50 protein-coding genes and 5 tRNA genes (1 of these 55 only partly in view) are annotated in these 57,279 nt (G+C 64.3%); 30 read left to right on the plus strand and 25 right to left on the minus strand.

The features are described 5' to 3' along the window. The 3 genes from HV711_RS07630 to HV711_RS07640 all read left to right on the plus strand — a co-directional run. Positions 1-1,772: type VI secretion system Vgr family protein (locus HV711_RS07630; RefSeq protein ID WP_175145040.1), on the plus strand; the 1,772-nt coding region annotated here is incomplete at its 5' end. Positions 1,773-1,799: 27 nt separating this feature from the next. Further along, positions 1,800-2,417, plus strand: a complete 618-nt coding sequence (locus tag HV711_RS07635; RefSeq protein WP_035477820.1) for a DUF3304 domain-containing protein — start codon at positions 1,800-1,802, stop codon at positions 2,415-2,417. A 15-nt stretch (positions 2,418-2,432) separates the two neighbouring features. Beyond that, positions 2,433-3,035, plus strand: a complete 603-nt coding sequence (locus tag HV711_RS07640; protein ID WP_051223923.1) for a DUF3304 domain-containing protein — start codon at positions 2,433-2,435, stop codon at positions 3,033-3,035. Between the two features lie 38 nt (positions 3,036-3,073). Here HV711_RS07640 and HV711_RS07645 read toward each other — a convergent pair whose 3' ends face one another. The 8 genes from HV711_RS07645 to HV711_RS07680 all read right to left on the minus strand — a co-directional run bounded on the left by HV711_RS07645 (position 3,074) and on the right by HV711_RS07680 (position 12,338). Next, positions 3,074-3,367, minus strand: a complete 294-nt coding sequence (locus HV711_RS07645) for a DUF971 domain-containing protein (RefSeq protein ID WP_035477822.1) — start codon at positions 3,365-3,367, stop codon at positions 3,074-3,076. Continuing rightward, a complete protein-coding gene (locus HV711_RS07650) occupies positions 3,364-4,368 on the minus strand; it encodes a HEAT repeat domain-containing protein (protein ID WP_035477825.1) in 1,005 nt (334 codons plus the stop codon). Before HV711_RS07650 ends, HV711_RS07645 begins: the two co-directional genes overlap by 4 nt. A gap of 39 nt (positions 4,369-4,407) precedes the next feature. Further along, positions 4,408-4,632 carry a 4Fe-4S dicluster domain-containing protein gene (locus HV711_RS07655; RefSeq protein ID WP_035477827.1) on the minus strand — a complete coding sequence of 75 codons (225 nt, stop codon included), beginning with the start codon at positions 4,630-4,632 and terminating at the stop codon, positions 4,408-4,410. A 12-nt stretch (positions 4,633-4,644) separates the two neighbouring features. Then, a complete protein-coding gene (locus HV711_RS07660) occupies positions 4,645-6,384 on the minus strand; it encodes a fumarate reductase/succinate dehydrogenase flavoprotein subunit (RefSeq protein WP_035477829.1) in 1,740 nt (579 codons plus the stop codon). Further along, positions 6,381-7,190: a GntR family transcriptional regulator gene (locus tag HV711_RS07665; RefSeq protein WP_035477831.1), complete on the minus strand. Its 810-nt coding sequence runs from the start codon at positions 7,188-7,190 to the stop codon at positions 6,381-6,383. The genes HV711_RS07660 and HV711_RS07665 overlap by 4 nt, the downstream gene beginning before the upstream one ends. A gap of 172 nt (positions 7,191-7,362) precedes the next feature. Next, entirely contained in the window at positions 7,363-8,550 is a 1,188-nt protein-coding gene (locus HV711_RS07670) for a porin (RefSeq protein WP_035477834.1), read from the minus strand. Positions 8,551-8,609: 59 nt separating this feature from the next. After that, on the minus strand, positions 8,610-11,033 hold the full coding sequence (locus HV711_RS07675; protein ID WP_035477836.1) for a glycoside hydrolase family 31 protein: 2,424 nt from the start codon (positions 11,031-11,033) through the stop codon (positions 8,610-8,612). 18 nt (positions 11,034-11,051) lie between these two features. Next, positions 11,052-12,338, minus strand: coding sequence for an MFS transporter (locus tag HV711_RS07680; RefSeq protein ID WP_035477839.1), 1,287 nt, complete (start codon positions 12,336-12,338; stop codon positions 11,052-11,054). Between the two features lie 532 nt (positions 12,339-12,870). Between HV711_RS07680 and HV711_RS07685 the strand changes: the two genes are divergently transcribed. The 6 genes from HV711_RS07685 (at position 12,871) to HV711_RS07710 (ending at position 19,991) form a co-directional block, all read left to right on the plus strand. Then, positions 12,871-13,218, plus strand: a complete 348-nt coding sequence (locus HV711_RS07685) for a hypothetical protein (RefSeq protein WP_013588844.1) — start codon at positions 12,871-12,873, stop codon at positions 13,216-13,218. Positions 13,219-13,459: 241 nt separating this feature from the next. Then, positions 13,460-15,331, plus strand: a complete 1,872-nt coding sequence (locus tag HV711_RS07690; RefSeq protein ID WP_028363380.1) for an extracellular solute-binding protein — start codon at positions 13,460-13,462, stop codon at positions 15,329-15,331. A gap of 64 nt (positions 15,332-15,395) precedes the next feature. Further along, positions 15,396-16,433 carry a microcin C ABC transporter permease YejB gene (locus tag HV711_RS07695; protein ID WP_035477840.1) on the plus strand — a complete coding sequence of 346 codons (1,038 nt, stop codon included), beginning with the start codon at positions 15,396-15,398 and terminating at the stop codon, positions 16,431-16,433. Beyond that, positions 16,433-17,539 carry an ABC transporter permease gene (locus HV711_RS07700; protein WP_013588841.1) on the plus strand — a complete coding sequence of 369 codons (1,107 nt, stop codon included), beginning with the start codon at positions 16,433-16,435 and terminating at the stop codon, positions 17,537-17,539. The genes HV711_RS07695 and HV711_RS07700 overlap by 1 nt, the downstream gene beginning before the upstream one ends. 2 nt (positions 17,540-17,541) lie before the next feature. After that, on the plus strand, positions 17,542-19,188 hold the full coding sequence (locus tag HV711_RS07705) for an ABC transporter ATP-binding protein (RefSeq protein ID WP_051223924.1): 1,647 nt from the start codon (positions 17,542-17,544) through the stop codon (positions 19,186-19,188). Between the two features lie 137 nt (positions 19,189-19,325). Beyond that, complete coding sequence (locus tag HV711_RS07710) at positions 19,326-19,991, plus strand: C40 family peptidase (protein WP_035477842.1); 666 nt, start codon at positions 19,326-19,328, stop codon at positions 19,989-19,991. Positions 19,992-20,141: 150 nt separating this feature from the next. Here HV711_RS07710 and HV711_RS07715 read toward each other — a convergent pair whose 3' ends face one another. Continuing rightward, the gene (locus HV711_RS07715) at positions 20,142-21,098 is read right to left on the minus strand and encodes a patatin-like phospholipase family protein (RefSeq protein WP_013588838.1); all 957 of its coding nucleotides are present in this window, start codon (positions 21,096-21,098) and stop codon (positions 20,142-20,144) included. Here HV711_RS07715 and HV711_RS07720 point away from each other — a divergent pair. From HV711_RS07720 to HV711_RS07755, 8 genes are all read left to right on the plus strand, one after another. After that, a complete protein-coding gene (locus tag HV711_RS07720) occupies positions 21,007-21,264 on the plus strand; it encodes a hypothetical protein (RefSeq protein ID WP_175145038.1) in 258 nt (85 codons plus the stop codon). The genes HV711_RS07715 and HV711_RS07720 overlap by 92 nt on opposite strands. 272 nt (positions 21,265-21,536) lie before the next feature. Continuing rightward, the gene (gltX, locus tag HV711_RS07725) at positions 21,537-22,946 is read left to right on the plus strand and encodes a glutamate--tRNA ligase (RefSeq protein ID WP_035477843.1); all 1,410 of its coding nucleotides are present in this window, start codon (positions 21,537-21,539) and stop codon (positions 22,944-22,946) included. Between the two features lie 145 nt (positions 22,947-23,091). After that, positions 23,092-23,167: transfer RNA gene (locus HV711_RS07730), tRNA-Ala, on the plus strand. Positions 23,168-23,346: 179 nt separating this feature from the next. Then, positions 23,347-23,422: transfer RNA gene (locus HV711_RS07735), tRNA-Glu, on the plus strand. Positions 23,423-23,503: 81 nt separating this feature from the next. After that, positions 23,504-23,580, plus strand: a tRNA-Asp gene (locus HV711_RS07740). A 61-nt stretch (positions 23,581-23,641) separates the two neighbouring features. Further along, positions 23,642-23,717 (plus strand) — tRNA-Glu (locus HV711_RS07745). 50 nt (positions 23,718-23,767) lie between these two features. Then, a tRNA-Asp gene (locus tag HV711_RS07750) sits at positions 23,768-23,844 on the plus strand. Between the two features lie 142 nt (positions 23,845-23,986). Next, positions 23,987-24,451, plus strand: coding sequence for a GNAT family N-acetyltransferase (locus tag HV711_RS07755; protein ID WP_013588836.1), 465 nt, complete (start codon positions 23,987-23,989; stop codon positions 24,449-24,451). Positions 24,452-24,466: 15 nt separating this feature from the next. On the opposite strand, the gene HV711_RS07760 is transcribed toward HV711_RS07755, so the two are convergent. Next, positions 24,467-25,381, minus strand: a complete 915-nt coding sequence (locus HV711_RS07760) for an AraC family transcriptional regulator (protein WP_035477880.1) — start codon at positions 25,379-25,381, stop codon at positions 24,467-24,469. A 167-nt stretch (positions 25,382-25,548) separates the two neighbouring features. Here HV711_RS07760 and HV711_RS07765 point away from each other — a divergent pair, with 167 nt between their 5' ends. Further along, positions 25,549-25,950, plus strand: coding sequence for a gamma-glutamylcyclotransferase family protein (locus HV711_RS07765; RefSeq protein ID WP_028363374.1), 402 nt, complete (start codon positions 25,549-25,551; stop codon positions 25,948-25,950). Between the two features lie 131 nt (positions 25,951-26,081). On the opposite strand, the gene aceB is transcribed toward HV711_RS07765, so the two are convergent. Next, positions 26,082-27,683, minus strand: a complete 1,602-nt coding sequence (aceB, locus tag HV711_RS07770; protein ID WP_035477845.1) for a malate synthase A — start codon at positions 27,681-27,683, stop codon at positions 26,082-26,084. Positions 27,684-27,776: 93 nt separating this feature from the next. Continuing rightward, entirely contained in the window at positions 27,777-28,640 is an 864-nt protein-coding gene (locus HV711_RS07775) for a (S)-2-haloacid dehalogenase (RefSeq protein WP_035477847.1), read from the minus strand. A gap of 148 nt (positions 28,641-28,788) precedes the next feature. Here HV711_RS07775 and HV711_RS07780 point away from each other — a divergent pair, with 148 nt between their 5' ends. Beyond that, positions 28,789-29,691, plus strand: a complete 903-nt coding sequence (locus HV711_RS07780; protein ID WP_035477849.1) for a LysR family transcriptional regulator — start codon at positions 28,789-28,791, stop codon at positions 29,689-29,691. A 137-nt stretch (positions 29,692-29,828) separates the two neighbouring features. Then, entirely contained in the window at positions 29,829-30,263 is a 435-nt protein-coding gene (locus HV711_RS07785) for a universal stress protein (RefSeq protein WP_013588830.1), read from the plus strand. Between the two features lie 295 nt (positions 30,264-30,558). Here HV711_RS07785 and aceA read toward each other — a convergent pair whose 3' ends face one another. The 3 genes from aceA to HV711_RS07800 form a co-directional block, all read right to left on the minus strand. After that, positions 30,559-31,866 carry an isocitrate lyase gene (aceA, locus tag HV711_RS07790; protein ID WP_028363371.1) on the minus strand — a complete coding sequence of 436 codons (1,308 nt, stop codon included), beginning with the start codon at positions 31,864-31,866 and terminating at the stop codon, positions 30,559-30,561. A gap of 531 nt (positions 31,867-32,397) precedes the next feature. After that, positions 32,398-33,981, minus strand: coding sequence for a DEAD/DEAH box helicase (locus HV711_RS07795; protein ID WP_175145044.1), 1,584 nt, complete (start codon positions 33,979-33,981; stop codon positions 32,398-32,400). A gap of 418 nt (positions 33,982-34,399) precedes the next feature. Then, positions 34,400-34,669 (minus strand): acyl-CoA-binding protein, encoded by a 270-nt coding sequence (locus HV711_RS07800; protein WP_013588827.1) that lies wholly within the window; start codon positions 34,667-34,669, stop codon positions 34,400-34,402. Between the two features lie 142 nt (positions 34,670-34,811). Here HV711_RS07800 and tsaB point away from each other — a divergent pair, with 142 nt between their 5' ends. Genes tsaB through HV711_RS07820 form a run of 4 tightly spaced genes read left to right on the plus strand, consistent with a single transcriptional unit; the run spans position 34,812 to position 38,143 of the window. Further along, a complete protein-coding gene (tsaB, locus tag HV711_RS07805; protein WP_035477483.1) occupies positions 34,812-35,621 on the plus strand; it encodes a tRNA (adenosine(37)-N6)-threonylcarbamoyltransferase complex dimerization subunit type 1 TsaB in 810 nt (269 codons plus the stop codon). Further along, positions 35,618-36,112: a ribosomal protein S18-alanine N-acetyltransferase gene (gene rimI, locus HV711_RS07810; RefSeq protein WP_035477480.1), complete on the plus strand. Its 495-nt coding sequence runs from the start codon at positions 35,618-35,620 to the stop codon at positions 36,110-36,112. The genes tsaB and rimI overlap by 4 nt, the downstream gene beginning before the upstream one ends. Next, on the plus strand, positions 36,099-37,136 hold the full coding sequence (locus HV711_RS07815; RefSeq protein ID WP_035477478.1) for a uracil-DNA glycosylase: 1,038 nt from the start codon (positions 36,099-36,101) through the stop codon (positions 37,134-37,136). The genes rimI and HV711_RS07815 overlap by 14 nt, the downstream gene beginning before the upstream one ends. Beyond that, a complete protein-coding gene (locus tag HV711_RS07820) occupies positions 37,133-38,143 on the plus strand; it encodes a DUF1853 family protein (protein ID WP_035477476.1) in 1,011 nt (336 codons plus the stop codon). The genes HV711_RS07815 and HV711_RS07820 overlap by 4 nt, the downstream gene beginning before the upstream one ends. Before the next feature lie 9 nt (positions 38,144-38,152). Here HV711_RS07820 and thiD read toward each other — a convergent pair whose 3' ends face one another. Beyond that, the gene (gene thiD, locus HV711_RS07825) at positions 38,153-38,962 is read right to left on the minus strand and encodes a bifunctional hydroxymethylpyrimidine kinase/phosphomethylpyrimidine kinase (RefSeq protein ID WP_028363365.1); all 810 of its coding nucleotides are present in this window, start codon (positions 38,960-38,962) and stop codon (positions 38,153-38,155) included. A gap of 64 nt (positions 38,963-39,026) precedes the next feature. After that, on the minus strand, positions 39,027-40,334 hold the full coding sequence (lplT, locus tag HV711_RS07830) for a lysophospholipid transporter LplT (RefSeq protein WP_013588821.1): 1,308 nt from the start codon (positions 40,332-40,334) through the stop codon (positions 39,027-39,029). 218 nt (positions 40,335-40,552) lie between these two features. On the opposite strand from lplT, the gene alr reads away from it, so the two are divergent. The 3 genes from alr (at position 40,553) to HV711_RS07845 (ending at position 43,471) form a co-directional block, all read left to right on the plus strand. Then, positions 40,553-41,623 carry an alanine racemase gene (gene alr / locus HV711_RS07835; protein ID WP_035477474.1) on the plus strand — a complete coding sequence of 357 codons (1,071 nt, stop codon included), beginning with the start codon at positions 40,553-40,555 and terminating at the stop codon, positions 41,621-41,623. A gap of 40 nt (positions 41,624-41,663) precedes the next feature. Further along, positions 41,664-43,040, plus strand: a complete 1,377-nt coding sequence (gene radA, locus HV711_RS07840; RefSeq protein WP_013588819.1) for a DNA repair protein RadA — start codon at positions 41,664-41,666, stop codon at positions 43,038-43,040. Positions 43,041-43,192: 152 nt separating this feature from the next. After that, entirely contained in the window at positions 43,193-43,471 is a 279-nt protein-coding gene (locus HV711_RS07845; protein WP_028363362.1) for a DUF2866 domain-containing protein, read from the plus strand. Between the two features lie 17 nt (positions 43,472-43,488). Here the strand turns inward: HV711_RS07845 and HV711_RS07850 are convergent, their stop codons facing one another. Together HV711_RS07850 and HV711_RS07855 are read right to left on the minus strand one after the other, a co-directional pair. Beyond that, complete coding sequence (locus HV711_RS07850) at positions 43,489-44,631, minus strand: CaiB/BaiF CoA transferase family protein (protein WP_244142639.1); 1,143 nt, start codon at positions 44,629-44,631, stop codon at positions 43,489-43,491. 123 nt (positions 44,632-44,754) lie between these two features. Beyond that, the gene (locus tag HV711_RS07855) at positions 44,755-46,713 is read right to left on the minus strand and encodes an ATP-binding cassette domain-containing protein (protein WP_035477473.1); all 1,959 of its coding nucleotides are present in this window, start codon (positions 46,711-46,713) and stop codon (positions 44,755-44,757) included. Positions 46,714-46,849: 136 nt separating this feature from the next. Here HV711_RS07855 and HV711_RS07860 point away from each other — a divergent pair, with 136 nt between their 5' ends. Next, positions 46,850-47,329, plus strand: a complete 480-nt coding sequence (locus HV711_RS07860) for a glutathione peroxidase (protein ID WP_035477471.1) — start codon at positions 46,850-46,852, stop codon at positions 47,327-47,329. Positions 47,330-47,367: 38 nt separating this feature from the next. Here HV711_RS07860 and HV711_RS07865 read toward each other — a convergent pair whose 3' ends face one another. The 6 genes from HV711_RS07865 to dapC all read right to left on the minus strand — a co-directional run bounded on the left by HV711_RS07865 (position 47,368) and on the right by dapC (position 53,806). Beyond that, on the minus strand, positions 47,368-48,909 hold the full coding sequence (locus tag HV711_RS07865) for a cardiolipin synthase (RefSeq protein ID WP_035477469.1): 1,542 nt from the start codon (positions 48,907-48,909) through the stop codon (positions 47,368-47,370). Positions 48,910-49,138: 229 nt separating this feature from the next. Beyond that, positions 49,139-50,023, minus strand: a complete 885-nt coding sequence (prmB, locus tag HV711_RS07870) for a 50S ribosomal protein L3 N(5)-glutamine methyltransferase (RefSeq protein ID WP_013588813.1) — start codon at positions 50,021-50,023, stop codon at positions 49,139-49,141. 26 nt (positions 50,024-50,049) lie between these two features. Next, positions 50,050-51,189: a succinyl-diaminopimelate desuccinylase gene (dapE, locus tag HV711_RS07875; protein WP_035477468.1), complete on the minus strand. Its 1,140-nt coding sequence runs from the start codon at positions 51,187-51,189 to the stop codon at positions 50,050-50,052. Between the two features lie 126 nt (positions 51,190-51,315). After that, positions 51,316-51,681: an ArsC family reductase gene (locus HV711_RS07880; RefSeq protein ID WP_013588811.1), complete on the minus strand. Its 366-nt coding sequence runs from the start codon at positions 51,679-51,681 to the stop codon at positions 51,316-51,318. After that, entirely contained in the window at positions 51,681-52,508 is an 828-nt protein-coding gene (dapD, locus tag HV711_RS07885; protein WP_013588810.1) for a 2,3,4,5-tetrahydropyridine-2,6-dicarboxylate N-succinyltransferase, read from the minus strand. Before dapD ends, HV711_RS07880 begins: the two co-directional genes overlap by 1 nt. A gap of 80 nt (positions 52,509-52,588) precedes the next feature. Next, complete coding sequence (gene dapC, locus HV711_RS07890) at positions 52,589-53,806, minus strand: succinyldiaminopimelate transaminase (protein WP_035477466.1); 1,218 nt, start codon at positions 53,804-53,806, stop codon at positions 52,589-52,591. Between the two features lie 445 nt (positions 53,807-54,251). On the opposite strand from dapC, the gene HV711_RS07895 reads away from it, so the two are divergent. Continuing rightward, the gene (locus HV711_RS07895; RefSeq protein WP_013588807.1) at positions 54,252-55,265 is read left to right on the plus strand and encodes a DMT family transporter; all 1,014 of its coding nucleotides are present in this window, start codon (positions 54,252-54,254) and stop codon (positions 55,263-55,265) included. A 158-nt stretch (positions 55,266-55,423) separates the two neighbouring features. Further along, positions 55,424-57,279, plus strand: partial view of a chromosome segregation protein SMC gene (smc, locus tag HV711_RS07900; protein ID WP_035477464.1) — the 5' portion only. Its footprint extends 1,663 nt past the window's final position; 1,856 of the gene's 3,519 nt are visible here — the first part of the coding sequence; it begins with the start codon at positions 55,424-55,426; its stop codon lies beyond the right edge, outside the window.

The raw sequence follows: 57,279 nt of genomic DNA on the forward strand, positions 1-57,279 counted from the left end.
GGCGGTTCTCCTTGGTTCCCTGTTCGGGAGGTTGGTCCTGGAAACCCGATTCTCTCGGATTCCACTGGCGAACCGCCGCCTTCAACCTTCAACTACGCCTGGGACATTGCCCGGGTCTCGCCCATCAGGAGCATTACTCGTGGGGCGATTACACGCAGCCTCAGGCGGGCGCAGCCGGTCTCGCTGGTGATCACAACGAGCCGCGCACGGAAGCGGAGTACCTGACGCTGGTGCAGATGCAGGCCTGGCGTTGCCAGGGGCTGAGGGCGTATGGTAAGGGCAATCTGCGTGGCCTTGTCACCGGTCAGACGTTCGTGCTGTCGCATTACCCGCAGGACGCGGCAAACCGTGAGCATGCAGTTGTCGGCTGCAAGCTGACGATCGAGGAGACCGGCGAAGCGTCGGGTTCCGGTCAACGCTATCGCTGCGAGGCGGATTTCACGTTGCAGCCGACCCATGAACCGTTCCGGCTGCTGCGCACGACTGCGAAGCCGCGCATCACCGGCGTCGAATATGCTGTTGTGACCTGCCCGGAGAATCAGGAAATCTGGACCGACGCTTACGGCCGGGTGAAGCTGCAGTTTCTCTGGGACCGCTTGGGGAAAAACGACGAGCGTTCGAGCTGCTGGGTGCGCGTCGCCGGTGCGTGGCATGGCGACCAGTTCGGCGGGATCTTCCTGCCACGTCAGGGGCATGAGGTCGAAGTCGCGTTTGTCAATGGCGATCCGGATCTGCCTATCATCGTGGGCAGCGCGGCCAATGCGTTCAACATGCCGCCGTTCGACCTGCCGAAGAACCAGGCGCTGGCCGGCTATCGCAGCCGGGAGATCGGTGGCCGGCGTGCGAATACGCTCGCTTTCGACGATACAAACGGGAAAATCCAGGCGCATCTGTCGAGTGACGAAGGTGCCTCGCAGCTGAATCTGGGTTACATCACGCGCATCGCGGGCAACGCAGGGCGGCAGGACGAGCGCGGCAAGGGCGTCGAATTGCGCACTGATGGGGATGGCGTATTCCGTGCGGCGACGGGCATGCTGCTTACGACTGAAGGCCGTCCCAACGCGCAGGGCCATGCCAAGGCCATGTCGGAAACGATCCGGCGGCTCGAAGACGCACAGAGCCTTCATGTTGCGATGAGCCGTGCTGCCCAGGAAGGTAAAGCCCAGGAGGCCGACGGACACCAGTCCGACCTGGCGAAAACGATCGAAGCGCAGAACGGACAGATTCGCGGCGTCGCGAATGAGGCAAATCCGTTCCCGGAATTTTCCGCGCCCCATTTGATTATCGCCGGTAAGGCTGGTGTTGAAGTCACTACACCCGCAACGGTTCACGTGGCAGCGCAACAGGTCGCAGTAACGAGCGAGGGGCATGTCGGAATCGCGAGCGGCCGTAGCCTCTTTGCGAGCGTGCGCGACACGATCAGCCTGTTTGCGCAGCGTGCGGCTATCAGGATCTCGGCCGCCATGGGCGACATCATTCTTCACGCGGTGACCAGTTCGATCAGGCTGGAGTCCGCCAAGACGATCCAGTTGCTGACAAAGGTCATCCAGATCACGGGCGTTGAAAAGCTGGAACTGCAGGGCGGCAAGACCCGAATGGTGCTCGACGACAGCGGTGCACAGATCTTCACGCCTGGCAAGTTCGTTGCGTTTGCATCGACGCACTCATTGCCAGGACCGGATGATTCGCCGGTCAACCTTGCGCCGAAGAGCATCTGCATCGAATGCCTGCTCAAGGCTGCCAGGGGCGGCTCTGCACTGGTGCTACGGTAATCAACCTCACACTTTCGGATTGACGGCATGGTCGATAACGCTTGTTTCTCGCGGTTGGGTATCTCACTGAAAGGACTGCTGTCTGTGTTCTGTCTGTCGCTGGCAGCATGCGCAGGCAGACATCCGAATGCAACGGTGCCGGTAGACGTGCCTCGCCCGGTGAAGGTAGGAGGCGGTATGGATGTTCTCGCGCTGAACTACACGCCGTGGTACATCCACACGTTCTCAATGGTCGGGCCGTCTGGAAGTGGTATCGGTGGTGGTGGGCCGAATGTGATGCCGATCCAGCAAAGTGGTAAGCCGTCCGGTGGCGGTAAGGCGGTTTGTTGCATGAGCTATCCCGTCGAATGGCAACCAGAGCTGAAGCTGACGGTGCGCTGGCTGGTGGACAAGAAGCAGGATGGGAACACGCCAGGCTACTGGTACAAGGCCGAGAACGTGCGGATCGCGCAGTACAACGGTGCCAATGCTAACGAGGCGTGGGGCATTTTCCTGCCGGGCGACCGGGTTCGAGTGATGATTACCGATGGCAATCGCGATGGCGGGAACAATCCGAACAACCGGCCTGCTGATAACGATCCGTATATCGCACAGGGCGTGCTCGACGAAGAATGGAACCGGCTTTATCCGCCGGCTCACGACTGAAAAGGGAGAAATGCCATGACGATTCAATGGCGTATTGCGATAACCAGCTTGCTGTCTGCGCTCTGTCTGTCGCAGGCTGCGTGCGCAGGTGGACAGTCGAATGCAACGGTGCCGGTTCAGGTCACCCGCCCGGTCAAACTCCTGTCGGGAGACACTAGGGCGTTGAACTACACCCCGTGGTACATCCATAAGTTTGCAATCACCGGACCAGCCGGAAGCGGCATCGGCGGCGGCGGCCCGAATGTGATGCCAGTCAAGCCGGATGGCAGGCCGTCTGGCGGCGGAGCGGGAGTCTGCTGCACCAGCCTGCCCGTGGAATGGCAACCGGACCTGAAGTTGACGGTGCGCTGGCTAGTGGACAAGAAGCAGGATGGGAAGACGCCGGGCTATTGGTACAAGGCAGAGAACGTGCGGATTGCACAGTACAGCAGCGGAAACACCGGTGACGCGTGGGGCATCTTCCTGCCGGGAGACCGGGTCCGCATCATGTTGACCGATGGCAATCACGATGGCGGTAACAACCCGAACAACCGCCCGGCGGATAACGATCCCTACATCGCGCAGGGCGTGCTCGACGAAGAATGGAACCGGCTGTACAGAAAGGGAGGAATGCAGTGACGATTCAATGGCCTGAGCGGACAACCAGGTGATCTGCGTCAATCCAACTCACCCTTTGCCATGCGCTCCAGGCAAACCCAAGGGAAGATCCCGCGCTCGTGTCCATCGTCGAACACCAGTTGCAGGCCATAGCCCGTGGGCCGCGCGTCCAGCAGCTTCACATCGGCTCGCGACAGCGACGAAAGCCCATCGAGCTTGAGCTTGCGGCACCCTGCGCACAGGCAGGCGGCGCGCAGCCCGGCAGACGGCAACTGCGCGGCTGAACCGTCGGGCCAGCGCATCGACAAGATCCCGCTCACTGCGTCGATTGCTACCGAGTCAGGAACGTTCATCGCGAACGCTCCGCAATTTGACGCAGCGCGATCCGCACGGCCTTGCGAACCTCGGGATCGCCGTCGGCTTCCGCCGCCTCCAGCGCGGCGAGCGTCCCCGCATCGTCGCTACTGCCGATTTCGCCGAGCGCGAGCGCGGCCTCCTTGCGCACGTTGCTGATCGTATGCGAGAGCAACGCGGCGACAGGCGTCGCGCTGGCCGCGTCGCCGATCTGTCCAAGCGCGCGCAGCGCACGTAAGCGCACCTGCCAGTAGGCGTCGTCGAGCGCGTGGACGAGCGCATCGCGCGATTCGGCCACACGCAGCTTGCCAAGCGTCGTCGCGGCCTCTTCGCGTACTTGCCACGCATCGTCATGCAATGCGCCGAGCAGCGCTTCGGTGGTCGCACGATGCGTGCGCGGCGCAAAGCCGAGCGACGCGGTTGCGGCCCGCCGGATCGACGCATCGGGGTCGTGCGTCGCCAGCAAAGCCAGCGGGGCAAGCGCGACCGCATTCTTCAGCCATCCCAACACGCCGACGGCTTCGCTGCGCACCGTGGGGTCGTCGTCAGAGAGCGCCTGCAACGCCGGTGCGAGCGCCTCGGCCATGCGCAGTTCGCGCAGCGCGCGCAACAGTGCCGCGCGCACGAACGAATCCGGCTGCTTGAGCCACTCCAGCAGTATCGCGCCGGAAGACGACTGCTTGAGTTCCGACAGGCTGTCGGCCGCACTCGCGCGCACCACATCGTGCGGATCGAGCAACGCGCCGCATAGCGCCTCCACGACGTCATCGCGTTCCCACGACGCAAGCAGCTGCGCGGCCTCGCTACGCACCTCAGGCGATGCATCGCACCGCAGCGCATTGACAATGGGCTCGATGACGCAGGCATCCTCGAGATCAGCCAGATCGATCAGGGCGATCCGGCGCACCACGGCGTCGTCGGACGCGAGGCGAGACAGAAGGCCGGCGGCTTCGGCTGGCACGGCATCGAGCGAGGCGCTTGGATCAATCGAATCGGACATGGGCGGGCGTGAATGGAGAGAGCAGGTTCCGCGCATCGCTCAACGCAGAAGATACGGAATGGACACTTTCACTGCGCCGGTCGGGCAATCCTGCTCGCAAGGCATGCAGTACCAGCACTCGTCGAACTGCATGTAGGCCTTGCCTTTCTTCATGTCGATGGCGAGCAGGTCGAGCGGGCACACGTCGACGCATACCGTGCAGCCTTTGTCGGCAATGCACCTGCTTTCGTCGATGGTAACCGCAACGGGTGTCGGCGAGGACATAGGCATGCTCCGTCAGGCTGTTGCGGCGGCGAGCGCGGGCTCGCCGATTCGCAGGTTGCGATAGGCATCGCGCTCTTTGTCGTCGAGCGCGACGATATACGGTTCGACCGCACGCTTTTCGCTGGTCATGCGGCCGTTGGCGTCCTTGCGCAAATGCGTGTGGCAGAACCACCGCGCGTCGTCGCGCGCCGGGTAATCCACGCGATGGTGATAGAGGCCCCAACGGCTCTCGGTGCGGAAAAGCGACGCACGTGCCGCCATTTCCGCGCAATCGCGTATCGCGCGAACCTCGGCGGCGCGCATCAGTTCGTGTGGATTCGCCGCCGCGATCGATTCGATATCCTCACTGATTTCGGCAAAGCGCTGTAGACCGATTTCCATTTTCCGTGTGACCTTCGGCGGTTGCAGATAGTCGTTCACCATGCGGCGCAGCTTGTATTCGACCTGCGCTGGCGCCAGCCCGTTGTCGCGTGCAAGCGGCGCATAAATGCGTGCGCGCTCGGCCTCGACCTGTTCGTCGTCGACGGCGGCATGCTCGCGGCCCGCCACATATTCCGCCGCATTGTGCCCGGCGAACCATCCGTACGTGAACGCACCGAGCATGTAGTTGTGCGGCACGGCCGCCATGTCGCCGGCGGCATAGAGGCCCGGCACGGTGGTCTCGGCGCGCGCGTTCACGTAGACGCCCGACGCGCTGTGCCCGCTGCAAAAGCCGATCTCGGAGATGTGCATCTCGATCATCTGGTTGCGGTAATCGGTGCCGCGTCCTTCGTGAAAGCGTCCGCGGCTAGGGCGCTCGTTCGTGTGCAGAATCTGCTCGATTGTCTGAATGGTTTCTTCCGCAAGATGGTCGAGCTTGAGGAACACGGGGCCGTTGCCGCTTTGCAGTTCCTGGTAGAACTCCCACATCATCTGGCCGCTCCAGTAATCGCATTCGATGAAGCGTTCGCCCTTGCCGTTCGCAGTAAAGCCGCCGAGCGGGCCGGTCACATACGCACATGCGGGACCGTTGTAGTCCTTGATGAGCGGATTGATCTGGAAGCATTCGAGGTTCGCGAGCGCGGCGCCCGCGTGATACGCCATTGCGTAGCCGTCTCCGGCATTCGTCGGGTTCTCGTAAGTGCCCATCAGATAGCCGGACGCCGGCAGGCCGAGCCTGCCGGCCGCGCCGCAACTCAGCACGACCGCCTTCGCGCGCACCACGTAGAAGTCGGCCGTGCGGCAGTCGAAGCCGAGCACGCCGCTCACGCGGCCCTGCGCATCGGTCAACAGGCGCGTGGCCACAATGCGGTTCGTGATCGCCACGCGCGCGCGTTTCAACTGCCTGTACAGCACTTTCTTGATGTCGTGGCCTTCGGGCATGGGCAGCACATACGAACCCATGTGATGCACTTTCTTGACTGCGTAGTCGCCGTTGCCGTCCTTCTCGAACTTCACGCCCCAGCGGTCCAGCTCCTCGATCGTCGTAAAGCTATGGCGCGCGTATGCATACACGGCTGCCTGATCCACGATGCCGTCGTTCGCGATCGTGATCTCGCGTGTATATTGCTCGGGCGTTGCGTGGCCCGGAATCACCGCATTGTTCAGGCCGTCCATGCCCATCGAGATTGCGCCGCTGCGCTTCACGTTGGCCTTCTCGAGCAGCAATACCTTCAGAGAGGGATCGCGTTCCTTCGCCTTGACGGCGGCCATCGGTCCCGCGGTGCCACCGCCGACCACGACGACGTCGTAGTCGAGTACATGAGTATTCATCGTGCCTCCGTTGCGTTTCGGGTGCCTTTTTGCAGGTCTTTTTCGCGATCCACACGCAGCCGGTATTGAAAAGCGTCGCCGCGAAAGTACAGATACTCGAAATCGACCGGCCGCCCCGACGCATCGTGCGTGAGACGCTCGATGCGCAACACGGGGCTGCCTTCCTCGACGCGCAGGGCTTCGACGATGTCGTCGTCGGCGAGAATCGCGTCAATGGAAACATCGGCGTGACCCAGCGGCACGCCACAGTCGTTTTCGAGAATCAGGAAGATGTCGCGCGTCGCGAGGTCGGCGTGGGCGAGGCGCTTGCCGAGCGCTTCAGGCAGCCAGGTCAGTTCGAGCGATACCGGCTCGCGATTGAGGAGCCGCACGCGATGAATCTCGGTCACGGGCGCGCCCTCCGCAATGTTCAGGCGCGCGGCAACGTGACGTGTCGCTTCGACCGTTCGGAAACTGCGCAACTGGTTGACGATTTCATAGCCCATCGACGCCATGGCTTCCGCGAAGCCCTGCAACGACGTCACATTCTGAAAAGCCTTGGGCTTCGAGACGAACGTGCCCTTGCCATGCAGCTTGAAGAGCAGTCCCTCCTTCTGCAGATCGCCGAGCGCCTGGCGCACGGTGATGCGGCTCACGTCGAACAAGCCGCAGAGTTCGTGCTCGGACGGCATCCGCGAAAGGGGCGCATACGTGCCGTCGAGAATGCGTTCGCGCAGTGTGTCCTTGATCTGGGCGTACAGCGGGAGAGAGGTGACCGAGGCGCCTGAAATTGCCGCGGCCGCCGGTACTGGAGTCGTTTTCGACATCGCTCAAACTTGTTATGACAAGATGATGAGGAGTCTAGTAAGACGTGGTCCCGGTTCAAACCAAGTTTTTCTGCTTTGTATTTCTCGTGGCGGAGTTAGATGAGTAGGGGGAATGTATGGAAGATGCGCTGCAACGGCGTGCGGCGCATCTAGCCGGATGCACAGCGCAGAGCTAAAACGCGTGCCGCAAGCCCACCATGCCGACGAATTGCGAAGGTCCCGACGAAGGCGTCGCGTTCTGCGAGTCGCCGACTACCGCCACGGCGTCGATGATGCTCGTCGCGCTGCTGCCCGCGGCGGCGAGCGTCTTGCCCCGCGCGAGTTGATAGGCTTCCAGAGCATAAAGGGTGGTGCGCGTGGAGAGGCTGTACGTCTGTTCCAGCGAAATCTGGTGATAGCGCGCGGGATCGCTGACACCGTTGGCCTTGCTCGCGCGCGTGTAGCTATAGCCGGCGCCGACGATCACAGCGGGCGTGATCCGGTAAGTCGAAATCACGCCATAGGTATTGAATACGCCTTCGCTGGCGAAGAGCGAACCGTGGCCCGGCGCATATTGCACGTTCGAATAGTTGAGGCCGACCATCAGATCCTGTGCGGTGTAGCGCGCCGCCGCCGCGAACAGTTGTGCGCTGCGCGCGCTCGCGTAGCCGCTATTCACCGGCGAGTTGATCGCGTAGGTGCCGAGCGCGGCGCTTGTCGCAATGTCTTTCAGCTTGACGTAGCCTGCCGCGACGGCAAACGGTTTGTAGTCGTAGCGGAACGCCGCGCTGAAATGACTGCCGTTCGCGACGCCGCCCGGCACGCCGCCCAGTCCATACTGCGCGCTGAATTGCAGGCCTGCGAGTGTAGGCGATAGATAGGTTACCGAATTATTCAGGCGCAGGGTCGTGTCCAGCGCGTCGATGTCGCCGGGATGTGCGCCGGTTGCGCCCGTCAGCACGCCGGTCGGCCCGAGCGCGCCGACCATCTGGAAGTAGGGCGTGTACTGGCGGCCTAGCGTCACCGTGCCGTAGCGGTCATTGCTGAGCCCGACGTACGCTTGCCGGTTGAAGATGAAGCCCGAGCTGCTCTGCGCGCCCGTCAACGAATTGAAGCCGCTTTCAAGGCGGAAAATCGCTTTTGTGCCGTCGCCGAGATCTTCCGCGCCGAGCAGGCCGAATTTGCTTGCCTGGAGGTTACCCTGGCTCATATAGAAGTTCGCATGGCCGCGCTGATTGCTGACGTACGTGAACGCGTTGTCCACGACGCCATAAAGCGTGACGCTGCTTTGCGCCGACGCGCCTGTGCAGAACAGTGCGCCCGCGAGCGGCAGGCAGGACATGACGACCGCGCGGCTTCGCGCGCGTTTCGATGTGAACATGATGGGGAGTCTCCGATCCAGTCTTTCGGTGTTGTCAGTACTACGGAATGACGCGCGTGTCAGGGCGCGATGGAAATGGTCAGGCATCGCCAGCCATCGGCGGATTCGTCGTTCAGCAGCACGCCGCGCTCGCACGTGACCGGTCTCGTCTCGTGCATCGGCACGAATACGCGCAACTCGTCCTGTGTGTGCGGCATCGAACCTGCGCGCTCCACAGCGATCCGCAAGGCATTGACGTCGCTCGCAATCGTCACGTTCCAGCGGCCTTGGGCGCCCGAGCGCCAGGCTTCGCTTTCGCCGTCGTCCTCGATCGAACCGCCGCGCGCCGTGCCTGCGCCCGCGTGCGGTACGGCGATGAACGCGCGTTCGTCGGCCGGCCGGCCGAAGTGCTGTTGCGCGACGTTCAACGCAATCACGCTACCCTCGCGCAACAGCATGACAGGCCGCTCGAACGGCGCGGGCAGGCTCACGGTCTGGCCGCCGTTAAACGATTCGCCGCTCCAGTACGACACCCAGCGTGTTCCCGCAGGTAGATACACCTCGCGCGCCGTTTGGCCCGCGTCGACCACAGGCGCGACGAGCATCGAGGAACCAAGCATCATGTCGTCTCCGTCCACAAGGCAGCGCGGGTCGTGCGGAAACTCCGCAAACATGGGACGCAAAACCGGTTCGTATGCGCTGTGCGATTGCCACAGCAGTTCATACAGGTACGGAATCAAGCGGTAGCGCAGTTTGATGAGTGCAGCAATCTGCTGCGTGACTTCCGGATACATCCACGGTTCGTTGACGGTACCGTCGTCGTTCCACGAGTGGATGCTAAAGCGCGGCAGGAAGATGCCGAAGGCGACCCAGCGCGCGAACAGTTCCGGACCCGGGGCCGGGCCCGAAAATCCGCCGATGTCGTGGCCGCTGTTCGACACGCCGGACATCGCGAGGCCAAGACCCATCTTCAGATTGAAACGCAGCGTTTCCCACGACGTGTAGTTGTCGCCCGACCAGGTCTGCACATAGCGATGCATGCCGACGCCGCCGGAACGCGAGACGAGAAACGGCCGGCGGCGCGGGGCAAATTCGCGCTGCGCGTCGCGGGAGGCGCGCATCATCAGCTGCGTTTGCAACACCTTTGCCTCATGTGCGGGAAAGGCGCTGCCAAAGCCGTGCGCGATGGCGTCGCGTGTCCAGATTTCGAACTCGTTGTTGTCGTTCCAGGTCGCGGCAATGCCGTGTTTCAAGAGACTTTCCTTGACGCGCGACTTCCACCAGTCGATCGTGTCGGGATTCGTGAAGTCGAGATACGCGCCGACTTCGTCCCAGAACTGCACCCACGCGGGTTCGCCGTTGCGCGCTTCGATCAGCAAGCCGGCGCTCGCGGCTTCCTCGAATGCGGGGTGATCCTGCAGCAGGCACGGCTTGATATTCGCGCACAGGCGCACGCCATGTTCGAGGTAGCCGTTGACGAAACCGTCGATGTCGGGGAACTTCTCCTGGTTCCAGTTGAAGACATAGCGCTTGGCGCCGATCGACGTATAGCCCGAGGACAGGTGAAACGAATCGCACAGCACATCGTGCTCGCTGCATCGTTCGATGAATTCGCCCATGCGTTGCTGTGCGTCTGGCGCGTCCGTGTAGCTCATCGTCGAGCCGGAATAGCCGAGTCCCCACCTGGGCATCCATGCGGGGCGCCCGGTGAGCCACGTGAAGCGGCGCACGGCATGCAAGGGCGTGTCGGCGGAGGCGATGAAGTAGTAGTCGAGGTCGCCATGCGCGGCGACGAAATGGCGATAGTGACCGTGATAGTTATCGAGCTCGCGGCCCATGTCGAAACGGCAATCCGCGAGCGTGTCGTAAAAAAGCCCGAAGCCCGTGCGTGTTTGCGGCTGCCAGGTGACGTAAAACGGTATGTGCTTGTAGAGCGGGTCGGTGGTCCGCGCGTTGTAACCCATCGCGTCAATGTTGCGCATCTCGTACGACTGCTCCGCGCGATCAAGCGACCCCGCGCGCTCGCCGAGCCCGACATATATCTCGTCCTTGCGCCGCTCGATGTAGTGATAGACGCGCTCGTCCCACCAGCCGAAGTTGTACGACTGCGTCTTGCGGTCGTTCATCACGCGGTGCCAGACCGCGTCGCGCAGAATGTCCCAGGCGCAGAAGCCGCCGTCGAGCGTAACGGCAAGGCGGATACATGCAGTCTGCACGACGAGTTGCGTGCCGTCGTTCGACACCTCGAACGCCGGCGGCGCGAAACCGCTCGTATCGCGGCGCTCGCGGCCTTCGAGCGGAACGTCCTCCGCGCCGGGGGCGATGGCCCAGGTGCGTGGGCGATGCAGTTCTCCGTCGGGCAGCACCAGCACGCGGACGATGTCTTCTGCGAGAACGAAGAGTTCGATCCGGCACTGCTCGGGCGAGGTGAGAACCAGGTGATTGCCTTCGTGCGACGCGAGCGCGAAGCGCGGCGGGTGCTTCAGATTCGTGATTGAACGCATGATGGGTAGTCTTTGAAATCATGCAGCCGCGTTAGAGGCCGCATCGGCCTCGTGCGGACGTGCGTCGCGCGAAACGCCGCGCATGAGGAGGATCAACAGCGTCGCGCCGATGATGTCGAAAGCGCCCAGCGCGCCGAAGAGCGGCGTGTAGCCGATTTTGTCCGCGAGCGCGCCGACCATCAGCGAAAAGCCGAGACCGCCGATCCACGCGGACATGCCCGCAAAGCCGGCAACGGTGCCGACTTCGCCCGGGTCGAAGACGTCGGCGGCGAGCGTATTGACGAGTGCCGAGATCATCTGATGCGCGAAGCCGCCCACGCAGAAGAGTGCAATTGCTTCGTATGGCGAAGCAACGAGGCCGATGCATGCTGGCCCGAGCATCATCAATGCGCCGAGTACGACGCCCGCGATGCGCGACCAGATAAGCGGCACGCGCAGACGCTTCATCAGGAAGGGGGACAGGTAGCCGCCGAACAGGCCGCCCAGGTCGGCTGCAAGAAACGGCAGCCATGCGAACAGCGCGATCTGCTTCAGATCCATATGGCGCTGCGTGGCGAGATAGAGCGGAATCCAGAAGCTGAACGTCTGCCATGCGGGCTCCGCAAAAAAGCGGGCTTGCGCGATGGCCCAGAAGCGGCGCGTGCGCAGCACTTCGCGGATGCGGCTGCGGCGCGGCGCCGGCGGGGTCTGACCGCCGATGATCGTTTTGCGCTCGGCCTCGCTGATCCGCGCATGCTCGGACGGGGAACGGTACAGCGCGTACCACGCCGCAGCCCAGACAAAGCCGAGAGCGCCTGTAACGGCGAAGGCGCTTTGCCATCCATAGCGAAGCGACAGAAACACGACGAGCGGCGGCGCGAGCAGCGATCCGAGCGACGTGCCCGCGTTGAAGTAGCCCACCGCGACGGATTTCTCGCGGTTCGGAAACCACTCGGCGACGACCTTCATGCCGGCCGGAATGGCGACAGCCTCGGTCAGGCCCATCAGGCCACGCAGCGCGGCAAGCGAGAACCAGCCGCTTGCAAAGCCGTGCAATACGCCTGTCAGCGACCACAGGCAGGCAAAGAGAGCGAAGCCGAGGCGCAGACCGATCAGATCGATGATGAGACCGCAGACCGGTTGCATGACGGTGTAACCGACCTGGAAGGCGCCGACCACGTACGAGTACTGCTGGGTGCTCATGTGCATGAGCTTCATCAGTTCCGGAGCCATCACGCCGAGCGCGTTGCGCGACAGGTAATTAACGATGGTCCCGAGACATACGAGGCCGATGATCCACCAGCGCAAACCAATGATTGTCTTCACAGTGTGTCTCCGTGCTCGCGTATCCGACCGCAGGGTCTGGTGCAGTCATGCGCGAATTCGAACATTTGTCGATGTTTCGTGTCAGTCATCGTATCACTGAAAGATGAGTTTGATACTAGGGAAACCATGTAAATTGATCGGAAATGCTTGGGATAACGCTGTTTTCCTGTCCATGCGGGGTGCCGGGGATGCGTGAGATCGGACGACTGTTTTGTGCAAAGACTTCAATAAAATGTTCTTTCGAACATGTCGTTTTCATTAATGAGCAATCCGGCTGACTACTCGTCGCATGTCCGGCTACGTCGCAAAGCGTCAGCTTCAGATTCGAATAATAATTCGGTGTACTGTGTAATAGTTTGAGCAGTCGAGGAATCCCCCGCTTTGGGTGCGGGCTTCAGGCGCAGCGATGTAACCAGAAGTTACCTGCCGCTTCGCGTGCGATCTTATGCATCAGTTATTACAAAGTTGAAATACGCCGCGTGCGGCCTTGCGCTATATTTCGGCCAACAACACATTGTTCCAGGGGTGATCGATGAAGTCCGCTCGTTTTGTTCCGCTTCTGCTCGGGGTTCTGACGTTGGCCGCGTCGGGTGCAGCCATGGCCGGCGGGGTCAACATCGGGGTCAATATCGGCATTCCCGCGCCTGTCTACGTGGCGCCGGCTCCGGTCTATGCACCGCCGCCGCCGCCTCCGCCGCCTGTCGTGTATCAGCCCGCACCCGTGTATTACGGCGCACCGGCTATCGTGATCGGCTGGCATGGCGACCGCTACTGGGACGGCCACCGCTATTGGGCGCGCGACGACTGGTATCGTCATCATCCGCCGGGGCGCTATGACTACCGGCGCGATCACTACGATCACGGTCGCGGCTGGCACTGAGCCGCAGCGGCAACCGCAGCGATCCTGAACCGCCCGAATGGGCGGTTTTTTCATGCCTTCGCGCCTTGCCGGGGCGGGCGGCGGACTTACGGTTTGCGCGGGTTTATTGGGTAGAATTCCCTCACCACGCAATTGCCCAATGACCACCAAGGCGCTTATGACAACTGGCTCGCGACGGGTTCCATCGCCTCTTGCACTTCAATGCGTAGTTTCCAGACCCCCGCGTGTCGGTCCCGCGCTCATGTGGCGTTCATCGCGCAATGCCTGCGTCGCGCTGCTGTGCGCCGCGCTGGCCACGGCCGGTTTCTTCGCGGCGCCGCAAGCGCAGGCGGCGTATGCCATTGCCCAGTACGGCGAGCCGAAATATCCGGCGGACTTCAAGCATTTCGACTACGTGAACCCAGATGCGCCGAAGGGCGGCACACTGGTGCTGGCCAATCCGAGCCGCCTGACGAGCTTCGATAAATTCAACCCGTTCACTTTGCGCGGCAACACCGCGCCCGGCGTCGACCTGCTGTTCGAGAGCCTCACGACCGGCAGCAGCGACGAAGTGGCCTCCGCGTATGGACTGCTCGCCGACGACATCAGGATCGCGCCGGACGGCCTCTCGACTACCTTTCATATCAACCCGCACGCGCGTTTTTCGAACGGCGATCCCGTTACCGCGGAGGATGTGAAGTATTCGCTCGACACCCTGAAGAGCCCGCAGGCCGCGCCGCAATTCATGTCGATTTTCGGCCAGATCGTGCGCGCGGTCGTCGTGGATACGCACACCGTACGGTTCGAATTTCAGCAGCGCAATCGTGAGTTGCCATTGCTCGCGGGCGGCATGCCGGTGTTTTCGCACAAGTGGGGAATGAAACCCGACGGCAGCCATATCCCGTTCGATCAACTGGCGTTTGAAAAGCCGATTGGCAGCGGTCCTTATCTGATCGAGCGGTACGACAACGGCCGCACCATCACGTACCGGCGCAACCCGGATTATTGGGGCGCGGCGCTGCCGGTGCGCGTCGGCATGTACAACTTCGAGCGCATCGTCTACAAGCTGTATTCGGATGGCGTCGCGCGGCTCGAGGCCTTCAAGGCGGGCGAATACGACGCGCTCGTCGAATATGTGGCGCGTAACTGGGTGCGGCGCGACGTCGGCAAGAAGTTCGACAGCGGCGAGCTCATCAAGAAGGTGTTCCCGCAGCACAACGGCACGGGTATGCAGGGCTTCATGCTGAACACGCGGCGGCCCCTGTTTCAGGACGTGCGCGTGCGCAAGGCGCTCGATCTCGCGCTCGATTTCCAGTGGCTCAACCGGCAGTTGTTCTTCAATCAGTACACGCGCATCGACAGTTTCTTTGCCAACACGGATCTGCAGGCGAAGGGGCTGCCGTCGCCGGGCGAACTCGCGCTGCTCGAGCCGTGGCGCGCGAAGCTCGATCCCGCGGTTTTCGGGCCGCCGCCGAAGCAGCCCGACACCGACCCGCCGGGCTCGCTGCGCGCGAACCTGCTGCAGGCGCGCGCGTTGTTGCACGAGGCCGGCTGGCGCTATCGCGACGGCGCCTTGCGCAATGCAAAAGGGGAGCCGTTCGAGTTCGAGATACTCGACGACTCGGGATCGGCCGCGCAAATGGAGCCGATCGTCGCTACTTTCATTCGAAACCTGCAGAAGCTCGGAATACGAGCCACGTTTCGCGTAGCCGATTTCGCGGTCTATCAGAAGCGGCTCGACGCATTCGACTTCGACACCACGACGATCCGCATGCCGGACGTGCAGGTGCCCGGTTCCGAGCAGATCGAGCGCTTCGGCAGCAAGGCAGCCGATACGAACGGCTCGGACAATGTGATCGGACTGAAGTCGCCGGCTGTCGATTCGATTCTGCGCGCACTCGTGCAGGCGCAGACGCGCGAGCAGCTGCTCGACGCGACGCATGCGCTCGATCGCGTGCTGATGCATGGCTACTACGTCGTGCCGCACTGGTACAGCGCAACGCATCGCGTGGCGTTCAAGCGCGGGCTTGCATGGCCGGCGAGGCTGCCGCTGTACTATGGCGCCGAAGGCTGGATCACGTCCACGTGGTGGTTCGCGAAGCCGCCGCAAGGCGCGCAGGCCGCTGCGCAATGACCCGCTGTATCACGCTCGCGCGCTATAGTCGTTCAATCACCGCCCTCGCAATGGAAAGCACGTCATGTGGAGCTACATTCTCAAACGTCTGCTGCTGATGATCCCGACGTTGCTCGGCGTGCTGACGCTGACCTTCGTGGTGATCCAGTTCGTGCCGGGCGGCCCCGTCGAACAGATGCAGCATGAGCTGCGCAAGGGCGCCGAGGGCGCAGTGCCGTTCGGCCTGCGCGCACACAATGGCGTCGACGCGCAGCAGATCGCGCAATTGAAGGCGCTGTACGGTTTCGACAAGCCGCCGCTCGAGCGCTACATGTTGATGCTCAAGCGCTTCTCCACCTTCGATCTGGGTCAGAGCTATTTCCGGCATCAGAGCGTGTGGTCGCTGATCGTTTCGAAGCTGCCGGTGTCGATCAGTATCGGCTTATGGACGTTTTTTCTCACGTACCTGATCTCGGTGCCGCTCGGCATTGCCAAAGCGGTGCACAACGGCTCGCGCTTCGACATCGCGACGAGCCTTGTCGTGCTGATCGGTTATGCGATTCCGGGCTTCGTGCTCGGCGTGCTGCTGCTGGTGTTATTCGGCGGCGGCACGTTTTTGCAGCTCTTTCCGCTGCGCAATCTCACATCGGATAACTGGTCGCAACTGAGCCTGGTGGGCAAGGTGCTCGACTATCTGTGGCATATCGCGTTGCCGGTTACGGCTTCGGTGGTCGGCAGTTTCGCGGTGGTGACGATGCTCACCAAGAACGCCTTTCTCGACGAGATTCGCAAGCAGTACGTATTGACCGCACGCGCAAAAGGTCTTTCCGAGAAACGCGTGTTGTGGAAGCACGTGTTTCGCAATGCGATGTTGCCGTTGATCGTCGGCTTTCCGGCCGCGTTTATCGGCGCTTTTTTCACAGGCAGTCTGCTGATCGAAACGCTTTTTTCGCTCGACGGTCTCGGCTTGCTGTCGTATGAGTCCGTCGTGCGGCGCGACTATCCGGTCGTGCTCGGCACGCTGTATCTCTTCACGCTGATCGGCCTTGCGACCAAGCTCGTTTCCGATCTTTGCTATGTGTGGGTCGATCCCCGCATTCAATTCGAACAACTGGAACGCTGATGAATCGAGCCCGCCTTTCAGCCGATGCAGCGGCCCGCACGGAGCCCGCGCGCGCGTTCGTCTCGCCTTCGCCCGCGCGCCGCGTATGGCAGCGGTTTCGCCAGCAACGGCTTGGCTACTGGAGCCTCTTCGTGTTTGTCGCGGCCTTCGTGGCGAGCCTCGCCGGTCCGCTGTGGTCCAACGACAAGCCGCTCGTGGTGCGCTATGACGGCCACTTGTATTTCCCGCTCTTTCACACTTACGCGGAAACCACGTTCGGCGGCGACTTCCCGACGCCCGCGGATTATCTCGACCCGTATATCAAACAGCGTTTCGATGCGCCGGGCAATTTCGCCGTGTACCCGCCGAACCATTACTACTACGACACGCTCAACTATTTTTCGAAAGCACCTAACCCCGCGCCGCCGTCGCGCGAAAACTGGCTCGGCACCGACGATCGCGGCCGCGATCTGTTTGCGCGCCTGCTATACGGCTTTCGCGTGTCGGTGGAATTCGGTCTCGTGCTGACGTTCATCGGCACGATACTCGGCATCGCGGCCGGCGCTGTCCAGGGTTATTTCGGAGGACGTACCGATATCATCGGGCAGCGCCTGATCGAAATCTGGAGCGCGATGCCCGAGCTTTATCTGCTGATCATTTTCTCGTCCATCTTCGAGCCGGGTTTCGTTCTGCTGATCGTGCTGCTTTCGCTGTTCGGCTGGATCGGCTTGTCGGACTATGTGCGCGCGGAGTTTCTGCGCAATCGCCAGCAGGATTACGTGCGCGCGGCGAAGGCCATGGGGCTGTCGAACTGGCAGATCATGTGGCGGCACGTGCTGCCCAACAGTCTCACGCCGGTCATCACGTTCCTGCCGTTTCGCATGAGCGGCGCGATTCTCGCGCTGACGAGTCTCGACTTTCTCGGCCTCGGCGTGCCTTCGCCGACACCGAGCCTCGGCGAACTGCTCGCACAGGGCAAGGCGAATCTGGACGCGTGGTGGATCTCGCTGTCGACCTTCGGTGTGCTGGTCGCGATGCTGTTGCTGCTGACTTTCATGGGCGACGCGCTGCGCAACGCGCTCGACACCCGTATCTCCGATGCGATGCGCGCCGGAGGTAATCAGTGAGCATGCAACGGCAAACCCATGCACCGCAGCACGACAGCGGCAACGGCGGGAGCGCTGTGCCGCTGCTGGAGCTGGATCACCTTCATGTGAGCTTCGGCGAAACGGTGGCCGTGAACGACGTCACGTTGACGATCCGGCGCGGCGAGCGCGTCGCGCTCGTCGGCGAATCGGGGTCGGGCAAGAGCGTGACGGCGCTGTCGGTCTTGCGTCTGTTGAGCGACGCCCAGGTGAGCGGCTCGATCCGTTTCGACGGCGAGGACCTGCTTGCCAAAAGCGAGCGTGAGATGCGCGGGCTGCGCGGCTCTGACATCGCGATGATCTTTCAGGAGCCGATGACGGCGCTCAATCCGCTCTACACGGTGGGCGATCAGATCGCGGAGACGATTGTGGTGCACGACGGCGTTTCGGCAGCGGAGGCCCGCAAGCGCGCGGTCGCATTGCTCGGACGCACGGGCATTCCCGAGCCGGGCAAGCGCGTGAACAGCTATCCGCACGAACTCTCGGGCGGTCAGCGGCAGCGCGCAATGATCGCCATGGCGCTCGCGTGCCGTCCGCGTCTATTGCTCGCCGACGAACCGACCACCGCGCTCGACGTGACGATTCGCGCGCAGATCGTCGATCTGCTGCTGGAACTGCAGCATGACGAAGCCGAAAAGCGCGGCATGGCCGTGCTGCTGATCACGCATGACCTGAACCTCGTGCGCAACTTCGCCGAGCGTATCGCGGTGATGGAAAAGGGCGTGCTCGTCGAGAGCGGGCCGGTCGAGCAGGTGTTCGGCTCGCCGCAGCATCCCTACACGCAGCGGCTGCTCGCGAGCCGGCCGCAGCGGACCGTGGTGCCGGTGCTGCCCATTGCGCCGGTGCTGCTGGAAGCCCGCGACGTGTCCGTCGATTTCAAAACGAAGCTGCCGGGGTTTGCCGGCTGGTTCCGCTCGGGGCGCTTTCGCGCCGTCGCCGATGCGAGCGTTTCGCTGCGGCAGGGCGAGACGCTCGGGATCGTCGGCGAATCCGGTTCGGGCAAGTCGACGCTCGCCATGGCCCTGCTCGGCCTGCAGCGCACGGCGCACGGCGAGATCGAATTCCAGGGCAGGGCGCTGGGCAGCTACCGCGGCACGGAACAGACCGCGTTGCGCTCGAACATGCAGGTGGTGTTTCAGGACCCTTTCAGCTCGCTTTCGCCGCGCCAGACCATCGAGCGGATCGTCGGCGAGGGATTGGCGCTGCACCAGCCGCAAATGTCGGCGCAGGCGCGCCGCGACAAGGTGCTGGCGGTCTTGCGCGAGGTCGGCATCGACCGCACGGCGCTGCTGCGCTATCCGCATGAGTTCTCCGGCGGCCAGCGGCAGCGCATCGCCATCGCGCGCGCGCTGGTGGTCGAACCGCGCATTCTGATCCTCGATGAGCCCACCAGCGCGCTCGACGTCTCCATTCAGCAGCAAGTGCTGAAACTGCTGGCCGGGTTGCAACAGAAGTACAACCTCGGCTTCGTTTTCATCAGCCACGACCTGGCTGTGATCGGGGCGATGGCGCACCGCGTGGCGGTCATGCAAAACGGTTCTATCGTCGAAAGTGGAGACGTTGAGAAAATCTTTGCGACCCCTTCGCACCCGTACACTCGAAAGCTCCTGAAAGCCGCGCTCGACCGTTGATTTTTCACCCTTTCACCAATTGGGTGCGCCTCTCGATTGTATTTTTCTATTTGTTTTGACACATGAATACTTACTGGCTAGTATCGACCAAACTTTTTTCCGTAGACCCCTGATTCTTTAGCAAAAACTACCGACCAATGCAGCACAGAAATCTGACCCAGGCTTGCACGCGCGCCGTCGCCGGGATGTTCATTGGCGTCTTGATCGCAGCAGCTCCCGGCGCTTTCGCCGACGAAGTAAGCAGTTTCAATCAGAATGCCTCATTTTCGCCGAGCACTCCGGCGAATTCCCCGTCCTCTTCCAGCTCGCAGTCCGTCGGCGGCAACACCGACAGCAGCGCGAAATCGTTCCTGTCGGGCATGGCCGGCAAGGCGGGCGATGTCGTCGTCGGCGCGCTGAATATGATCGGCGTACGCTACCGCTGGGGTGGCAATACGCCTGATTCCGGGCTCGATTGCAGCGGCTTCGTGCGCTACGTGTTCCAGGACACGCTGGGCATGGCGCTGCCGCGCCGCGCCGAGGAAATGAGCCGCGTCGGCGAAAAGGTCCGCGTGAGCGATCTGAAGCCGGGTGACTTGGTGTTCTTCAACACCATGCGCCGCACGTTCTCGCACGTGGGCATCTATATCGGCGACAACAAGTTCGTGCATTCGCCGTCCACCGGCAGCACGATCCGCGTCGACGACATGGATGACGGCTACTGGGAAAAGCGCTTCACCGGCGCGCGCCGGATCGAGACGTCGTACCAGAGCGGCGAAGACCTGCGCAAGCGCGTGAATGCGACGATCGGCGGAAACAACTGATTTTTGCCGCCAGGCGGTGCAGGCGCACCGCCTGGAGCCGAAGCCACAAAAAAAAGGCCTGCTTCGAAAGAAGCAGGCTTTTTTGTTGACAGCCCGTCTACGGATGAGGCCGTGCGCAGCCGCGACTGGCGGCCGCGATGCCTGACCTCGCTAAACCGCCGCGCGGCTCGCCGTCAGCTTGCGTTGCAGCTCCGGCATGATCTTCGCGACGGCTTCTTCGCCGGCGAGAATTGCGGCGTTGCGCTGCGAGAAGTCGCTGCCGCTCATGGCCGCGAGATTCGGCCGGATCACGACGTCGGCGTATTTGTCGAGTTCATAGGCTTTGATGGTCTGGCCCATGATCGTGAAAGTCTGCATGAGCACGTCGAACGAGCTGGCTGTGAGGCCGCTTTCCGGGCGCTGCGAAATATCCACCGCGATCACGAAGTCCGCGCCCATCTTGCGTGCGAACGATGCGGGCACCGGACTCACGAGACCGCCGTCCACGTATTCATGCCCGCCGATTTTCACCGGCTCGAAAATGGACGGCACGCTGCATGACGCCCGCACCGCCACGCCCGTATTGCCGCGCTGAAAGAGAATGGGCTGGCCGGTTTTCAGGTCGGTGGCGACGACGCCGAGCGGCTTCACCATTTTCTCGATCGGCCGATTGTTGAGCGTCGTATTCAGATAATTCTGCAGCGCGATGCCTTGCAGCAGGCCGCGCGTGCGAAACGGCATCGCCCAGTCGCTGATCGACGCTTCGTCCATGGTCAGTGCGAGCTTGTTCAGCGCGAAGCCGTTCATGCCCGACGCATAGAGCGCGCCGACCACCGACCCGGCGCTCGTGCCGGCGACGAGGTCCACCTGAATATTGCGCGCCTCCAGCGCCTTGATCACGCCGATGTGCGCGAAACCGCGCGCCGCGCCGCCGCCTAGCGCGAGCGCGACGCGAAGCGGGCGCTGCGGCTTGTCGAGCGGCGGGGTGCTCGTGCCTGGTGTGGCGGTGCCATTCGACGTCGACATTCCGTCGATTTTGCTGCCGGCCGTGGTGCAGGCGGCCAGCACCGCTGAGGCGGCGGCGAGCGAAAAGTTGCGACGGCCGAAACGAGGTGATGAAGGTTTCAACGAATTCTCCAGCAACGGCGCAGGCGGCGTGACGGGCGCCGCCTCGTGCCGCGATCAGGCAAAGGTCGAGGCGACCGCGATGAGCGGTTTCATGCGCGCGGGCGGCGTGTGTGCCCTGGCGCGCGCACATCATAAAGCAAAGGGGCGCGGGCGCGCGGGCCTGTAATGAAACGTTGCAGAGACACCGCCTCTGGGCGACAGCACGCGATCAGGACGCCTACAGGGCACCATTCGGGACGCAATCACGACACCACGGAGACGCCCCGCCTGGCCGTTCGGATGAGGGCGGCGCGCCGCTCTCGAAAGGTATAATTCGGCTCTTGCTTTGATTCCTTCGTGTCCATGCACGGCTGTCGTCCCGCTGCATGGACGCGGTTCGCTGCCGCGCCTGACTGGCTGTATCTGTCCGGCGCCGGCGCCCGTCTTCGAGTAACGCTAATGACCACCTCCGTTCGCACCCGTTTCGCACCGAGTCCCACCGGCTTCATTCACCTCGGCAACATCCGCTCCGCGCTTTATCCGTGGGCGTTCGCGCGCAAGATGAAAGGGACCTTCGTACTGCGGATCGAGGACACGGACGTCGAGCGTTCCACCACTGAATCCGTCGACGCCATCCTGGAAGGCATGGAATGGCTCGGCCTCGATTTCGACGAAGGCCCGTTCTACCAGATGCAGCGCATGGACCGCTACCGCGAAGTGCTTCAGCAGATGCGCGACGCGGGGCTCGTGTATCCGTGCTACATGTCGACCGAAGAACTCGACGCGCTGCGCGAGCGCCAGCGCGAGGCCGGCGAAAAACCGCGCTACGACGGCACGTGGCGTCCCGAGCCGGGCAAGGTGTTGCCCGAGCCGCCGGCGGGCGTGCAGCCGGTGCTGCGCTTCCGTAATCCGCTCACCGGCACGGTGGCCTGGGACGACGCGGTGAAAGGGCGCATCGAAATCTCGAACGAGGAGCTGGACGACCTCGTGATCGCGCGGCCGGACGGCACGCCGACCTACAACTTCTGTGTGGTGGTGGACGATCTGGACATGCGCATCACGCACGTGATTCGCGGCGACGATCACGTGAACAACACGCCGCGGCAGATCAATATTCTGCGCGCACTCGGCGGCGAGCCGCCGGTGTACGCGCACTTGCCGACCGTGCTCAACGAGCAGGGCGAAAAGATGAGCAAGCGTCACGGCGCGATGAGCGTAATGGGCTATCGCGACGCCGGCTACCTGCCCGAGGCCGTGGTGAACTATCTCGCGCGCCTCGGCTGGTCGCATGGCGACGCGGAGATTTTCTCGCGTGAGCAGTTTGTCGAATGGTTCGATCTGGAACATCTCGGCAAGTCGCCGGCGCAGTACGACCACGACAAGCTCAACTGGCTCAACGCGCATTACATCAAGGAAGCGGACAACGCGCGCCTTGCCGGCCTCGCGCGGCCGTTCCTCGCCGAACTGGGTATCGACGAGGCGGCCATCGCGCAAGGCGCCGACCTGAGCGCCGTGGTGGGCTTGCTGAAGGACCGCGCGTCCACGGTCAAGGAGATTGCAGAGAGCGCGGCGATGTTCTATCGCACGCCCGCCCCGGATGCGGAAGCCCTCGCGCAACATGTGACCGACGCAGTGCGCCCGGCGCTCGGCGAGCTGGCTGCCGCGTTGAAGACCGTCGAGTGGACCAAGGAGGCGATCGCCGCCGCGCTCAAGGCCACGCTTTCCGCGCACAAGCTGAAGATGCCGCAACTCGCCATGCCGGTTCGTCTGCTGGTGGCGGGCACGACGCATACGCCGTCTATCGATACGGTGCTGATGCTGTTCGGCCGCGATGTGGTGGTGAGCCGTATCGAGAAAGCGCTGGCATAACGCGATCGCGGCACGCCTTGCCGGAGCGTTCGCGCGTGCGTTGAGAGGGATTGCATGCGTCTTTGGAAAAAAGTCGCATGCAATTGCTCAAAGGGTATTTACAAAGCGCAAATTGGCCTCTAGAATCTCGTTTCTGTTCTGCAAGGGGGGTATAGCTCAGCTGGGAGAGCGCTTGCATGGCATGCAAGAGGTCAGCGGTTCGATCCCGCTTACCTCCACCATCAGAGCAGAGTGAAGTCGTTCCGAAGTCTGGAACTTGTAGCAAAAAAGACTTCCCAAACAGCAGTATCGTAGTTAAAATAGCGGTCTTCGCAGTTGACGAAGCGAATAACTGGCAAGCAGCTTCATGTTAGTTGATTCAAGGTCAGCGGTGAGTAAAAGACAGATCTGAAAAGATTATGTCCCCTTCGTCTAGAGGCCTAGGACATCACCCTTTCACGGTGAGTACAGGGGTTCGAATCCCCTAGGGGACGCCAAACATCGGCGTCGCTTTATGAAGTAAAGCAGCGCAGCTTGCAGAGAAATAACCGACGCTCGCAAGCCAGGGTGTAAAGACTGGAGTGGTAGTTCAGTCGGTTAGAATACCGGCCTGTCACGCCGGGGGTCGCGGGTTCGAGTCCCGTCCACTCCGCCAGACAAAGCCCGTTCATACAAACTTGAACGGGCTTTTTCATTAAAGGTGTAAGCAGTACGTTGTCCCCTTCGTCTAGAGGCCTAGGACATCACCCTTTCACGGTGAGTACAGGGGTTCGAATCCCCTAGGGGACGCCAGAACATCGGCGTCGTTCGGTAGGAAGTTGAACGGTGCAGTGTGAAAATCTGGAGCGGTAGTTCAGTTGGTTAGAATACCGGCCTGTCACGCCGGGGGTCGCGGGTTCGAGTCCCGTCCGCTCCGCCAGATTTGAAAAGCCCACTTCGAAAGGAGTGGGCTTTTTTTATTTCCGCTGCCTGCCGGCCTGGCTATGCTCGGGACAAACAGCCATTGCCAGCGCGCGCGGCCTGTTTTACCGTTTATCCCGACTTCTCTTCGTCGTGCCGCCATGTTCGATCCAACCGAAGCTCCGTCACCGTTCCATCTGCGCAAAGCCAGCATGGACGATTTCGAGTTCGCCGAGGCGCTGACTCACGGCAACATGGGCGGCTACTATCAGCGGCATCATCTTGTCTGGCGCGGCGATCTCTTTCTCGGCAGCTGGCGCGAGTCGGAAAACTTCATCCTCGAAATGGACGGCAAGGCGATCGGCGTGCTACGCATCACGCAGGAGGGCGATTCGCTGCATATTCGCGACGTGCAGATCGCGGAAGGCTACCGGCGGCTCGGCGCCGGCACCTATCTGCTCGACATGTCGCACCAATGGGCGCGCGAGCGCGGTCTGCGCGAACTGCAGTTGCGCGTGTTCGTCGACAACCCCGCGGCACGGCTCTATCAGCGCAAGGGCTACAAGCTCGCCGGGCCGCGGCTCGCGCAGCTTGGCGCGATCCGTCATCTGGCGCGGCGGGTTTGACGTGACGATTCGCGTTTAGCGGTGCGCGTCGCCGCGCGCGTCCGCATAGTTCGACGCCCTCTCTTCAACGCGTGCATCCGCAGAAACGGCGTCGTTGGCGCTTCCGTCATTTTCCAGCCGATGTTCCGAGCCACGTTCGATAAACGCGCGCGGACTTTCGCCAAAGGCCCGGCGAAACATCGCGGAAAACGCGCTCTGGCTCTGATAGCCCAACTCCTGCGCGACATGGGAGAGCGGCCGCCCCTGGCTTAGCAAAGGGATCGCGCGCGCCAGAATCGCCTGTTGCCGCCACTGCGAAAAACTCACGCCGAGTTCCTGGCGGAAGAGCCGCGCGATGGTGCGCGTACTGGCGCCGACGCTCGCCGCCCATTGTTCGAGCGACTCGGCGGGCGTCGGATCGGCGATCACCGCCTCGCACAGCGCACGCAGGCGCTTTTCGTTCGGCATCGGCACGGAAAGGGGCAGCGGTTCGGAGCGCGTCAGCTCGTCGAGCGCGAGTGCGCCCAGCAGGCGTTCGCGCTCGGGCGAGATGCCGGGCGTATCCAGCGCGGCAATCACCTCGCGCAGCAGGTTCGAGACTTCGACCACGCGCGGCGCGTCGAGCCCCGCGGGCACCGCGTTTTCGGTGATGTACAGCGTGCGCAGAAACGCATCCTCCACGGCCACGACCTCGTGCGTGACATGCGGCGGCACCCAGATCGCGCGCGAGGGCGGCACCATCCACGTGGTGCCGGTCGTGGCCACCCGCAGCACGCCGCGCGGCGCGTACGCGACCTGCGCCCACGCATGCTGATGACGCGCGAAATGCGAACCCATGGGCATGGGACGCGAGCGCACGCGAATGGGGTGCGCTTCGTTCGGCTGGAATTCTGGCGGCGTGTCGGTCAGGCTGACGAAGCTCGACCGGTCCGAACCGGCGTACGGAGTCATGACAAAGGTCGATCCAAAAAACGAAACGCCACAAATGAAACGCGGCGAAACGAAGCGCGGCGATATGAAGCGCAATCGCGGGCGGGTTTCCATTGTAGAGCGTGCGCGCTTTTCGCCGTTGCATAATGGCGGGATTGTCGACCCCTACTCGAGGAGCACGAACGACGATGCAAACCGTCTTTGTCTACGGCACGCTGCGAGCGGGCGAAGTGAACGACATCCGCGAAGCCGCGGCGCGCAACGAGATCGCCGAGCCGACGCTGCTCGGAACGGCCACGGTTCGCGGCCATTTGTTCGACTTCGGCTCGTACCCGGGCCTCGTCGTCGACGAAGAGGGCGTGGAGGTGATCGGCGACGTCTACGAGATCGACGATGAACTCGTTGCCGTGCTCGACGAAATCGAGGCGGTGTACCCCGGCGTCGAAGATCGCTTTCTGGCGCGCGAAGTCATGGTGAAAGTGGACGGCAATGTGGTGAACTGCCGCTTCTATCCGGTTGCGCCTCACGCGGTGAAAGGGCTGCCCGAAATCCGATCCGGCGATTGGGTCAAACACCGCACGACGCGCTGATCCAAAACCGCAGCGCACACGCAAGCACGCGCGCGCCGCAAAAAAGCGGCCCGCGAGGCAACGAGGCCTGGCGGGCCGTCAGGCCGGTCAATCTTCTCGCCAGCTCGCCGTGACGAGCAGCACATTCACGTTCAGATTTCTTCGTAGAGCGGCAGCGTCAGGAAGTCCGTGAACTGCGCGGACGTCGACATCTGCTCGAAGATTTGCGCGGCGCGCTCGTACGGCGCGGTATCGCCGCCCACCGCCTGCTTCACCTTGTCGAGTTCCTGCACGGCCAGCTCGCGCACCAGTTCAGCGGTCACCTTGCGGCCGTCGTCGAGCGTGCCCTTCGGCGAGCGGATCCATTGCCACACCTGCGAGCGCGAAATCTCGGCGGTCGCGGCGTCTTCCATCAGATTGTGGATCGGCACGCAGCCATTGCCCGCGAGCCACGAACCCAGGTAGTGAATGCCGACGTTGATGTTGTTGCGCAAACCGGCTTCTGTAATCGGCGTCTCTGGGCGGAAGTCGAGCAGATCCGTCGCGGTGACGAGCACGTCGTCGCGTTGCTTGCCGATCTGGTTCGGTTTGTCCCCGAGCACCTTGACGAATTCTTCCATTGCGATGGGCACGAGCCCCGGGTGCGCAACCCAGCCGCCGTCGTAGCCGTCGCCCGCATCGCGCGCCTTGTCCGAGCGCACGCCGGCCATCGCCTTGTCGTTCGCAGCCGGGTCGTTCTTGATCGGAATCAGCGCGCTCATGCCGCCGATAGCGGGCGCATTGCGGCGGTGGCAAGTCTTCAGCAGCAACAGCGCATAGGCGCGCATGAAGGGCGAGGTCATCGTGATCTGCGAGCGGTCTGCGAGGCAGAAGTCGCGGTCGGCCTTGAACTTCTTGATTGCCGAGAAGATGTAGTCCCAGCGGCCCGCGTTCAGGCCCGAGCTGTGTTCGCGCAGCTCGTACAGGATTTCGTCCATTTCGAACGCGGCGAGAATGGTTTCGATCAGCACCGTCGCGCGAATCGTGCCGCGCGGCACGCCGACCGCTTCCTGCGCAGCGACGAAGATGTCGTTCCACAGACGCGCCTCGAGGTGGCTTTCCATCTTCGGCAGATAGAAGTAGGGGCCCGAGCCGCGCGCGATCAGTTCCTTCGCGTTATGCACCATGAAGAGCGCGAAGTCGAAGATGCCGCCGGACACGCGCTTGCCGTCCACGCTCACGTGCTTCTCGTCGAGGTGCCAGCCGCGCGGGCGCACGATCAGCGTGGCGATGGTGTCGTTCAGCTTGTAGTGCTTGCCGTTCTGCTCCAGCGAAATCGTGCGGCGCACGGCGTCCTTCAGGTTGATATGGCCGGTGATCTGGTTGTCCCAGCTCGGCGCATTCGAATCCTCGAAGTCGGTCATGTACGAATCCGCGCCGGAGTTCAGCGCGTTGATGATCATCTTGCGCTCCACCGGCCCCGTGATTTCGACGCGGCGGCGTTGCAGGTCGTGCGGCAGCGGCGCGATGGTCCAGTCGCTCTCGCGCACGCTCTTCGTCTCGGCGAGGAAGTCGGGGCGCTCGCCCGCGTCGAGACGCTTCATGCGTTCCGCGCGCGCCTGCAGCAGCTGCTGACGGCGCGGCTCGAAGGTGCGATGCAGCGCGGCGACGAGTTCGAGCGCCTCGCGGGTCAGAATTGCTTCATAACCCGGTTTGATTTCGCCGGTGATTGCCACGCCCTGCGGCAGCGACAACGATGACTGCGAATTCGCCATGTTTTCTCCTTGGTCGGTCAGATTGCGAAAATGCAAAGTTGAAAAGCGGTGAGGTCGTTAAGTGAGTTGTCGAGTCGGTTGCGTCGCAGAGGCTCATGCATCTTTGCCTGCGCGCGTGCGGCTTGCCGCGACGGTGCGTCCAGTGCGCGCCGTTCGTCCTGCCGGGGCAAGCGTGCTCAGAAAGGCCAGCAGATCGCTCATGCCCGCGCCCGTGCCATGCGGTGTTACGCCCAGTTCCTCGAGCGGCGCGTTCTGACGGTTGAGCCAGAACGTGGTGAAGCCGAACCACGTCGCGCCGGCCACGTCCCAGCCGTTCGATGAAACGAAGACGATTTCGCGGGCCGCCGCGCCGAAGGCTCGCGTGCCGAGCGCGTAGGCGGCCGGCGCGGGTTTGTACGCGCGCACGGCGTCGACGGACAGCACGTGGTCGAAGAGGCCGCTCATGCCGGCGCTCTTGACCGCGACGTCGAGCATCTGCGGATTGCCGTTCGAAAGAATCGCAAGGCCGGGCGCGTGAGCCGCCGCTTTGTCTCTTGCGGACGAGGCGCCTGGAAGCGCCGCGGTCAAAGGCGAGCCGCTGCCGGACGAGCGCAGCGCGCGCAGCGCGGGCACCGCGTCGGGAAAGGCGGACAGGCACGCGTACTCGTCCATCAGACGTTTTTCAGCGGTCCGGCCGAGCGTCAGTTGAAGTTTTTTTGCCGAGAAACGGAGCGCGTCGAGCGTGATGTCCCAGAACGGCCGATAGTGCGCGGCGCCGTCGCCGTCGCCGTTGCTGAGGCCGGCGAGCGTGCGCAACTGCGTGTATTCGATCTGCTTTTGCCGCCACAACTGGGAGAGCGCGTCGCCGCGCCCGGGGAAGATCTGCTCCGCGGCAGCGATTACCGAGTGCACGTCGAAGAGCGTGCCGTAGGCGTCGAAAATCACTGCTTGGGGGGAGAGTGTCGTTGTGGCCGACATTGCCGTGCGCTCCTGTCAGAGGTCGGGACAGATTGTATTAGCGCTGCTCTGCGCTAAAAAAGAGGCTAAAGATCACTTGATCTTTTACTTTCATCCACCTAATCTGGCGCGCACCGGCCAACTTTGCCGCCCGAGCGGCGTTCCTTTCATGGACCGTTTCAAGCAGATCGAGACTTTTGTCACCGTCGCGGCCAAAGGCAGCTTGTCCGCCGCGGCGCTCGCCGAGGGCGTCGCGCCGGCTATCATCGGCCGGCGTATCGACGCGCTGGAGGAGCGCCTCGGCGTCAAACTGCTGGTGCGCACCACCCGCAAGATCACGCTGACGTTCGAAGGCTCGGCGTTTCTCGAAGACTGTCAGCGCATCATTCACGACATGCAGAACGCCGAGGCGAGCGTGTCGGCGGGCGGTGTCAAGGCGAGCGGCCATTTGCGGCTCTCCGCGCCGGCCGGTTTCGGACGCCGCCACGTCGCGCCGCTGGTGCCGGCTTTCACGGTCGCGCATCCGGACGTGTCCATCACGCTCGACCTGTCGGACCGGCTCGTGGATCTCGTCAACGAAGGCTTCGATTGCGCCGTACGGCTCGGCGAGTTGCCCGATTCGTCGCTCGTGTCGCTCAAGCTCGGCGAAAACCGGCGCGTGTGCGTGGCGTCGCCGTCGTATCTGAGCCGGCGCAGCGCGCCGCACAGTCTCGCCGACCTCGCGCAGCACAACTGTCTCGCGCTCGGCGCGAGCGCCAATCAGCAGCGCGGCTGGGTGTTCCAGCAGGATGGCAAAGTCGTGTCCATCAAGGTGTCGGGCACGATGGAATGTTCCGACGGCGCGGTGCTGCACGAATGGTGTCTCGAAGGTCACGGCCTCGCGTGGCGCTCCTGGTGGGAAGTCGGCGCGGACATCGCGGCGGGGCGGCTCGTGAGCGTGCTCGACGAATTCGCCGCGCCGCCCATCGGCATTCATGCGGTGTTTCCGCAGCGCCGCCATTTGCCGCTGCGGGTGCGACTTTTCCTGGACTTTCTTAAGCATACGTATGGCCTTCCGGACTACTGGGGCTGACGCCGCGCAACGGGTTTTCGATATTCGGACAGACCCTCGATGGTGGTCAGGGGCCGGTTTCCGCGACCTACAATCGCTTTAAGGGCGGCAGCAGACCGGCTGCGCGCACGGCAACCGGACACGGATACGGAGGGCTCATGTTCAAGCACATTCTCGTTCCGACCGACGGCTCGGACCTCTCGCGCAAGGCGATCGCCGGCGCCATCGACCTTGCGCAGGCAGTCGGCGCGCGCATCACCGCGTATGCCTGTCTGCCCCAATATCCGTACGCGCCGTTCTCCGATATCGCCGTCGAGCCGCCGTCCGAATTTCTCGACCGCAGCGAACGCGAAGCGCAGGAGCATCTGCGCGAGGTAGAATTTGCCGCGAGCCGCGTCGGGGTGGTGGTCGATCGACGCACGAGCGTGCACCCCGCGCCGTATCTCGGCATCATCGAAGCGGCGGAGCAGAGCGGCTGCGACGTCATCTTCATGGCCTCACACGGGCGGCGCGGTCTCGGCAGTCTGCTGATCGGCAGCGAAACGCAGCGCGTGCTCACGCATACGAAAATTCCGGTGCTCGTGTATCGCTGAATCTCCGCCAGGCGCCTCGGTCGTTCCCCAGCGAAAAACGCGCCGGCAACTTTGCCGGCGCGTCGTTCGTTCGCCGCACAATCCCACCATCCGCCTGGGTCCGGTTGTGCTGGCTTTATGCAGCCCCCGCCTTATATCGAATCCTCGCCACCGGCGCTGGCCGCTTCCAGCAAAGATGCGGCCGGCCGCCGATGCCGAGGCTCCTCCCTGTTGACGGTGGCTGGCCGGCGCAACCGCTGCGCCGTCAGCAACCGTCATCTGCCTTGCGTTTTCGCGATCAGGCCGCGAGAGGCCGTCACGCGACTTTCTTGTCGAAGAACTGTTCGTCTTCCGTCGAGCCGTGCAGCGCGGTCGTCGACGCTTCGCGCTCCACCGTCTGCGTGACCGCGTCGAAATAGCCCGTGCCCACTTCGCGCTGGTGCTTGACGGCGGTGAAGCCCTTTTCCGCCGCCGCGAATTCGGCCTGCTGCATTTCGACGAACGCGGTCATCTGATTGCGCGCGTAGCCGTGCGCGAGGTTGAACATCGAGTAGTTCAGCGCGTGGAAGCCGGCGAGCGTGATGAACTGGAACTTGTAGCCCATCGCGCCGAGTTCGCGCTGGAACTTGGCGATGGTCGCGTCGTCGAGATTCTTCTTCCAGTTGAACGACGGCGAGCAGTTGTACGACAGCAGTTGATCCGGGTACTCCTTGTGGATCGCGTCCGCGAATTTCTTCGCAAACTCGAGGTCCGGCTTGCCGGTTTCGCACCAGATCATGTCGGCGTACGGCGCATAGGCGAGGCCGCGCGAAATCGCCTGTTCGAGACCCGGCTTCGTGCGGTAGAAGCCTTCGACGGTGCGCTCGCCGGTCAGGAACGGCTTGTCGTTTTCGTCCACGTCCGAGGTGATCAGGTCGGCGGCTTCGGCATCGGTGCGGGCGAGCAGCACGGTCGGCACGCCGCAGACGTCGGCGGCGAGACGCGCGGCCGTCAGCTTGGCGATGTTTTCGCGCGTCGGCACGAGCACCTTGCCGCCCATGTGGCCGCACTTCTTCACCGAGGCGAGCTGGTCTTCGAAGTGCACGCCGGCGGCGCCGGCTTCGATCATGGCCTTCATCAGTTCGAACGCGTTCAGCACGCCGCCGAAACCGGCTTCGGCATCGGCGACGATCGGTGCAAAGTAGTCGATATAGCCTTCGTCGCCCGGATTCTTGCCTTCCGACCACTGGATCTGGTCGGCGCGCGTGAGCGTGTTGTTGATGCGCTTGACGACGAGCGGCACCGAATTCGCCGGGTACAGCGACTGGTCGGGATACATTTCGCCGGCCACGTTCGCGTCGCCCGCCACCTGCCAGCCCGACAGGTAGATCGCCTTCAGCCCGGCCTTGACCTGTTGCATCGCCTGGTTACCGGTGAGCGCGCCGAGCGAGTTGACGAACGGCTCGGTGTTCACGCTGTGCCAGAGTTTTTCGGCGCCGCGCTTCGCGAGCGTGTGCTCGACCTGCAGCGAACCGCGCAGACGGATCACGTCCTCGGCCGTGTAGCTGCGCTTGACGCCTTTCCAGCGCGGATCGGTTTCCCATTGCTGTTGAAGTTGGCGGGCTTGTTCTTCGCGCGTCGTCATGGTGTTCTCCTTGGTTGCCTAAGAAACGGATGGTGGACTCTGTCTTCGCCGTAGCGATCCGCCTTCAGTTCAGGAGCAAGGCGATTCGTTTCGTGAAGTCTTATATAAGAGTCTAGGCAAATCAGTAGACGCGCAATAGTCGTCGGCGAACGATTTTCAAATAATTATATTGATTTAAAATCAAGGTGTTGTGATCGACGTTTCATATAAAGAAACGACTTTTTCCATGTTGCAATAGGCACCTTTGTGCCTTGCAGCACGATTTTTTACGACGCAAAAAAATTTTTTACATCATGAAATATTGGCGGCGAGGAATTGCAGGCGAAAAAAAAAACCGGTGCAGGGCACCGGTTTTTCATGTCGACCGCGCGTGCTTCGGAGCGCGATCAGGTTGTTCAAGTCACTGTTGCGTTAGTTATTGTGCTGCCAGCGCCAGCCGGATGACGGCTGCCGCCGCGAGGCCGGCAAGGCCGGCAAACTGCTGCCGGCCGACGCCTTCAGCGCAGGTGGGCGCTGCGCTAACTGTATGGTTTAGCTGCCGCGACGCGCCGTACGCGGACCGTCGCTGCGGCGGGCGCCGTAGCCGCCGTCACGCGAGCCGCCGTAGCCTTCGCGGGAACCGCCGTAGCCGTCACGCGAACCGCCGCCCGACGACTTGCCTGCCCAGCCGCCGCTGCCGCTGCGCGAACCGCCGCCGTTGCCGCCCGGCTTGCCCGAGCCGCTGCCGAAGCGGCGTCCGCCGCCATTGCCGCCCGGACGGCCGCGGCCGCCAAAGCCAGGCCGGCCGTTACCCGACGGCGCCGACTTGCGCGGCTCGAAACCTTCGACGACGTTCACCGGCAGCGGCGTGCGCACGAAGCGCTCGATACGCTTGAGCGCGCCCTGTTCGGCGTGATGCACGAGGCTCACCGCGATACCCGAGCGGCCCGCGCGGCCCGTACGGCCGATGCGGTGCACGTAGTCTTCGGCGAACTTCGGCAGGTCGTAGTTGAACACGTGCGTGATGCCCGGAATGTCGATGCCGCGAGCGGCGACGTCCGTTGCGACCAGCACGCGCACGCGGCGCTCGCGCAGTGCGCGAATGGTGCGGTTACGCGCGCCTTGCGGCAGGTCGCCGTGCAGTGCCGCCGATTCAAAGCCCGCGTCGGCAAGACGGCCGGCCAGTTGGTCGGCGTCCATCTTGGTGGCCGTGAAGACGATGGCCTGGTCGAGGCCCGCGTCGCGCAACAGATGGTCGAGCAGACGGTCCTTGTGATCGCGGTCGTCGACGTAATGAACGGTTTGCGCGATGTTGGTGCGCTGTTCCATGCGCTGAACGATCTCGATACGCTCCGGATCCTTCAGCAGACGGCCGGTCAGCGAGCCGATCTTGCCGTCGAGCGTGGCCGAGAACAGCATGGTCTGACGCGTGGCCGGCGTCGCCGCGACGATCGTGTCGATGTCGTCGATGAAACCCATGTCGAGCATGCGGTCGGCTTCGTCGAGCACGAGAATCTGCAGTTGCGACAGGTCGATGCGGCCGCGCTCCAGGTGGTCGATCAGACGGCCCGGCGTGGCAACGAGGATTTCGGGGTTCTTCGCGAGCAGCATCAATTGCTGGCCGTAAGCGACGCCGCCGAGAATGCTGACGGTGCGCAGGCGCTTCAGGTGCTTGCCGTACGTGGCCGCGGCGGTCGTGACCTGCATGGCGAGTTCGCGGGTCGGCGTCAGCACGAGCATAGTCGGACGGGCAACCGGTTGCGGGCGGCGGCCACGGCCGCCGTCGGCCGGACGCGGCTCGCGGGGCTGGCTGGCCTGCGCCTTTTGCAATTGCGCGAAACGTTCGATGGCGGGCAGCATGAACGCGGCGGTCTTGCCCGAACCGGTCGGGCTCGAGACCAGCAGGTCGCGGCCGGCGATGCCGGCGGGAACCGCGCGCTGCTGAACCGGCGTCGGGTTCTGATAGCCAGCGGCGGTCAGGGCGGAGACGACATCCGCGGACAGACCGAGCGACGCGAACGTCGGGCCGGCGGGCGCGGCAGCAGCGGCTGCGGCTTGGGCGGGAGCGTCGGCGAAACCGAGGGCCTGATCGGCGATGGCGTTCAACGGGCTGCTGGAGGTATTGCTCGAAGTCATGAGAATCCTTAAAACACAGGGAGTTAAAACGTCGGCGCCAATCGGCATACCCAAGTCGTCGGATTCAGCGAGCAAAGAAGCAGCGAGCAAATCGAAAAACGGGGGCAACTCGCAACAATGAAGGCGAGTTTTTCGTTAGAAGCTGTATCGGATGCGACACGCCAACATGGCTTGCCGCCAGCCTGGGACATGATCGCCCGTAGAGGGCTAGGCAGGAGGGGACAGGTTCTAAACTGGATTGGAGCTAAACGCTACGAGGCGCTGCGCCGCAACGGCCGCTGGTGAAAGCCGGGCAAAGCAGTGAAGCGCAGACGGCATTGTATAGGGTTTTGTTGCAGTGCGCCACTATTTGGAGATTTCTTAGGGCAAAACGGGCGGCACGGCGGCGCCAGCAGGCGCCCGCAGGCCGCCCGCAGTTTCAGGCAGACGCGCCGCTCTTCAGCGATTCGACGAGTTCCACGTATTGCTGCTTCGCCGCATCCTGCGAAGTGCCTTTCAGGGCGGCCCACGCGTCGTATTTGTACTTGCCGACAATGTCGGTGAAGCCCGGCTTGTCGCCGTGCACGTCGCCTTCGCTCGCTTGCTTGAAGAGCGCGTAAAGGCGCAGCAGCGTGAGGTTGCCCGGGCGCTCGGGCAGTTGCTTGACGTCTTCCTGCGCTTGCGTGAACTGGGTGTCGAGATCCGTCATCTTGCTCTCCGGCGGGATGGTCAGGGTCTGCGATCATAACAACCCGATGCCGCCGCGTGGCCGAGGGCTCATTCCAAACGCCGCCGGGTGCGAGCGCGACCAAACCGCATCCGCGCGCGCGGCGCCGATTACAATACGGTCCATGACTCAGACCGTGCTTCTTGCCCTCGATACCTCCACCGAATTCTGCTCGGTCGCGCTGTTGTCCGCCGCCGTCGGTACCGCGGACCTGGCTCGCGCCGAGCCGCGCGCGTGGGTCCGCCACGAACAGACGGGCGCCGTGTCCAGCACGCGCCTCTTGCCCGCCATCCGCGAACTTTTCGACGAAGCCGGCCTCGCGCTCGCCGACTGCAACGCAGTCGCGTTCGGTTCGGGGCCGGGCTCGTTCACTGGGCTGCGCACCGCCACGGGCGTCGCGCAAGGGCTCGCGTTCGGCCTCGATCTGCCGGTCGTGCCGGTCAGCACGCTGCTCGTCTGCGCCGAGAGCGCGCGGCGCCGCGATCCGGCGGCGACGCGTGTGCTGGCGGCGCTCGACGCCCGCATGGACGAGATCTACTGGGCCGACTACGCATGGGACGACGCCCAAGGCGAATGGCGCGTCGTGCACGGCGCATCGCTGGATACGCCGGAGCGGCTCGTCCTGCCCGACGCGCCGTTCACGCTCGCGGGCAACGCGGCCGCGGCTTTCGGCGAGCGGCTGCCGGCGGCCGCCGCCGCTCGAACCGTCGATGCCGAGGCTTTACCGCACGCGCTGCCGCTCGCCTACGCCGCGCTGAGGGCCTTCCATGCCGGCCGCACGGTGCCCGCCGACCAGGCCGCGCCCGAGTACGTGCGCAACAAGGTCGCGCAGACCACGGCCGAGCGCATCGCGGAGAAAGCGGCCAAAGCAGGGCAGGCGGCGGCGCCGGCCAGTGCCGCCCACGACCCCGCGTCGCGCGAGGGACGGCCATGAGCGGCGTGCTGCTGGCGGACCGCTACATGTCGCCGATGACGGAAGGCGACCTGGACGAAGTGGCCGCCATCGAAAAGCTCGCCTATGAGTTCCCCTGGAGCCGCGGCAATTTCGGCGACTCGCTGCGCAACGGCTATTTCGGCGTGTGTCTGCGGCACGTCACCGGCACGCTGATCGGGTATTGCGTGCTGATGCCCGTCGTCGACGAAATGCATCTGCTCAATCTGTGCGTCGCGCCTGCCGCGCAAGGCGCCGGCGCCGGGCTCGCGCTGCTGCGCGAGGCGGTGCGCATTACGCGCGCCGAAAAACTCGACGGACTGTTGCTCGAAGTGCGTCCGTCGAACCATCGGGCGATCCGGCTTTACGAGCGGTTCGGCTTCACGTCGATTGGCTGGCGCAAGAACTATTATCCGGCGCGGCATCGCAGCCGGGAGGACGCCATCGTGATGCGTTTATCGTTTGTGAGGGAGGGCGCGGATGGCGCTCAATGAATCGGTACTGGAAGAGTTCGGACTCGCGCCGCGCTGGGTGCGTCGCGGGATGGCCGCGGCGCAGGAAGCGGCCGGCACGCTGAGTGTGGAGCAGGGCGGCGCGCCCGGGACTTCCGCGGCGGGCTTGCCGCCGGAGCGCTTGCAGAACGGAGAGCCGGCCGGGCGCGCTCTTCCGCAACCCGCAGTCGACGACAGCGATGCGCGAACTGCTCTGTCGTCGTTCACGCCTGAGCCGCAGCGCGCGTCGTCATTGCCGGCTGTCGCAAGCCGCGCTCCGCACGTGGCCGAGCCGCCGGCCATGTCCGAGCCGTCGTCCTTCGGCGCCCCGCCCGACGACGGCTTCGCATGGTTCGACGATCTGCCGCTGCATCCACCGGGCGAAGCCCACGCCGCTGTGCCCGCGCTGCCGGCCATCCATACGCTCGACTGGGACGCGCTCTCGGAGCGCGTCGCGAACTGCGAGCGTTGCCGGCTGTGCGAAAAGCGCACCCAAGCCGTATTCGGCGTCGGCAATCGCAACGCCGACTGGATGCTGATCGGCGAAGCGCCCGGCGAAAACGAGGACCGCGTGGGCGAGCCTTTCGTCGGCCAGGCCGGCAAGCTGCTCGACAACATGCTGCGTTCGCTCGCGCTCGCGCGCGGCGCGAATGTGTATATCGCCAACGTCATCAAGTGCCGGCCGCCGGGCAACCGCAATCCCGAACCGGACGAAGTCGCGCGCTGCGAACCCTATCTGCAACGCCAGGTGGAGCTCGTCAAGCCGAAGCTGATCGTCGCGCTCGGCCGCTTCGCCGCGCAAAGTCTGCTCAAGACCGACGCGAGTATTTCGTCGCTGCGCGGGCGCGTCCACCAATACGAGGGCGTGCCGGTGATCGTCACCTATCACCCGGCTTATCTGTTGCGCAGCCTGCCCGACAAGGCCAAGGCGTGGGCCGATCTGTGCCTCGCGCGCGACACCTGGCGCGAGGCGGGGAGTGAAGCGGGGCGCGAAGGCGGCGCGGCGTCCGGCGCGGCGCCGCGGTGAGCGCCGAGCCAACGCCGGCAAGCAGCGCTGACCTGCCGCGCACCGAGCCCGCGACGCTTCGCGATCTGCTCGATACGCTGCACGACCCCGCCGTGCGCGATCTCGCGTGGCTGCTCTTCAGCGCCGATTTGTTGCGTGCGCAACCGCCGGTCGGCGAGCTGGCCACGCTTTTTCATACTTCGGATCAACTCGCCCGGACGTTGCGCTTCTTGCGCCTGCTGGATACGGCGCCCGAGCCCTTGCATCGCGAGCTCGCGGCGACGCGCATCACGCGGCTCGGCCGCTACGCCGAACGCCTGCTGGGCTGGTTCCTGCAACATGGACCGGCCGCGCGGCTCGTCGCGGCGGGCGTGCCGCTGCGTCGCGCGGGCATCACGCTCGGCGAATGCGATTTCCTGCTGACGACGCCAGAGGGCGCTCAGCTCCACTGGGAACTCGCGGTGAAGTGCTACCTGCATGCCGGTCACGCAGACGCACACGAGGCGTCCAGGCTATCCGACTATGTCGGCCCGAATCTGAAGGACCGCTTCGACCTGAAACTCGCGCATCTGCTTGGCCATCAGTTGCCGTTGAGCGCGCGCGAGGAGTTCGCGTCGACCGGCTATCCGGGAACGTGGACGCCGCAAATGTTCGTCAAAGGGTGGCTGTTCTATCGGCACGGCGAGACAGCCGTGGATCCCGTCGAGCTCGATCCCGGGCATGGCCGCGGCTGGTGGGTGACCCATCGCGACTGGCCGCAGTTCGCGTCGGCGCAAGGCGGGCATTGGCGCGTGCTGCCGCGTCTCGAATGGTTGGCGCCGCGGCGCCATGCGGCCCACGAACGCGACGCGCTGAACACGCATTTCGCCGACGCCGAAACGCTTGCGCTGCACACCTCACGTCAACCTGTGCCGACGATGGTCGCTTCGTTCGCCGAAGACAGCGCGGGCAATCTGCTCGAACGTGCGCGCGGTTTCATCGTCCCCGACGACTGGCCTCTGCGGGCGCAAGACTACGCGCGGCAGTAGGGCACCGCGTTACCACCATCGATAGAAATGATGCACGGGCCCGACGCCCTTGCCGACGTCGAGGCGCTCGCTCGCCTGCAATGCGCCGGTCAGATATTGCTTGGCATCCGCGACGGCGCTAGCGAGATCGTCGCGTTGCGGAATCAGCGCGGCAATCGCCGACGACAGCGTGCAGCCCGTGCCATGCGTATTCTTCACCGGCACGCGCGGGCCGCCGAGGCGCAGCGTGCCGCTTTCCTGCACGAGCCAGTCGGGACTGTCGGCGGCGCTCAGATGGCCGCCCTTCATCAGCACCGCGCGGGCGCCGAGCGCGCGCAGCGCTTCGCCCTGCTCGACCATGGCGGCTTCGTCGCCAGCGGGTTGAATGCCGCCCAGCAGCGCGGCCGCCTCGGGCAGGTTCGGCGTCAGCAGATGCGCCAGCGGCAGCAGCTCGTCACGCACGGCCGCGACTGCATCGGGCAGCAGCAGCGCATGATTGCTCTTCGAGATCATCACCGTGTCGAGCACAATGTGCCGGGGTCTGTGCCGGCGCAGCGCGTCGGCCACGGCGCGCACGATCGACGCGTTCGCCAGCATGCCGATCTTGACGGCGTCGATGCGGATGTCGTCGAAAACAGCGTCGAGCTGGGCGGTAACGAAGGCCGCGTCCGGCGCGTGAATCGCGGTGACGCCGCACGTGTTCTGCGCGGTCAGTGCGGTGATCACGCTCGCGCCGTAGGCGCCGAGCGCGGAGAAAGCCTTCAGATCGGCCTGAATGCCGGCGCCGCCGCCGGAGTCGGAACCGGCGATGGTCAGCACGTTGGGAATGGGTCGGGTCATGGCAAAAGCGGGCAGGCGAAGCGGGTTAGCGGCGCGAGCGGCCGGCGGCCGCCGGGCACACGGTTCAGTGCTTGACTTCGCCGATCAGCGCGACCGAGTCGAACGCGCGCTGGTTCGCCTGGTGGCGCCGCATGACGAGCCACATCATCAGGCAGACGAAGGTGCCGAACAGCACGATCACCGCGGCGACCGGCACGTCGAGCCAGACGAGCACGGCATACAGGCACAGCATGACGAGCACGGAGAGGTTCTCGTTGAAGTTCTGCACGGCGATGGAGTGGCCGGCCGACAGCAGCACGTGGCCGCGATGCTGGAGCAGCGCATTCATCGGTACGACGAAGAAGCCCGACAGGCCGCCGACGATCATCAAAAAAATGTACGCGAAGATCAGGTAGCCCGGCACATGCATGCGTCCGAAGTACACGCCCCAGTGAGCGGGGAACAGGTGGCGCGTGTAGAACGCCATCAGCATGACGGCAATGCCCATCATGATGCCGACCGGCAGCACCGAGAGCGACTTCTTCAGCGGCACGCGGGAGGCCGCGAAAATCGCCCCGCCGGCGACGCCGACGGCGACCACCGCCTGCAGAATCGCCGCCTCGGAAAGCGACATGCCGAGCGACACTTCCGCCCACTTCAGCACGATGAATTGCAGCGTCGCGCCTGCGCCCCAGAAGAGCGTCGTGACGGCAAGCGAAATCTGTCCGAGCTTGTCGCGCCACAGCACGACGAAACAGTCGGCGAAATCGGTGACGAGTCTGATCGGGCCGTGCTCCTGCTTCGGATAACGCGCGCCGGTGTCGGGAATGCGTAGATTAAAGAGCGCGGCGAGCACGTAGATCACCATGATGACGAGCATGGCGGCTTCGGCGGGCGTGTTCACCGTGGGAATGTGGTGGCGCAGAATGGGCGCGGCGATATGCGGGCTGATCAGCGCGCCGCCGAGCACGGTGCCGAGAATGATCGAGCCGACGGTGGTGCCTTCGATCCAGCCGTTAGCGGCGACGAGCCGGTCAGGCGGCAGCAGTTCCGTGAGAATGCCGTATTTGGCGGGCGAATACGCTGCCGCGCCGAAACCGACAATGCCGTATGCGATGAGCGGATGCGCGCCGACCAGCATCGTGATGCAGCCGAGCACCTTGATCGTGTTCGTGATGAACATGACGCGCCCTTTCGGACGGGAATCGGCGAAGGCGCCCACGAAAGCGGCGAGCACGACGTACGACAGCACAAAGAACAGCTTGAGCAGCGGCGTCATCCAGTTCGGGGCGTGTAGATCTTTCAGCAGTGCGATAGCAGCGATCAGGAGCGCATTGTCGGCCAGCGACGAAAAAAATTGCGCGGCCATGATGGTGTAAAAACCTTTTTTCATCTGATGCGATGCTATCCTCGCTGCGGTCTGTCCGCCCCGGCCGTTTGTTATGCGTCCGGGCTTATGCCGTTCGAAATGGGTTGTGCGCACGGCTTTATATCATGAAAATAGGTGCGTTCAGACTAGCAAAATCCTTGATCGCACCGCCCAGCGGGCTGCCGCGCGTTGAAAACGCTCTGTAAGCCGCTGATTCGCAAGCGTCTTTACGAAAATATTCCATGCCGCGCCCCCTCTCCGCCACGATTCACACGTCCGCCCTTGCCAATAACCTCGCCGTCGCGCGCCGCTATGCGCCCCGCTCGAAAATCTGGGCGGTCGTCAAGGCCAACGCCTACGGGCACGGCCTCGCGCGCGCTTTTCCGGGGCTGCGCGCAACGGACGGCTTCGGGTTGCTGGACCTCGAAGAAGCCGTGAAGTTGCGTGAATTGGGCTGGGCCGGCCCGATTCTTTTGCTCGAGGGCTTCTTTCGTCCGACGGATATCGACGTCATCGACCGCTACAGCCTCACCACGGCGCTGCATTCCGACGAACAGTTGCGCATGCTCGAAATGGCGCGGCTGTCGAAGCCCGTCAACATCCAGCTGAAGATGAACAGCGGCATGAACCGGCTCGGTTACACGCCGGAGAAATTCCGCGCGGCGTGGGAGCGCGCGCGCGCCTGTCAGGGCGTGGGCCAGATCACGCTGATGACCCATTTCTCCGACGCCGACGGCGAGCGCGGCATCGCCCACCAGATGGAAGCGTTCGAGCGCGGCGCGCATGGCATTGCCGGCGCGCGCAGCCTCGCCAATTCGGCGGCCACGCTGTGGCATCCCGAGTCGCACTTCGATTGGGTGCGGCCGGGCATCATCCTGTACGGCGCCTCGCCTTCGGGCGTGTCGGCCGCCATTGAGGGCACCGGCTTGCAGCCGGCCATGACGCTCGCCTCCGAACTGATCGCCGTGCAGTCCGTCGCGGAAGGCGACACCGTCGGCTACGGGTCGCTCTTCAAGGCGCGCGCGCCGATGCGCATCGGCGTCGTGGCGTGCGGTTACGCCGACGGCTATCCGCGCGTGGCGCCCGAGGGCACGCCGGTGATCGTCGACGGCGTGCGTACCCGCATCGTCGGACGTGTGTCGATGGACATGCTGACGGTCGACCTCACGCCGATTCCCACGGCGAGCATCGGCTCGCGCGTCGAGCTGTGGGGCACCTCGCTGCCCATCGACGACGTCGCGCGCGCATGCGGCACGATCGGCTACGAGCTGATGTGCGCGGTCGCGCCGCGCGTGCCCGTGCGGGCGGAGTGACGTCGAAATAACCAGAACAACCGCAACCCGGGCAGAACGCGTGGCAAAAGCAAAAACGTTGTACGTATGCAGTGAATGCGGCGGCCAGTCGCCGAAGTGGACCGGACAGTGCCCGTCCTGCCAGGCCTGGAACACGTTGGTGGAGTCGGTGGCCGAGGCACCTTCCACGCATCGTTTCCAGTCGCTTGCAAAAAGCGCGCCGGTGCGGCGTCTCGCCGATATCGAAGCGTCGGACGTGCCGCGCTTTTCCACCGGCGTCAGCGAATTCGACCGCGTGCTCGGCGGCGGCCTCGTGCCCGGCGGCGTGGTGTTGATCGGCGGCGATCCCGGTATCGGCAAATCGACGCTGTTGCTGCAGTCGCTCGCGGAAATCGCAGCGGAAAAGCGAGCGCTCTATATCAGCGGCGAAGAGTCGGCCGCGCAAATCGCGTTGCGCGCACAACGACTGTCGCTGCTCGAGCCGGGTTCGAAAGCGAGCGAACTGCAATTGCTGGCCGAAATCCAGCTCGAAAAAATTCAGGCGACCATTGCCGACCAGCGGCCCGACGTGGCCGTCATCGACTCGATTCAGACCGTCTATTCGGACGCGCTCACGTCGGCGCCGGGCTCGGTCGCCCAGGTGCGCGAGTGCGCGGCGCAATTGACGCGTATCGCGAAGCAGTCGGGCACCACGATCATCATGGTCGGCCACGTGACGAAAGAGGGCGCGCTCGCCGGGCCGCGCGTGCTGGAGCATATCGTCGATACGGTGCTGTACTTCGAAGGCGACACGCATTCGTCGTTTCGTCTCGTGCGCGCGATCAAGAACCGCTTCGGCGCGGTCAACGAACTCGGCGTGTTCGCCATGACGGAGCGCGGCCTGCGCGGCGTGGCCAATCCGTCGGCGCTGTTCCTGTCGCAGCACGAGCAGTCGGTGCCGGGCTCGTGCGTGCTGGTGACGCAGGAGGGCACGCGGCCGCTGCTCGTGGAAGTGCAGGCGCTCGTCGATTCCGCCAATGCGCCGAATCCGCGGCGTCTTGCCGTCGGCCTCGAACAGAATCGTCTCGCCATGCTGCTCGCCGTGCTGCACCGGCATGCGGGCATCGCCTGTTTCGATCAGGACGTGTTTCTCAATGCCGTGGGCGGCGTGAAGATCACGGAGCCGGCTGCGGACCTGGCGGTGCTGCTCGCCATTCATTCGTCGATGCGCAACAAACCGCTGCCTAAAGGGCTCGTCGTATTCGGCGAAGTGGGGCTCGCGGGCGAGATCCGGCCGTCGCCGCGCGGTCAGGAACGCTTGAAGGAAGCCGCCAAGCTCGGCTTTTCAGTGGCCGTGATTCCCAAGGCCAACGCGCCCAAGCAGCCGATAGAAGGCTTACAGGTCGTTGCGGTCGAGCGGATCGAGCAGGCTATCGACCGGGTCCGCACACTCGACTGAACGGCCGTTTTGCCCCTGCGGTGCCGGCGCGGTACGCTCGGCCTCTCGTAATGCGCGGTAAATATCTCCAGGTTGGCTGTAACCAACAAGCCCTTCTTTTTCCTAAGCTGCACAGCTATTGCATCCCTTGATGCCGGAAAAAGGATCGCACCTTGAAACAGACTCATGAAACCGCAGCCGAGCCGCCGATCCAGGTGCGCGGTTGCCGGGTCTCCGCGCCCATTCATCAACCTTGGGGCGGCGCTTGCCGGATTGTCGAGTGGATCGACCGGACCGGGCAGATTTCGCGCCGTGTGGTGGCAGGCGACGCGACCGCCGCCGACGTGCGCGCCACCATCAGCCGCCACGTGGAAGGCCGCAAGCATCTGCTTTACGACGACGAAAAGACGCCGCGTCAGACGTTGCCGCGGCAGTCGGTCGCGCGGCGGTAGTTGTCCGCGCGCGGTTTCTAGGTCTGACGGCCAGGAGGGCGCCGAAGGCCGCCGAGGCTTTCGCCTTCCCCTGTCTGTCCGCCATCGGGCGCGGGGTTCGGTTCTCGGGTTTCGTCGGCATCGTGCGCCGCGCGGTTGAAGAGCGGGTGCCGCGCCGCTTCCGCCGCGCTCAGCACCGGCGAGACGCAGCAATCCAGCGGCTCGAGCAGCGCGACCCATTCGTCGAGTACCCGCGTGCCGATCACCTCGGCAAGCTCCTGGGTGAGCGAGGCGGCGTCCGGTCCGCCGATCGCCTGGCCGAGACTCCAGTGACGCGTGGCCCACTCCGGGCGGTCCAGCGCCATGCACAGGCTCTCCCAGAATTTCAGTTCGAGCGCACCCACCGCGAGCCAGCGACCGTCGAGCGTGCGGTACAGGTTGTAGCAGGGCACGCCGCCGTTCAGCAGGCCTGAGCCCGCGCCGGATGCTTCCGTGGCGTGCCGCGCAGCGTCTGCGGCGGCGTTCTCATTCGCGAGCGCGACCTGTGCGACTACATTGTGCACGTAGGTGGCGTGCGTCATGGAAACGTCGACGAAACGGCCTTCGCCGCCGCGCGACACGTGCCACAGCGCGGCGAGAATCTGCGTGACCGCGCTGAGCGCGCCGCCGAGCAGATCGGCGATCTGGAAGTTGGGCACGATCGGCGTGCCGTCGCGGCTCGTGAGCTGATCGAGCACGCCCGCATAGCCGATGTAGTTGAGGTCGTGGCCCGCGTGATCGGCGAAGGGGCCGTGGGCGCCATAGCCGCTGATCGCGCAGTACACGAGCCGCGGATTGGCGGAGCGCAGCGTCGCGTAGCCGACCCCGAGCCGGTCCATCACGCCAGGCCGGAAGCTCTCGATCAGAACGTCCGCCTCGGCCGCGAGCGCGCGCAGCACATGGCGTCCGGCTTCGGACTTGAGATCGAGACGCGTCTCGCGCTTGCCGCGATTCACTAGCCGGTAGAACGCGCCGGGCCGCCCGGCCACGCGGTCGCTGGACGACTGCAGCATCGTGCGCGTCGGGTCGCCCGCGCCGGGCGCTTCGATCTTGAGCACTTCCGCGCCGAGTTCCGCGAGCCGCAGCGCGGCTACCGGGCCGGGCAGCAGCCGCGTGAGGTCGAGCACGCGCAGGCCCTTCAAAGGCGGCGGCGCGGCGTCAGTCCCGGCGGATTCGCCAAAAGATGCAGCCGGTGCAGCGGAAGACGTTGCAGATGACAAAGCCAACCTCTCGTGATGCCGGCGCGGATCGCACGTGGCGTTCCGCTAGCCGATTTGTTCGAGTTCCTCGTGTGTCTCGAGCCATTCGGCTTCGAGTGTTTCGAGGCGCGCGTTCACGTCTGCCTGACGGCGAATCGCCTCCGTCAGTTTGTTTTTTTGAGCCGGCTCGTAACTGGCCGGATCGGCGACGAATGCGTCGAGCGTCGCCTTCTCCGCATGGAGCGCGTCCATTTCCTTCTCGATCTTCGTGATGCGGCTTTGCAGCGGCTTCTTCAGATTCGCGAGCTTCTGACGCGTTTCCGCCTCGAGCCGGCGCTGCTCCTTGCGATTCACGCCGCCGTCGGCACCTGCCGCGCCGCCCGCGCCACCGTCGGCGCCGTTCGGCGCATTGCCCGCCTTCAAGGCCGCGCGCTGCTCCGCCGCGTGTTGCAGCAGCCAGTCGCGGTAATCGTCGAGATCGCCGTCGAATTCCTGCAGGCGATGCTTCGCGACCAGCATGAACTGATCGGTCGTGGCGCGCAGCAAATGCCGGTCGTGCGAGACGAGAATGAGTGTGCCTTCGAACTGCGCGAGCGCCATGGTGAGCGCGTGCCGCGTTTCGAGATCCAGGTGGTTGGTCGGCTCGTCGAGCAGCAGCAGATTCGGCTTCTGCCAGATGATCAGCGCGAGTGCGAGCCGGGCCTTTTCGCCGCCGGAAAACGGCGCGATCTTCGACGTCGCCATGTCGCCGGAAAAATTGAAGCTGCCGAGGAAGTCGCGCAATTCCTGTTCGCGCGTGTCCGGCGCGAGGCGGGCGAGGTGTTGCAACGGCGTGTCGTCCGCGCGCAGGGTTTCCAGCTGGTGCTGCGCGAAATAGCCGATGCGCAGCCCCTTGCCTTCGCGCACGTGGCCGCCGAGCGGCGCCAGCGTGCCGGCCAGCGTTTTGATCAACGTGGACTTGCCCTGGCCGTTTGCGCCGAGCAGACCAATGCGCTGGCCGTTCTGGATGGACAGCATGACGCGCTCGACAATCGGAATCTCCGCGCCGTCTTCGCCATGGTAGCCGCAGCGCACGTCTTCCATGACCATCATTGGGTTCGGCGCCGAATCCGGCGTGCGGAATTCGAAGGTGAACGGCGACGCAGCGTGCGCCGGCGCGATCAGTTCCATCTTTTCGAGCGCCTTCACGCGGCTTTGCGCCTGACGCGCCTTGGTGGCCTGCGCCTTGAAACGGTTGATGTAGCTCTGCAGATGCGCGACCGTGCGCTGCTGCTTTTCGTACGCGCTCTGTTGCAGCGCGATCTGCTGCGCGCGCAGCACTTCGAATTGCGAATAATTGCCGCCGTAACGCTTGATCTGCTGCTGTTCGAGATGCAGCGTGACGTTGCAGACCGAATCCAGAAACTCGCGGTCGTGCGAGATCACGATGAGCGTGCCCGGATAACGGTGCAGCCACTCTTCGAGCCAGACGATCGCGTCGAGGTCCAGGTGGTTGGTCGGCTCGTCGAGCAACAGGAGGTCCGAGCGGCACATCAGCGCCTGCGCGAGATTCAGGCGCATGCGCCAGCCGCCCGAGAAGCTCGTGACCGGCTCGCGGGTTTGCTCCAGCGTGAAGCCGAGGCCGAGCAACAATGCTTCGGCGCGGGCCGGCGCGGTGTAGCCGTCGGCATCCGCGAAGGCTGCGTGGGCTTCGCCTTCCGCCGCGCCGTCGTGCGCAGCCGAGGCAGCGGCGATGCGCGCTTCGATCGCGCGCAACGCGGCGTCGCCGTCGAGCGTGTAGGCGAGCGCGGTTTTGTCGACGGCAGGCGTTTCCTGCGCGACGTGCGCGATCTGCCACGTGGGCGGGATCGAGAAGTCGCCGCGGTCCGCGTGCAGTTCGCCGAGCAGCACGGCAAACAGCGTGGACTTGCCCGCGCCGTTCGCGCCCACGAGGCCGGCCTTTTCGCCCGGATTCAGCGTGAACGTGGTGTTGTCGAAGAGCGGCTTGGTGCCGCGCGCGAGGCTGAACTGGTTAAAGCGGATCACAAAGAGGCCGGCTGGAGAAAAACGCCTATTTTAGACCGCCGGGGCGGCAACCGGCGCCTTAAGCCGCATCGGCCGTTCGGCCGACTGTCGCGGCCGCGCTTTTGACATAGACTGACGGCTTTCGTGGGGAGAGCACATGACATCGATTTATTCTTTTTCGGCCCGCAGGCTGGGCGGCGAGGAAGTGAGTCTCGCGCAGTACGAGGGCAAGGTGCTGCTGATCGTCAACACGGCGAGCGAATGCGGGTTCACGCCGCAGTACGCGGGCTTGCAGAAGCTTTACGACAGCTACGCGGCGCGCGGGCTCGCGGTGCTCGGCTTTCCGTGCAACCAGTTCGGCAAGCAGGAACCGGGCGACGCCGCGCAGATCGGCAGCTTTTGCGAGAAGAACTACGGCGTGACCTTCCCGATGTTCGACAAGGTGGACGTGAACGGCGCGAACGCGCATCCGCTGTTCCGTTATCTGACGGGCGAGGCGCCGGGCCTTCTCGGCCTCGAAGCAATCAAGTGGAATTTCACGAAGTTTCTGATCGGCCGCGACGGCAACGTGGTCAAGCGCTATGCGCCGCTGACCAAACCGGAGGCGATCACGGAGGACATCGAAAAGCTGCTGTGAAACGGAGCGCCGAGCGGTCCCGCGCGGCGGCGCGCGCGTCAGAGAATCGGTGAGAAGAGGCGGGCCACGTGCATCAGCACGCGCCGCAAAGCGCTCGCCTGGCGGTACTCGTTGCGGTCGATCTCGCGCGATTGCGCGAAGTCGGCAAGCAGCATGGTTTCGACTTCTTTTGCGAATCCCGGATCGACGGTCATGACCATGATTTCGAAGTTGAGCCGGAACGAGCGGTTGTCGAGATTGGCGCTGCCCACCGCCGCGGCCACGCTGTCGATCAGCACGACCTTCTGGTGCAGAAAGCCCGGCTGATAGCGAAAAATGCGCAGGCCGGCGCGCAGAGAATCATACGCATACAGTTTCGAGGCTTCGAAGACCACCACGTGATCGCGCCGGCTCGGAATCAGAATGCGCACGTCCACCCCACGCAGCGCCGCGAGCCGCAATGCGGAGAACACGGCTTCGTCCGGTACGAGGTAGGGGGTCGTGATCCAGATGCGCTCGCGCGCCGCGTTGATCGCTTCGACGAAGAAGAGCGAGCAGGTCTCCTGTTTGTCGGCGGGGCCGCTCGGCACGACAAGGCAATGCATGTCGTGGCTCCTCGTGGGATTCGTGGAGCCGGCAGCGTTCATCGAGCCTGCGGCGTTCACGGCGTGCACCGAGGCTGGCAAGTCCTGCGAGTCCTGCGAGTCCGCCGGGGCGGCCGGCGGCGTGGCCGGCAGATCCAGTTTCGGTAACTGCTGGGTCGCCCAGTACCAGTCTTCGGTGAACACGAACTGGATGCTCGCGACTGCGGGCCCGCGCACTTCGATATGCGTGTCGCGCCAGGGCGAAAGCGGCGGCTTGCCGCCCAGATATTCGACACCGATATTGTGTCCGCCGACAAACGCCCGTTCGCCGTCGACGGAAACGATCTTGCGGTGATTGCGGAAGTTCAGCTGCAGCCGGTTGACGAACAGGCGATTGGTGGCGAACGGATGCGTCTCCACGCCGCCCGCGCGCAGCGACGCGACGTAGCGGTGCGGCAGGTCGAAGCTGCCGATGCTGTCGTATAGGAAATACACTCGCACGCCTTGCCGCGCTTTCGCGATCAACGCTTCCTTGAACATTTCGCCGAGCGCATCGTCGCGTACGATAAAAAACTGCACGATGATGTAGTGGCGCGCGTGCTCGATGGCCTCGAAAATCGCCTCGAAGGTCGCCGTGCCGTTCACCAGCGTGCGCACGGAATTGCCCGGCAGGAACGGCATGCCGCCGAGCCGCGTGAGCGAGTGCACGAGCCTGCCGCCCAGCGCATGCGCGGGCAGTTGCGCCGACGAAGCCAGCTCGTCCCACTGCGGCGGGTGCGCGTGGGTGCGCAGCAATTCGTTCTCGACGCGGCGGGCGTCCGCATAGCCGGCGAACTTGCTGCGGCCAAGAAAAAGATAAGGGACGAGCGTGAGATAGGGCATCGCGACCAGCGACACAGCCCACGCGATCGCGCCTTGCGACGTGCGGGTATTGAGAATCGCGTGACATGCGGCGGCCACGCCGAGGATATGGGCGAGGGCCACCAGCGTGCCGACGTGAAGCAGGTCGAATTGCATAGGCGAGCGAAGGGTTGGACGAGAGGCCGTGCCGGCGCGCCGGACCCACGCGGACAGCCGCCGAGCTAACGGCGCTCATCTTACCGAACGCGCGGGCATTGGGGGCGATGTGAGGCTTGGGCCACCGGGCGGGCGGCCGAGACGGCGAAAGCGCTGGAAACGCGGACGGCAGGCACGGCACGCGCCCGTCGGACGCCGCCGCGCCCGGGGTTAAACCGTCGTCACCAGATCAGACAGGCAGATCAGCGGCCTGGATAAGGAACACGTTGTCGTCACCGGCGCTCGTCGACAGCCAGACGAGGTCGAGCCCGCCGAAGGCCGCTTCGACGTGCTGGCGCTCGTTGCCGATCTCGATCACGAGCACGCCGTCTTCGGTCAGCCAGTTGCGTGCGTCCGCAATGATTCGCCGCACGATGTCCATGCCGTCCGCGCCGCCGGCCAGCGCCATTTCCGGCTCGTGCCGGTACTCGGCGGGCAAGTCCTGCATCGACGCAGCATTCACGTACGGCGGATTGCTGATGATTACGTCGTAGCGGCGTTGGGCGAGCGGCGCATACAGATCGCCTTCGAAGAGCGCGATGCGGTCGTCGAGCTTATAGTCGGCCACGTTGCGCGCGGCAACTTCGAGAGCGGGCGCGGAGAGATCCACCGCGTCGATGTCCGCATTCGGAAAGGCGTGCGCCGCGAGAATCGCGAGACAGCCCGAGCCGGTGCACAGTTCGAGCACGGCGCTGACCTGCTCAGGGTCCTCGACATACGGCTGCAGCCCGTCCTGCAGCAGCTCGCCGATAAACGAGCGTGGCACGATGGTGCGTTCGTCGACGTAAAAGCGAAAGCCGTGCATCCACGCTTCCTGGGTGATGTAGGCCGCCGGCACGCGCTCGGTGGCGCGGCGCTCGATGACGTTCAGCACCGCGTCGATTTCGGCTGCGGAAAGGCGCGCGTCCATGAACGGATCGAGCAGATCGAGCGGCAGATGCAGCGTGTGCAGCACCAGATAGGCAGCTTCGTCGTAAGCGTTGGCCGAGCCGTGGCCGAACGAGAGCCCAGCCTGGTTAAAGCGCGACACGGCGAAACGCAGCAGGTCGCGGACAGTGGAAAAGGGCAGCGTCATCGCAGTCGTCCTCAGGTAGGCCTCAATCAGGCGATCAGTTGTTCGAGCACGCGGCGGTACACGTTTTTCAGCGGCTCGACGTGTGCGACTTCGATATGTTCGTCGATCTTGTGGATGCTGGCGTTCAGCGGGCCGAACTCGACCACCTGTTGGCAGATGCGCGCGATGAAGCGTCCGTCCGACGTGCCGCCGGTGGTGGATAGTTCGGTGGTAACGCCGGTTTCGTCCTTGATCGCTTTGGCGAGCGCGTTCGACAGTTCGCCGTGCGGCGTGAGGAACGGCAGGCCGCTCACGGTCCAATGCAGATCGTATTCAAGGCCGTGCCGGTCGAGTATCGCGTGGACGCGCTGCTGCAAGCCCTCCACCGTGCTGGCCGTCGAGAAACGGAAGTTGAACATGACCTCGGCATGGCCGGGAATCACGTTGGTCGCGCCCGTGCCGCTATGGATGTTCGACACCTGCCACGTGGTGGGCGGGAAGTATTCGTTGCCGTCGTCCCAACGTTCGGCGACGAGATCCGCGAGGGCAGGCGCGAGCAGATGCACCGGATTTTTCGCCAGATGCGGATACGCAATGTGGCCTTGCACGCCTTTCACGACGAGCTTGCCGGACATCGAGCCGCGCCGGCCATTTTTCACCGTATCGCCGAACTGCTCACTCGAAGTCGGCTCGCCGACAATGCAGTAGTCCATGCGCTCGCCGCGCGTCTGCAAGGCCTCGACCACCTTGACGGTGCCGTCGGTGGCGGGGCCTTCTTCGTCGCTCGTGATCAGGAACGCGATCGAGCCGCGATGCTGCGGGTGCGCCGCGACGAACTCCTCGCTCGCGACCACGAAGCCGGCGATCGAGCTTTTCATGTCGGCCGCGCCGCGGCCGTACAGCTTGCCGTCGCGATGCGTCGGTTCGAACGGCGCCGAATGCCATTGGTCGAGCGGGCCGGTCGGCACCACGTCCGTGTGGCCGGCAAACGCGAGCAGCTTGCCCGCCTGGCCGTCCACGCCGCGTTTCACGGCCCACAGGTTCGTCACGCCGTTTGATTCGATGGTTTCGTGCTCGAAGCCGAGCGCGGACAGACGTTCGATCAGAAGGCGCTGGCAATGCTGGTCGTCGGGCGTGACGGAAGCGCGCGCGATCAATTGTTCGGTAAGGGCAAGGGTGCCGGACATGGGTTCAGTACAAGCCACTGGGAAATGAAAAAAATGCCGGCTGGCGGTGCAACACCGCAGCCGGCAACAGCTTTGACGCAGCGCAGCACAACGCGAGGCGCTGCGCTCATTCACACATCGCCGTGCTCAGGCAAAGAGCGCCGCATATTCGTCGGGCGAAAAACCGAGCGATTTGACGCGCCCGTTCACCACCAGCACCGGCCGCTTGATGACCGAGGGCTTGTGAATCATCAACGCGATCGCGCCCGGCTGCGTGTCGGCGGCGGCCTTCATGTCGTCCGACAGGCCGCGCCACGTGGTGCCGCGACGGTTCAGCAGCGCGTCGAGCTTCACGTCCTTCAGCCAGTCCTGGACGAGCGGCTCGGTCACGCCGGCCTTCTTGAAGTCGTGAAACTCGAACTCGACGCCGTGTTCCTCGAGCCACACGCGCGCCTTCTTCACCGTATCGCAGTTCGGAATGCCGTAGACGACAGTCTTGGTGCCGCGCGCCATCAGTCGCCTCGCAGCAGCTCGTTCAGGCCGACCTTCGCGCGCGTCTTTGCGTCGACCTTCTTGACGATCACCGCGCAGTAGAGGCTGTGCGAGCCGTCCTTCGACGGCAGGTTGCCCGCCACCACGACCGAGCCCGCCGGAATGCGGCCGTACGTGACTTCGCCGGTTTCGCGGTCGTAGATTTTCGTGCTCTGACCGAGATACACGCCCATCGAAATGACGGAGTTTTCTTCGACGATCACGCCTTCCACCACTTCCGAACGCGCGCCGATGAAGCAGTTGTCCTCGATGATGACGGGGTTGGCCTGCAGCGGCTCCAGCACGCCGCCGATGCCCACGCCGCCGGACAGGTGCACGTTCTTGCCGATCTGCGCGCAGGAACCGACGGTCGCCCACGTGTCGACCATCGTGCCTTCGTCGACATAGGCGCCGATGTTGGTGTACGACGGCATCAGCACGACGTTCTTCGCAATGAACGAACCGCGGCGTGCGATGGCGGGCGGCACCACGCGGAAGCCGCCGGCCGCGAAGTCTTCAGCGGTGTAGCTGGCGAACTTGGACGGCACCTTGTCGTAGAACTGGCTGTAGCCGCCCGCGGACATCGGCGCGTTGTCTTCCAGGCGGAACGACAGCAGCACGGCTTTCTTCAGCCATTGATTGACGACCCAGTCGCCGTCTTTCTTCTCGGCGACGCGCAACAGGCCCTTGTCCAGTTGCTCGATGGCGTGGGCGACGGCTTCACGCACGTCAGAGGGAGCGGCCTTGGGCGACAGCTCGGCGCGGTTTTCCCAGGCGGTGTCGATGATCTGCTGAAGTTGTTGCGACATATGCGTGCTTTTAGAAGAGTTGAAGTCTGAAGAAGGGCGGCGGCGCGCGGAACGTTGGGGCCTGATCCGGCGAATCCATGTCAGCCCGCGAGCCCGCGGCAAAAGTCGACGATTCGTTGCGCGCCCTGCGTGCATTCGTCGACGTCGGCGACGAGCGCCATGCGCACGAAATTGCGGCCGGGGTTCACGCCGTGCGCGGTGCGCGCGAGGTACGAACCCGGCAGAACCGTCACATTATAGTCGGCGTAAAGACGCTGGGCGAACCCGGTATCCGTGAGGCCGGTACGCGAGACGTCCGCCCACAGATAGAACGCGGCGTCCGGCAGGCGCACGTCGAGCACCTCGGCGAGCATCGGCGTGACGGTCGAAAATTTCTGCACGTATTTCGCGCGGTTCTCGCGCACGTGCGCTTCGTCGTTCCAGGCCGCGATGCTCGCGCTTTGATACACGGTCGACAACGCCGCGCCGTGGTAGGTGCGGTACAGCAGAAAGTCCTTGAGGATGGCGGCGTCGCCCGCCACGAACCCCGAGCGCATGCCGGGCACGTTCGAGCGCTTCGACAGGCTCGACAGCATGACGAGCCGCTCATAGCCGCGGCCGAGCTTGTGCGCTGCTTCGAGGCCGCCGAGCGGCGGGTTGGCTTCGTCGAAATAGATTTCGGAATAGCATTCGTCGGAGGCGATCACGAAGCCGTGACGGTCCGACAGGGCGAACAGTTCGCGCCAGTCTTCGAGCGTCAGCACGGCGCCCGTCGGATTGCCCGGCGAGCAGACGTAGAGCAGCTGCGTGCGCGCCCAGATCTCGGCCGGCACCGCCGAATAGCCGCACGCGAAGTTGCGCGCCGGGTCGCTGTTCACGAAATACGGCTCGGCGCCTGCGAGGATCGCCGCGCCTTCGTAGATTTGGTAGAACGGGTTCGGACAGAGTACGATCGCAGGCTCGCCCTTTTCATTGCGCCGCGGGTCGATCACCGTTTGCGCGAGCGCGAACAGCGCCTCGCGCGAGCCCGACACCGGCAGCACCTGGGTGGCCGGATCCACGGGCGGCAGGCTGTAGCGCTGCGTGACCCAGTTCGCAATCGACTCGCGCAACGGCAAGGCGCCGACGGTGGCCGGATACGCGGACAGGCCGCCAAGCGAGGCGATCACGGCGTCGCGGATCAAGGCGGGCGTCGGATGTTTCGGCTCGCCGATGCCGAAGCTGATGTGCGCGAGGCCGGCAGCCGGCGTGACGTCCTTGAAGAGTGCACGCAGCTTTTCGAAGGGATAGGGCTGGAGGGAGTCGAGTAGCGGATTCACGGGGCGGATCGAGCCTGATCGAAGAGGGCGCGGAACGATGTACGGCGGCGCGTGCGCCGTCCGCGTCGGTCTGCGCAGTGGTCTGCACTGTCGTGTCGCCGGGCTGCGCAAAGCGGCGCGCGCGACGGCACGGAGGCGAGCAGGGGATTATAGCGTGGCGCGCCGCGGCTCTGGCTCGGCACGAACGCCGCGAACGCCGCGGGCGGCGCAGGCAGTGCGTGCTAAAGGAACAATGGGAACAATGCGGGCCCTCGCCGGTTCGCGCGGCAATACAAGCAGGAGCAGCAATGTACGCAGTGGTCGAGGAGACACCGAGGCGCGGTAGAACATACACCGCGATCTCAGCAGAAATCGGCGGAGCAAACGACGAGGGCCACCACGCAGGAACCGGCAGCGCGAACCGCAACGCCAGCGGCACCGCCGCACGCTCGCGGAGCCCGTCGCCATGACCAACTGGCTTCGGACAGGCTGGCCGACGCTTGCCATCATGCTCGGGGCGTCGGTGTGGGGCGTGATCTGGTATCCGTTGCGGATGCTGGCGTCGCTCGGCGTCACCGGCACGGCCGCGAGCGCGCTGACGAGCGGCGCCGGATGCCTCTTCGTGCTGCTCGTGCGTCGCCGCGCCATCAGCACGGTGCGCTGGCACTGGCTGCTGCCGGCGCTCGCGCTGGCGGCCGGCATCACGAACCTTGGTTTCGTGTGGGGTTCGATCCACGGGCAGGTGATGCGCGTGTTGTTGCTCTTCTATCTGACGCCCGCATGGACCGCGCTTTTCGCGCACTTCATTCTCCACGAGCGGCTGACGTGGCCGGGCGCGGGCCTCGCCGCGCTGTCGCTCGCGGGGGCCATGACCATGCTGTGGTCGCCGCAACTCGGCATTCCGCTGCCGGGCAACCTCGCCGAATGGGCGGGCCTCGCGGGCGGCATGGGCTTCGCCATGAGCAACGTGCTGATCCTGAAGACGAGCCGCGTCTTGCCGCAGATGAAACCCGAGATGCGCACGGCGACCATCTTCGGCGGCGCGGCGATTTTCGGCGCCTGCGCGTCGCTGTTCGAAGCGATGCCCGCGCCGCCCACCGGCGCGCATCTCGCCACGGCCGCGTGGCTCGTGCTCGGCCTCGGCTTCCTGCTCGCCTCGAACAACATGCTGGTGCAATACGGCCTCGCGCGCGTGCCGGCCAACCGTGCCTCGATCATCATGCTGTTCGAACTCGTGGTCACGGCGCTTTCCGCCTGGCTCTTCGCGGGCGAGACGCCCGGCGCGCGCGAGTGGGCCGGCGGCGCATGCATCGTGCTCGCCTCGGCGCTGTCGAGCTGGATGCATCGGCCGAAGGCTATGCCGCCCGATCCCGCCAATCAGGACACGAGCGACGCGGACGCCGGCACGCGCGGCGACGCTGGCAACGCGAGTGACGGCAACAAGCGGGACCGCAAGAACCGCCCACGCGCGATGGTATGATTGCCCCTCATTAGCCGGCGCCTGCGACACGCTTGTAGCCGGCGACCCAATTCCCGAGGGCTGGCAAGGACCGCGGGCCGTATCGCCGCAACGGCGAACGGCACACACGGCCTTCGTGAGCCACCTATTATTTTTCCTTCTCAAACAGCGAAATCGCCGTGCGTCTGACCTCGATCAAACTCGCTGGATTCAAGTCATTCGTCGATCCCACGCATTTCCAGGTTCCGGGCCAGCTCGTCGGCGTGGTGGGACCGAATGGATGCGGCAAGTCCAACATCATCGACGCCGTGCGCTGGGTGCTCGGCGAATCGCGTGCTTCCGAGCTGCGCGGCGAGTCGATGCAGGACGTGATCTTCAACGGGTCGACCGCGCGCAAGCCGGGCAGCCGCGCGAGCGTCGAACTCGTGTTCGACAATGCGGACGGCCGCGCCGCCGGGCAGTGGGGCCAATACGCGGAAATCGCCGTCAAGCGCGTGCTGACGCGCGACGGCACCTCGAGCTACTACATCAATAATCTGCCGGCGCGCCGCCGCGACATTCAGGACATTTTCCTCGGCACGGGCCTCGGGCCGCGCGCCTACGCGATCATCGGGCAGGGCATGATCGCGCGCCTGATCGAAGCGAAGCCGGAAGAGTTGCGGGTGTTCCTCGAGGAAGCCGCGGGCGTTTCGAAGTACAAGGAACGCCGTCGCGAAACCGAGAATCGTCTGCATGACACGCGGGAAAATCTGACGCGGGTGGAAGACATCATTCGCGAATTGGGCACGAATCTCGAGAAGCTCGAAGGCCAGGCGGTCGTCGCCACGCGCTACAAGGAACTGCAGACGGACGGCGAGGAAAAGCAGCGTCTTTTGTGGCTGCTGCGCAAGAACGAAGCGGGCAGCGAGCAGGAGCGTCAGAAGCGCGCCATCGAACAGGCGCAGATCGATCTCGAGGCGCAGACCGCGAAGCTGCGCGAAGTCGAAGCGCAGCTGGAAACGCTGCGCGTCGCGCACTATTCCGCGAGCGACGCGATGCAGGGCGCACAAGGCGCGCTGTACGAAGCGAATGCCGAGGTGAGCCGGCTCGAAGCCGAGATCAAGTTCATCGTCGAATCGCGCAATCGCGTGCAGGCGCAGATCGCCGCGCTGACCGCGCAGCGCGAGCAGTGGCTGGCACAGGCTGAAAAGGCGCAAGGCGACCTTGAAGACGCCGAGGAACAACTCGCCGTCGCCGAGGAAAAAGCGGCCCTCGCCGAAGAGGAAGCCGCCGCGAAACACGACGCGATGCCCGCGCTCGAAGCGCGCTGGCGCGACGCGCAGGCGGAGCTGAACACCGAGCGCGGCGGCATCGCACAGACTGAGCAGGCGCTCAAGCTGGAAGCCGCGCATCAGCGCAATGCCGACCAGCAGTTGCAGCAGTTGCAGCAGCGTCAGGAGCGCCTGAAGGCGGAGGCCGGCGGCCTCGACGCGCCGGACGAAGCCCAGCTCGAAGAGCTGCGCATGCAGCTCGCCGAACACGAAGAGATTCTGCACGACGCCCAGACGCGTCTCGCGGACGCGCAGGAAACGCTGCCGCGCCTCGATGCCGAGCGGCGCGCCGCGCAGGAGCGCGTGCAGGCCGAAAGCGCGCAGATCCATCAGCTCGACGCGCGCCTTGCCGCGCTCAAGCAGTTGCAGGAGAACGTGCAGACCGAGGGCAAGATCCAGCCGTGGCTCGAAAAGCACGAGCTCGGCGCTTTGCCGCGACTGTGGAAGAAGCTGCATGTCGAGGCCGGTTGGGAAACCGCGCTGGAGGCGGTGCTGCGCGAGCGCCTGGCCGCACTGGAAGTATCGAACCTCGACTGGGTCAAGGCGTTCGCCACCGACGCGCCGCCCGCCAAGCTCGCGTTCTACGCGCCGCCGGCCGCCGGTCAGCCGGTCGCGGCGCCGCCCGCGCTGCGGCCGCTGCTGTCGCTCGTCCGGATCGACGACGCGGGCATCCGCGCGGTCCTCAACGACTGGCTCGGCCTTGCCTTCATTGCCGACGATCTGCA

Source organism: Paraburkholderia phenoliruptrix (assembly GCF_902859825.1).
Classification (GTDB): domain Bacteria; phylum Pseudomonadota; class Gammaproteobacteria; order Burkholderiales; family Burkholderiaceae; genus Paraburkholderia; species Paraburkholderia phenoliruptrix.

Coding starts and splice junctions, on each gene's coding strand:
- HV711_RS07635 (WP_035477820.1), top strand. CDS start 1,800: ATGGTCGATAACGCTTGTTTCTCGCGGTTGGGTATCTCACTGAAAGGA.
- HV711_RS07640 (WP_051223923.1), top strand. CDS start 2,433: ATGACGATTCAATGGCGTATTGCGATAACCAGCTTGCTGTCTGCGCTC.
- HV711_RS07645 (WP_035477822.1), bottom strand. CDS start 3,367: ATGAACGTTCCTGACTCGGTAGCAATCGACGCAGTGAGCGGGATCTTG.
- HV711_RS07650 (WP_035477825.1), bottom strand. CDS start 4,368: ATGTCCGATTCGATTGATCCAAGCGCCTCGCTCGATGCCGTGCCAGCC.
- HV711_RS07655 (WP_035477827.1), bottom strand. CDS start 4,632: ATGTCCTCGCCGACACCCGTTGCGGTTACCATCGACGAAAGCAGGTGC.
- HV711_RS07660 (WP_035477829.1), bottom strand. CDS start 6,384: ATGAATACTCATGTACTCGACTACGACGTCGTCGTGGTCGGCGGTGGC.
- HV711_RS07665 (WP_035477831.1), bottom strand. CDS start 7,190: ATGTCGAAAACGACTCCAGTACCGGCGGCCGCGGCAATTTCAGGCGCC.
- HV711_RS07670 (WP_035477834.1), bottom strand. CDS start 8,550: ATGTTCACATCGAAACGCGCGCGAAGCCGCGCGGTCGTCATGTCCTGC.
- HV711_RS07675 (WP_035477836.1), bottom strand. CDS start 11,033: ATGCGTTCAATCACGAATCTGAAGCACCCGCCGCGCTTCGCGCTCGCG.
- HV711_RS07685 (WP_013588844.1), top strand. CDS start 12,871: ATGAAGTCCGCTCGTTTTGTTCCGCTTCTGCTCGGGGTTCTGACGTTG.
- HV711_RS07690 (WP_028363380.1), top strand. CDS start 13,460: ATGTGGCGTTCATCGCGCAATGCCTGCGTCGCGCTGCTGTGCGCCGCG.
- HV711_RS07695 (WP_035477840.1), top strand. CDS start 15,396: ATGTGGAGCTACATTCTCAAACGTCTGCTGCTGATGATCCCGACGTTG.
- HV711_RS07700 (WP_013588841.1), top strand. CDS start 16,433: ATGAATCGAGCCCGCCTTTCAGCCGATGCAGCGGCCCGCACGGAGCCC.
- HV711_RS07705 (WP_051223924.1), top strand. CDS start 17,542: ATGCAACGGCAAACCCATGCACCGCAGCACGACAGCGGCAACGGCGGG.
- HV711_RS07710 (WP_035477842.1), top strand. CDS start 19,326: ATGCAGCACAGAAATCTGACCCAGGCTTGCACGCGCGCCGTCGCCGGG.
- gltX (WP_035477843.1), top strand. CDS start 21,537: ATGACCACCTCCGTTCGCACCCGTTTCGCACCGAGTCCCACCGGCTTC.
- HV711_RS07755 (WP_013588836.1), top strand. CDS start 23,987: ATGTTCGATCCAACCGAAGCTCCGTCACCGTTCCATCTGCGCAAAGCC.
- HV711_RS07760 (WP_035477880.1), bottom strand. CDS start 25,381: ATGACTCCGTACGCCGGTTCGGACCGGTCGAGCTTCGTCAGCCTGACC.
- HV711_RS07765 (WP_028363374.1), top strand. CDS start 25,549: ATGCAAACCGTCTTTGTCTACGGCACGCTGCGAGCGGGCGAAGTGAAC.
- aceB (WP_035477845.1), bottom strand. CDS start 27,683: ATGGCGAATTCGCAGTCATCGTTGTCGCTGCCGCAGGGCGTGGCAATC.
- HV711_RS07775 (WP_035477847.1), bottom strand. CDS start 28,640: ATGTCGGCCACAACGACACTCTCCCCCCAAGCAGTGATTTTCGACGCC.
- HV711_RS07780 (WP_035477849.1), top strand. CDS start 28,789: ATGGACCGTTTCAAGCAGATCGAGACTTTTGTCACCGTCGCGGCCAAA.
- HV711_RS07785 (WP_013588830.1), top strand. CDS start 29,829: ATGTTCAAGCACATTCTCGTTCCGACCGACGGCTCGGACCTCTCGCGC.
- aceA (WP_028363371.1), bottom strand. CDS start 31,866: ATGACGACGCGCGAAGAACAAGCCCGCCAACTTCAACAGCAATGGGAA.
- HV711_RS07795 (WP_175145044.1), bottom strand. CDS start 33,981: ATGACTTCGAGCAATACCTCCAGCAGCCCGTTGAACGCCATCGCCGAT.
- HV711_RS07800 (WP_013588827.1), bottom strand. CDS start 34,669: ATGACGGATCTCGACACCCAGTTCACGCAAGCGCAGGAAGACGTCAAG.
- tsaB (WP_035477483.1), top strand. CDS start 34,812: ATGACTCAGACCGTGCTTCTTGCCCTCGATACCTCCACCGAATTCTGC.
- rimI (WP_035477480.1), top strand. CDS start 35,618: ATGAGCGGCGTGCTGCTGGCGGACCGCTACATGTCGCCGATGACGGAA.
- HV711_RS07815 (WP_035477478.1), top strand. CDS start 36,099: ATGGCGCTCAATGAATCGGTACTGGAAGAGTTCGGACTCGCGCCGCGC.
- thiD (WP_028363365.1), bottom strand. CDS start 38,962: ATGACCCGACCCATTCCCAACGTGCTGACCATCGCCGGTTCCGACTCC.
- lplT (WP_013588821.1), bottom strand. CDS start 40,334: ATGAAAAAAGGTTTTTACACCATCATGGCCGCGCAATTTTTTTCGTCG.
- alr (WP_035477474.1), top strand. CDS start 40,553: ATGCCGCGCCCCCTCTCCGCCACGATTCACACGTCCGCCCTTGCCAAT.
- HV711_RS07860 (WP_035477471.1), top strand. CDS start 46,850: ATGACATCGATTTATTCTTTTTCGGCCCGCAGGCTGGGCGGCGAGGAA.
- HV711_RS07865 (WP_035477469.1), bottom strand. CDS start 48,909: ATGCAATTCGACCTGCTTCACGTCGGCACGCTGGTGGCCCTCGCCCAT.
- prmB (WP_013588813.1), bottom strand. CDS start 50,023: ATGACGCTGCCCTTTTCCACTGTCCGCGACCTGCTGCGTTTCGCCGTG.
- dapE (WP_035477468.1), bottom strand. CDS start 51,189: ATGTCCGGCACCCTTGCCCTTACCGAACAATTGATCGCGCGCGCTTCC.
- HV711_RS07880 (WP_013588811.1), bottom strand. CDS start 51,681: ATGGCGCGCGGCACCAAGACTGTCGTCTACGGCATTCCGAACTGCGAT.
- dapD (WP_013588810.1), bottom strand. CDS start 52,508: ATGTCGCAACAACTTCAGCAGATCATCGACACCGCCTGGGAAAACCGC.
- HV711_RS07895 (WP_013588807.1), top strand. CDS start 54,252: ATGACCAACTGGCTTCGGACAGGCTGGCCGACGCTTGCCATCATGCTC.